At 67.6% G+C, this 46,085-nt stretch carries 37 protein-coding genes and 1 riboswitch; of the genes, 36 read left to right on the forward strand and 1 reads right to left on the reverse strand.

Annotated features, from left to right (window positions below):
• The 3 genes from GF405_07105 to GF405_07115 all read left to right on the forward strand — a co-directional run.
• Positions 1–481 (forward strand): 50S ribosomal protein L9 (locus GF405_07105; GenBank protein MBD3367922.1); only part of this gene is annotated, 481 nt, incomplete at its 5' end.
• Positions 482–591: 110 nt separating this feature from the next.
• Positions 592–1,776: a tetratricopeptide repeat protein gene (locus GF405_07110; GenBank protein MBD3367923.1), complete on the forward strand. Its 1,185-nt coding sequence runs from the start codon at positions 592–594 to the stop codon at positions 1,774–1,776.
• Positions 1,777–1,785: 9 nt separating this feature from the next.
• Positions 1,786–3,099: a hypothetical protein gene (locus tag GF405_07115; GenBank protein ID MBD3367924.1), complete on the forward strand. Its 1,314-nt coding sequence runs from the start codon at positions 1,786–1,788 to the stop codon at positions 3,097–3,099.
• Between the two features lie 98 nt (positions 3,100–3,197).
• Here GF405_07115 and GF405_07120 read toward each other — a convergent pair whose 3' ends face one another.
• Positions 3,198–4,421, reverse strand: a complete 1,224-nt coding sequence (locus GF405_07120) for a hypothetical protein (GenBank protein MBD3367925.1) — start codon at positions 4,419–4,421, stop codon at positions 3,198–3,200.
• Between the two features lie 518 nt (positions 4,422–4,939).
• Between GF405_07120 and GF405_07125 the strand changes: the two genes are divergently transcribed.
• The 33 genes from GF405_07125 (at position 4,940) to GF405_07285 (ending at position 45,901) form a co-directional block, all read left to right on the forward strand.
• On the forward strand, positions 4,940–6,337 hold the full coding sequence (locus tag GF405_07125; protein MBD3367926.1) for an L-seryl-tRNA(Sec) selenium transferase: 1,398 nt from the start codon (positions 4,940–4,942) through the stop codon (positions 6,335–6,337).
• Complete coding sequence (locus GF405_07130; GenBank protein MBD3367927.1) at positions 6,334–8,130, forward strand: hypothetical protein; 1,797 nt, start codon at positions 6,334–6,336, stop codon at positions 8,128–8,130. Before GF405_07125 ends, GF405_07130 begins: the two co-directional genes overlap by 4 nt.
• Positions 8,091–11,747: a chromosome segregation protein SMC gene (gene smc / locus GF405_07135; protein MBD3367928.1), complete on the forward strand. Its 3,657-nt coding sequence runs from the start codon at positions 8,091–8,093 to the stop codon at positions 11,745–11,747. Before GF405_07130 ends, smc begins: the two co-directional genes overlap by 40 nt.
• Positions 11,701–12,654, forward strand: coding sequence for a signal recognition particle-docking protein FtsY (gene ftsY, locus GF405_07140; protein ID MBD3367929.1), 954 nt, complete (start codon positions 11,701–11,703; stop codon positions 12,652–12,654). Before smc ends, ftsY begins: the two co-directional genes overlap by 47 nt.
• Before the next feature lie 37 nt (positions 12,655–12,691).
• A riboswitch (FMN riboswitch) is annotated at positions 12,692–12,810 on the forward strand.
• An 87-nt stretch (positions 12,811–12,897) separates the two neighbouring features.
• A complete protein-coding gene (gene ribD / locus GF405_07145) occupies positions 12,898–14,067 on the forward strand; it encodes a bifunctional diaminohydroxyphosphoribosylaminopyrimidine deaminase/5-amino-6-(5-phosphoribosylamino)uracil reductase RibD (GenBank protein ID MBD3367930.1) in 1,170 nt (389 codons plus the stop codon).
• The gene (locus GF405_07150) at positions 14,052–14,732 is read left to right on the forward strand and encodes a riboflavin synthase (protein MBD3367931.1); all 681 of its coding nucleotides are present in this window, start codon (positions 14,052–14,054) and stop codon (positions 14,730–14,732) included. Before ribD ends, GF405_07150 begins: the two co-directional genes overlap by 16 nt.
• Positions 14,729–15,982, forward strand: coding sequence for a bifunctional 3,4-dihydroxy-2-butanone-4-phosphate synthase/GTP cyclohydrolase II (locus tag GF405_07155; protein ID MBD3367932.1), 1,254 nt, complete (start codon positions 14,729–14,731; stop codon positions 15,980–15,982). The genes GF405_07150 and GF405_07155 overlap by 4 nt, the downstream gene beginning before the upstream one ends.
• Positions 15,979–16,446 (forward strand): 6,7-dimethyl-8-ribityllumazine synthase, encoded by a 468-nt coding sequence (locus GF405_07160; protein MBD3367933.1) that lies wholly within the window; start codon positions 15,979–15,981, stop codon positions 16,444–16,446. The genes GF405_07155 and GF405_07160 overlap by 4 nt, the downstream gene beginning before the upstream one ends.
• 12 nt (positions 16,447–16,458) lie before the next feature.
• Positions 16,459–16,938 carry a transcription antitermination factor NusB gene (gene nusB, locus GF405_07165; protein ID MBD3367934.1) on the forward strand — a complete coding sequence of 160 codons (480 nt, stop codon included), beginning with the start codon at positions 16,459–16,461 and terminating at the stop codon, positions 16,936–16,938.
• On the forward strand, positions 16,920–17,645 hold the full coding sequence (locus GF405_07170) for a metallophosphoesterase (GenBank protein MBD3367935.1): 726 nt from the start codon (positions 16,920–16,922) through the stop codon (positions 17,643–17,645). Before nusB ends, GF405_07170 begins: the two co-directional genes overlap by 19 nt.
• Before the next feature lie 8 nt (positions 17,646–17,653).
• Positions 17,654–18,574 (forward strand): glycosyltransferase, encoded by a 921-nt coding sequence (locus GF405_07175; protein ID MBD3367936.1) that lies wholly within the window; start codon positions 17,654–17,656, stop codon positions 18,572–18,574.
• A complete protein-coding gene (locus tag GF405_07180; protein ID MBD3367937.1) occupies positions 18,571–19,680 on the forward strand; it encodes a radical SAM protein in 1,110 nt (369 codons plus the stop codon). The genes GF405_07175 and GF405_07180 overlap by 4 nt, the downstream gene beginning before the upstream one ends.
• Positions 19,677–20,816, forward strand: a complete 1,140-nt coding sequence (locus GF405_07185) for a DUF362 domain-containing protein (protein ID MBD3367938.1) — start codon at positions 19,677–19,679, stop codon at positions 20,814–20,816. The genes GF405_07180 and GF405_07185 overlap by 4 nt, the downstream gene beginning before the upstream one ends.
• 8 nt (positions 20,817–20,824) lie before the next feature.
• Entirely contained in the window at positions 20,825–21,673 is an 849-nt protein-coding gene (locus GF405_07190; GenBank protein MBD3367939.1) for a hypothetical protein, read from the forward strand.
• Positions 21,663–22,691 carry a flippase-like domain-containing protein gene (locus tag GF405_07195; protein ID MBD3367940.1) on the forward strand — a complete coding sequence of 343 codons (1,029 nt, stop codon included), beginning with the start codon at positions 21,663–21,665 and terminating at the stop codon, positions 22,689–22,691. Before GF405_07190 ends, GF405_07195 begins: the two co-directional genes overlap by 11 nt.
• Before the next feature lie 10 nt (positions 22,692–22,701).
• On the forward strand, positions 22,702–23,658 hold the full coding sequence (locus GF405_07200) for an NAD-dependent epimerase/dehydratase family protein (protein ID MBD3367941.1): 957 nt from the start codon (positions 22,702–22,704) through the stop codon (positions 23,656–23,658).
• A 13-nt stretch (positions 23,659–23,671) separates the two neighbouring features.
• A complete protein-coding gene (locus GF405_07205; GenBank protein ID MBD3367942.1) occupies positions 23,672–24,610 on the forward strand; it encodes a glycosyltransferase in 939 nt (312 codons plus the stop codon).
• Complete coding sequence (locus GF405_07210; GenBank protein ID MBD3367943.1) at positions 24,607–25,809, forward strand: glycosyltransferase; 1,203 nt, start codon at positions 24,607–24,609, stop codon at positions 25,807–25,809. The genes GF405_07205 and GF405_07210 overlap by 4 nt, the downstream gene beginning before the upstream one ends.
• On the forward strand, positions 25,806–26,702 hold the full coding sequence (locus tag GF405_07215; GenBank protein ID MBD3367944.1) for a glycosyltransferase: 897 nt from the start codon (positions 25,806–25,808) through the stop codon (positions 26,700–26,702). The genes GF405_07210 and GF405_07215 overlap by 4 nt, the downstream gene beginning before the upstream one ends.
• Before the next feature lie 25 nt (positions 26,703–26,727).
• Complete coding sequence (locus tag GF405_07220) at positions 26,728–28,095, forward strand: sulfatase-like hydrolase/transferase (protein MBD3367945.1); 1,368 nt, start codon at positions 26,728–26,730, stop codon at positions 28,093–28,095.
• 45 nt (positions 28,096–28,140) lie between these two features.
• The gene (locus GF405_07225) at positions 28,141–29,250 is read left to right on the forward strand and encodes a glycosyltransferase family 9 protein (protein MBD3367946.1); all 1,110 of its coding nucleotides are present in this window, start codon (positions 28,141–28,143) and stop codon (positions 29,248–29,250) included.
• The gene (locus GF405_07230) at positions 29,247–31,001 is read left to right on the forward strand and encodes a hypothetical protein (protein MBD3367947.1); all 1,755 of its coding nucleotides are present in this window, start codon (positions 29,247–29,249) and stop codon (positions 30,999–31,001) included. The genes GF405_07225 and GF405_07230 overlap by 4 nt, the downstream gene beginning before the upstream one ends.
• 39 nt (positions 31,002–31,040) lie before the next feature.
• Positions 31,041–32,300 (forward strand): oligosaccharide flippase family protein, encoded by a 1,260-nt coding sequence (locus GF405_07235; protein MBD3367948.1) that lies wholly within the window; start codon positions 31,041–31,043, stop codon positions 32,298–32,300.
• 29 nt (positions 32,301–32,329) lie between these two features.
• Positions 32,330–34,714, forward strand: coding sequence for a YfhO family protein (locus GF405_07240; protein MBD3367949.1), 2,385 nt, complete (start codon positions 32,330–32,332; stop codon positions 34,712–34,714).
• Positions 34,711–35,424, forward strand: coding sequence for a glycosyltransferase (locus GF405_07245; GenBank protein ID MBD3367950.1), 714 nt, complete (start codon positions 34,711–34,713; stop codon positions 35,422–35,424). The genes GF405_07240 and GF405_07245 overlap by 4 nt, the downstream gene beginning before the upstream one ends.
• Positions 35,274–37,571, forward strand: coding sequence for a glycosyltransferase (locus GF405_07250; protein ID MBD3367951.1), 2,298 nt, complete (start codon positions 35,274–35,276; stop codon positions 37,569–37,571). The genes GF405_07245 and GF405_07250 overlap by 151 nt, the downstream gene beginning before the upstream one ends.
• Complete coding sequence (locus GF405_07255) at positions 37,568–38,884, forward strand: T9SS type A sorting domain-containing protein (GenBank protein ID MBD3367952.1); 1,317 nt, start codon at positions 37,568–37,570, stop codon at positions 38,882–38,884. The genes GF405_07250 and GF405_07255 overlap by 4 nt, the downstream gene beginning before the upstream one ends.
• 24 nt (positions 38,885–38,908) lie before the next feature.
• Positions 38,909–40,357, forward strand: coding sequence for an NAD-dependent epimerase/dehydratase family protein (locus GF405_07260; protein MBD3367953.1), 1,449 nt, complete (start codon positions 38,909–38,911; stop codon positions 40,355–40,357).
• The gene (locus GF405_07265) at positions 40,354–41,553 is read left to right on the forward strand and encodes an aminotransferase class I/II-fold pyridoxal phosphate-dependent enzyme (protein MBD3367954.1); all 1,200 of its coding nucleotides are present in this window, start codon (positions 40,354–40,356) and stop codon (positions 41,551–41,553) included. Before GF405_07260 ends, GF405_07265 begins: the two co-directional genes overlap by 4 nt.
• A 4-nt stretch (positions 41,554–41,557) precedes the next feature.
• Positions 41,558–42,526 (forward strand): GNAT family N-acetyltransferase, encoded by a 969-nt coding sequence (locus GF405_07270; protein ID MBD3367955.1) that lies wholly within the window; start codon positions 41,558–41,560, stop codon positions 42,524–42,526.
• Complete coding sequence (locus GF405_07275; GenBank protein ID MBD3367956.1) at positions 42,345–43,820, forward strand: DUF2029 domain-containing protein; 1,476 nt, start codon at positions 42,345–42,347, stop codon at positions 43,818–43,820. Before GF405_07270 ends, GF405_07275 begins: the two co-directional genes overlap by 182 nt.
• A 19-nt stretch (positions 43,821–43,839) precedes the next feature.
• Positions 43,840–44,946 (forward strand): glycosyltransferase, encoded by a 1,107-nt coding sequence (locus GF405_07280; protein ID MBD3367957.1) that lies wholly within the window; start codon positions 43,840–43,842, stop codon positions 44,944–44,946.
• Positions 44,936–45,901, forward strand: coding sequence for a glycosyltransferase (locus GF405_07285; protein MBD3367958.1), 966 nt, complete (start codon positions 44,936–44,938; stop codon positions 45,899–45,901). The genes GF405_07280 and GF405_07285 overlap by 11 nt, the downstream gene beginning before the upstream one ends.
• Positions 45,902–46,085 lie beyond the last annotated feature (184 nt).

Below are 46,085 nucleotides of genomic sequence, written 5' to 3' on the forward strand. Positions count from 1 at the left end.
GGCAACCCGAGAGAACACCGAGACCTGGGGAAGAAACATGAAGGTCATTCTGACAGAGGACATCCCTCGGCTGGGCGCCAAGGGTGAGCTGGTCACGATCAAGGACGGCTACGGCAGGAACTACCTCATTCCGAGCGGCAAAGCGCTTCTCGCGACCCCCGCCAATCTCGCGAAGCTCGAGACGCGGATGAAGAAGGAGGAGGCGAAGGTCCGCCGCGACAAGGCGGCCGCCGAGCGGCTGGCCGAGCGACTGAGCGGCGTCTCCTGTACGATCCGCGTCCAGGCTGACGAGGGCGACAAGCTCTACGGCTCGGTAGGCCCCAGGGACATCGCCCAGGCCCTGTCGGACCAGGGTATCGAGGTCGACCAGTCCCACGTGCTCATGGACGAGCACATCAAGATGCTGGGGGTCTATCCCGTCGAGATCGAGCTCTTCAAGGACGTGCGGGGCGAGGTGAAGGTCTGGGTCATCAGGGAGTGAACCGCCCCCCACGGACGACCCGGGACGACGTCTGAGGCCCGGGTCGCTCCTGAGATCCCGACACGGAAGAGGACCACGTTCGGCCGAAAGTGTGCAACAACGGAGGGACCATGAGAGCACGACACGCTATGCTGCTGCTCCTCGTCGTCCTCGCGACGTCCCTGCTTCTCGCGGGATGCGGCAACGACAAGGAAGGGGCCGTCGTCGCGCGCGTCGGGAGCACCGAGATCACCGAGCTGGAGTTCCGCAGACGACTCGAGGAGCTTCCGCCGTTCGCGCGCCAGCAGTTCTCGGGCCCCGAGGGAATGCTTGAGTTCCTCGACCGGCTGGTCGAGGAGGAGGTCGTCTATCAGGCGGCGAAGGACGCGGGGTACGCGGACGATCCTGAGGTCCGGCGGGCGGTCCGCGCCGTGGAGCGTCGTACGATGATCCAGAAGTACTACAGTGACGTCGTCGAGGGCGGCGTCGAGGTTCCCGAGGAGGAGATCGTCGCCTACCACGAGGAGCACGACGAGCTCTTCCAGCGTCCTGCGAGGATTCAGTTCCGACACATCATGACGTCCACGCGGCCGGCGGCCGAGGCGGCGCGGCAGCGTGCGCTGGCCGGTGAGGGCTTCGCCGAGGTCGCGCGGGACGTCTCGATCGACACGGCGACGCGCGATGCCGGCGGGCTGATGTCGCCCGTCTCGCGCGGCAGCGGAGTGCCCACGCTGGGAATCGACGCGGACCTGGTTGAGTCGCTCTTCGAGTGGAAGGTCGGCGAGGTCACCGACGTCATCCGTTCAGGCAAGGGCTGGCACATCTTCCGGATCGAGGAGAAGAACGAGGCCGGCAAGAAGCCTCTCGAGGACGTCCGTGAGCAGATCGTCAACAGCCTGAAACCGCAGGAGGCGAGGGAGCGGTACGAACAGCTTCTCGAGGAGTACCGGGAGCGGTACCGCGCCACGATCAACGAGGGGCATTTCCGCAAGCAGCCGCGCAGCGAGGAGGAGCTCTTCACGCTGGCCCAGGAGACCGAGGACCCGCTCAACCGTCTCAACTACTACTCCGAGCTGGTGTTCAACTACCCGGAGAGCGAGCACGCGGCCGAGGCCCAGTTCATGATCGGCTTCATCCAGGCCGAGGAACTCCAGAACTACCCCGCGGCCAGGAACGCCTTCCAGCGGATGCTCGAGCGGTATCCCGACTCGGAGCTCGCCGAGTCGGCGCGCTGGATGCTGGACAACATGGAATCGGAGTCCCCGCCCTTCGGTGAGGCGGACGTGCTGGAGACTGAGCAGGGGGCAGGTTCCTGAGGGGACGGGATGCTCCAGATCGGCATCGTGACGGCCATCTTCGTCGCCACGTACTTCTTCATCGTCACTGAGAGGATCCACAGAACGACCATCGCCCTGGCGGGAGCCCTGGCAGTCCTGCTCCTGCCGGGGCTTTCGTTCACCCAGGAAGAGGCCGTCGGCTTCGTCGACTTCAACACGCTCGGCCTCCTCGTCGGGATGATGGTCATCGTGGCGGCCCTCAAGAGGACCGGCGCCTTCCGCGGACTCGCACTGACCGTCGCCCGGGGCGGCCGTGGGCGCATCTTCCTGATCTACGCCGGCTTCGCCGTCGTGACGGCCGTGTCGTCCGCCTTCATCGACAACGTCACGACCGTGCTGATGATCGTGCCGGTGATCTATCTGATCTCCGACTTCCTCGGAAAGAGCGCCGTGCCGTTCCTCATCATGGAGATCATGATGGCGAACATCGGCGGCATGGCCACCCTGATCGGCGACCCTCCGAACATCCTCATCGGAAGCCGGGCTCTGCTTCCGCCGGACGGTGGAGGGCTCTCGTTCCTCGACTTCCTGCTGAACCTCGGACCGATCGCCATCGTCTGCTTCGGGGCCGTGCTTGTCTTCCTCCGCCTCAGGGAGCGGGGCGAGTTCCTCGCGCGTCCGAGCGAGGAGAAGCTCAAGGCGCTCGACGCCATGAACGCGCGGCAGGCCATCAAGGACCCCGCGCTCCTCAGGAAGTGTCTGCTCGTACTCGGCCTCGTCCTTGTGGGCTTCATGCTCCACCACCAGCTGGGGCTCGAGCCCGCAACCGTCGCCCTCGCCGGGGCGGCGCTGCTGCTGATCATCAGCCGGATCGATCCGGAGGAGCTTCTCGTCGAGGTCGAGTGGACGGTGCTTTTCTTCTTCATCGGCCTGTTCGTACTGGTCGGGGCCCTGGAGAAGGTCGGCGTGGTGGGGTTCCTCGCGACGCGCTTCATGGCCGTCTCGGACAGTCCTGTGGTGCTCGTCGTCCTGCTGCTCTGGCTTACGGCGATCGTCAGCGCGTTTCTCTCGGCCGTGCCGACCGTGACCGTCCTGATCCCGCTCGTTCAGGTCGTCGTCAACCACATGGGCCAGTCCGGCATGCCTGAGGCGGCACCGGCGTTCTGGTGGGCGCTCGCGGCGGGGGCCTGTCTCGGCGGCAACGCCACCGTCGTCGGCGCCGCGTCGAACATCGCCGTCGTCGGTCTTTCGCAGAAGGAGCGGGAGCCGTTGAGCTTCCGGACCTTCGCCTCGGCCGGCGTGCCCGCGACGGCGATCTGCCTTGCGCTGACGAGCGTCTACATCGTCTGGCGCTATCTCTGAGAGGTCGGGCACCGGACGGCGGGCATCCTGGAAACACGAAGAGGGCGGCGGGACAGGTCCCGCCGCCCTCGTTCAGTGTTGTGTCTGTCGTCCCGGACCTAGCGGAACATGGACTTGACGGCGCCCCAGGTCGTCTCCTCGACCGGCGACCCGGTCCAGTCCTCGAGCCAGGTGTCGTCCAGCATGATCCCTGCGCCTCCCGCGGCGCCCGGACCGCATCCGTTGTCGGTCGTGTAGAACGACAGCCGGAACTGGAACGTCGTTCCCGGAAGCAGCGGCGAGAGGTCCGTCCCGCTGATGCCGCTGGTGCCCCAGCCGTCGCACTGACCGAAGTCACCCCACCAGGCGCCCGTCATGACCCAGGTCGAGCCGCCGTCCACGGTGACCTCCTCGGTCCAGTAGTCGTTGTCGACCGTGGGAACCTCCGCGTGGAGCAGGAAGCGGAGCGTGCAGACCGAACTCCCGGCGATGTTGACGGCCGGCGAGATCAGCGAGTTGTCGAGATTCGGCGGGATCAGCGTCGTGTCGGCGTCGTCGCCGCACCACCAGCAGTGCGGATCCGAGTAGGCCGGGCAGGCGCGGCTGACGATGTGCCAGTAGTCGCCCGCGGAGGCGGGGATCGACGGCGTGCAGAGGCCGCCCGTCTCGCCGTCGTCATAGAAATAGGTGTAGCCGCCGTAGAAGTCGAAGATCTTGATGTTGTCGACCATGAACGCGCCGCCGTCCGAATCGTAGAGACCGTCGGAGTCGGACCACGCGCCGTCGGACACGAAGCGGAATCGGGCCTGCACGGGGTTGTCGTAGGGAGCAAGCACGAAGCCGTACGCACCGATGTCCTGCCAGCCGCCGCTCGAACCGTCGTAGCCGCGGTTCATGTCGACGTAGACGCCGCTCGACTCGGCCTGAACGTACGTGAAGTCGAACCCGGGCTCGGAGTCGTGACGGAACGCGTACGTCAGAATCGGGTAGTAGGCGCCCGACACGTCGGTCGAGGGGATGACCAGCCGCTGGTCCCAGCCGTTCGCGTAGCCGTCGCCGCCGGCGAACGCGGCATTCAGCTCGCCGCACCACCAGGAGTAGGAACCCTGGTAGGCGTAGTACGAGTCCAGGTGGAACTTCGGCGAGGCCGAAGCCGTGTTGTCGACGGACGTCCAGCCGTTGACGCCGCTCTCGACGTCATCGAAGAAGAGGATGATCGGGCTGCGGGTGTTGGGACGCTCGACCACGGTCGTGTAGTCGGCGACGTCCTTCATCGCGAACGCCGGACCAGCCGCGAGCACGGCCACCATCGCAAACGTGAGAATCAAGGTCGCTCTGCGCATCGTCTACCTCCTGAAGAAGATCCGGTCAACTCCTCGAGAGTCGTGAACGCGACCCTCAGCTGCACTTCGTCCGGCCGCCCCTCGAGGGGAACGGCACGTCGTACCAGTCCCGCTTCTCCACCTCCTTGTTGTTCTGCTCGTCCCGGCAACCTGCGGTTTGCGTTGTTCTGCCCTTCCTGTCCGCCTGAAACATGCAATCGACGTGCCAAGAACCTCCTGTGAGAGGCGTTCCCGGGCGGGACGAACCCCGCCCGCATCGGCACGCTCACCGGTCTCCGTATCGTCCCGCGTAGGCGCTCAGGTGCATCGTGCATGCTCGCCCCGGCGGCGCGTGCGTCACGCACGCCGGCCTGTGCACCCGTTGGGCAGCCCGTGGGCGGGCGAAACCGCTTGACCGGCCCTTCCCACGGGCCTATCCTGAGCCGCCGTGTCGGGCAGCCGAGCCCCACCGGCATGCGTTGCCGTCCGGGCGCCCGTGCGGGGCTCCTCTTCTCCACAGCAGACAGACGGAAGCAGGAATGGAACCAGTTGAGCGCCTCAGAGCTGTTCCATCGGTCGAGGGCGTTCTGAGAAAGGCCGATGACGAGGGACTGCTGGACGACCTCCCGAGACCGCTGGCGGCCCGCGCCGTGCGCCGGGCGCTCGACCGGGAGCGCCGGCGCATTCTGTCCGGCATGTTCGTCGACGTCGACGACGAGACGCTCCGTGAGGACATCCTCGAACGGGCGCTCGAGACGGTGCGCCGCGCGGGCTCCGAGGGGCTCGTCCGGGTGCTCAACGCGACGGGGATCGTCGTTCACACGAACCTCGGCAGAGCGCCCCTCTCGTCAGCAGCCATCGACTCCATTCGGGAGATAGCCTCGGGCTACTCGACGCTCGAGTTCGACCTCGCGTCCGGTACGCGTGGCAGCCGCCACGATCTCGTCCGGGATGCTCTGGTCGAGCTGACCGGTGCCGGAGACGCGCTCGTCACCAACAACAACGCGGCGGCCGTGCTGCTGGCCATCAACACCCTCGCGGCGGGCCGCGAGGTCGTCGTCTCGCGCGGCGAGCTCATAGAGATCGGGGGTTCGTTCCGGCTGCCGGATGTGTTCGCGCGAAGCGGGGCCAGGATGGTCGAGGTCGGAACGACGAACCGCACCAGGCTCGAGGACTACGAGGAGGCGGTCCGCCAGCAGACGGGCTGCCTGATGAAGGCGCACTGGAGCAACTACACGATCGCCGGGTTCGTCGAGACCGTGTCGATCGCGGCACTCGCCGGGCTCGGCGACCGCATCGGCGTCCCCGTCCTTCACGACCTGGGGAGCGGACTCCTGACGGACGGGACGGCGCTTGGTCTTCCGGGAGAGCCGACCGTGCGCGAGAGCGTCGAGGCCGGCGCCGGTATCGTCACGATGAGCGGGGACAAGCTCCTCGGAGGTCCGCAGGCCGGCATCATCGTCGGTCGGAGGGACCTCGTGGCGCGGATGCGCAGCAATCCCCTCATGCGGGCCCTGCGCCCGGGCAAGCTCACGCTGGCGGCGCTCGCCGCGACACTCGATGCCTATCTCGGAGGGGACGCCCTCGAGAGCGTGCCCGTGCCGGCGATGCTGACGGCGTCAGTCGGGACGCTCGAGGTCCGCGCTCGAGCACTCGCCGATGGGCTCAACCGGGTGCTCCGCGACGACCCGGCCCGCGTCGTCGCGCTGGAGGCGCGCGCCGGCGGCGGGTCGGCCCCGGAACGCACCATCCCGAGTTCCGGCGTCGCTGTCCGCGTGCCGGACGCGACGGCCTGTTCGGACCGGCTGCGAGGAGGGGAGCCGGTCGTCGTCGCGCTGGTCAGGGAGGGCGAGCTCGTGTTCGATCTGAGGACCGTTGCGGCGGAGGATGTCTCGTTACTGGAGCAGGCGATCATCAAGGCGGTGGATTCCCGATGAACGACGCAGAGCTGTGGAAAGACCAGGACCCGGAGCCGTCGGAGATCGAGAAGCTGGTGGAACGCGGACCGTTCGATTCGGCCGCGGAACTCGAGCTGACGACGTATCCCGATCCTCCCATCCTCGTCCGTCCCCTCGTGGCCGACCCGGATGCCGAGTGGGTCGCGCCGCTCAGAGGAGCGATCCCGCCCGGCGACGGCCAGCGGATCGGTGTCACCGCGCCCGACCCGGCCCTGGCCGCGAAGCTGGCCGCCGACGCCGCCGTCTGGTTCGCGGACCGCGGCCGCCGCGCGGTGGTGATCGACGGCTGCGTAATCGCTCCCGTCCTCGCCAAACCGCTCCCCGAGGACGGCGACGAGGGACTGGTCGATGCGGCCCTCTTCGGTGTCTCGACGTCGCTCGCCGCGCGCCGCACACTGGCGTCCGGCGTCACGGTCATGACGGCCGGGTCGTATCCGGTGTCGGTCGAGGCCGTTCTCGGAGGAGACGACCTTGAACGCGTTCTCGGGAGCTTCGCGAACGATGTGCTCGTGCTGGTCGTTCTTCCCGTGGAGCACGTCCCGATGGCCGCCCACGCTCTGACCGGCATCGTCGTCGCCGGGGAGTCGCCGGAGGAGGTCGGGGAGACGGCGGACCGGGCCGGCCTGCCCGTGGCGGGGACCCTGGCCGCGACCGCGGTCGTCGTGTCGACGCCGCGGGCCGAGCAGACCGGAGGACTCCAGGAGACCGCCGCGTTCGAGCCTGAGGAGCCGGCCGACGAGGAGAGGGACCTCGAGAGAGAGGAACCGGAGCCTGAACCGTCGGTCGTCGGCGAGACCGATCGGGAGTCCGAGGGCGAACCCCCCGAGGACGACCGTGAACCCTCCGGCGAGGACGAGCCGGGACTCTCGGTCTGGAGCGCGGGGCGCTCCGAGGAGGCGCGGCCCTCTGCCGAGCGCACTGCCGAACCCGACGAAGAGTCGGCGGCATCGACGGGCGCCGGCACCGGAAGCCGGGAGGAAGTGGACGGCCGCTCCGAACTTCGTCTGTCCTCGTCGCGTCCCCAGCCGCGCCCGCCGCGACGCCGCAGCCGCATCGGCATCGTGCTGCCGATCATCGTGCTGGCGGCGGCGGTCGGGTGGTGGCTCTTCACCGGCGGTCCCCTCTCGGACTCGGGCGACGCGCCTCCGGCACGGCCGGCCGGGGAGCGGACCGCCGCGCTCACCGACGAGCGCGAGGATGCGTCGGCTCGGTCCGGAAGTATGGAAGAACAGTCCGCGGCGACACCGGATACTCCGTCCGGGGAGTCCGAACGACGAACGCCGGCGGGCGGCCCCGACGAGAGGGCCGTCGAACAGGACGTGACAACGGACGACGAACCGTCCGGCCACGCCGGAGCCCCGGACCGCGCGGACGATGACGCTCGGCCGGCCCCGGGAACCGCGTCGTCGCGCGGCGAGGCCGTCGACGGAACCGCCGGACGGGCCGGTGAGGTCGAGGCGTGGATCACGCCGGACGATGAAGAGTCGGACGAGCCGCCTCTCGTGGGACCGGGCGGCCGGTACGTTGTCTATCTGAGCTCGCACCGGCGCGAGAGCTCCGCCGAGCTCGGCGTCCGGCGGGCGGCGGAGCGGGGTCTCGAGACCGAGATCATCGCCGCCGACCTCGGCGAGGAGGGCGTCTGGCATCGTCTGAGGCTCCCGGGCGGCTATCCGACCCTGGACGACGCGCGGGTTGCGCTTGACAGATTGAACGAGCTCGGCTACGAAGGAGCATGGATCGAGTACCTCAGAGAGACCCCCGGGGAGGGCTGATGCACCTCAAGCGCCTCGACGTCTTCGGCTTCAAGTCGTTCGCACACAAGCTGTCGCTGGAGTTCGGCCCGGGCATCACCTGCGTCGTCGGCCCGAACGGCTGCGGCAAGACCAACGTCGCGGACGCCATCCGCTGGGTCCTGGGTGAGCAGAGCGCCTCGGAGCTCCGCGGCTCGAGCATGTCGGACGTCATCTTCAACGGCACGAAGAAGCGACGCCGCCTCGGAATGGCCGAGGTCACGCTCGCGATCGACAACTCCTCCGGGTACCTTCCGACGGACTATTCCGAGGTGCTCATCGGTCGACGCGTCTTCCGCTCCGGCGAGAGCGAGTACTCGATCAACAAGACGCCCTGCCGGCTGCGGGACGTCAAGGACCTCTTCCTCGACACAGGCATCGGAACGCGGACCTACTCGCTCATCGAGCGCAAGATGGTCGACTCGGTCCTGTCCGACTCGACCGGGCACCGGCGCTTCATGTTCGAAGAAGCGTCCGGGATCATGAAGTACAAGGTACGGAAACGCTCCGCCCTCTCCAAGCTCAAGGCGACCGAGGCCGACATGCAGCGCGTGTCGGACATCATCTCCGAGGTGGAGAAACAGGTCCGTTCACTGAAGCGCCAGCTGGCTCAGGCGCGCCGCCACCGCCGCTACACGGACGAGCTGAGGGACCTGGAGATCGCGCTCGCCCGCCGGGACTTCTCCATCTGGGAGCGCCAGAGGAAGGAGGCCGCCGAAGCCGCGGCGGCCGTGCGGGCCTCGCTCGACCAATCGGGCGGCTCCCTCAGATCGTCAGAGGACTCGGCCGCATCGCTCCGGGTGACGCTGGCCGACAAGGAAGAGGCGCTCTCGTCGCTCCAGATCGAGGTCGACGAACTCGAATCGAAGACCCGCGCTCTGGCCGACGGCCTCCTCGTCGCGAGAGAGCGCCGGAGCTCATCGGCCCGCCGCGTGGAGGAGCTCAACCGGGAGATCGACGAGCTCTCGGCCGATCTCGAGACCGCTTCGGCCCGGGCGCAGAGACTGGGGAGCGAGGCGAGAGGCGTCACGGAGCGCTCCGAGGTGCGCGACGCGGCCCTGGCCGAGCGCTCCCGGCGAGCCTCAGAGACCGAGCGGGAGTACAGACAGCTCAGGGAACAGCTCGCCGGCCGGAAGCAGACGAGGATCGAGGGACTGGAGAGCTCTGCCGGGCTCAAGGGCGAGCTGGAGAGCTACCGAGCCCGTCTCGACGATCTTCTGACGGAACACGTCGAGATCGAGCGGAACCTGAGCGACACCAGGCGCGAGCTCGCCGACCGTGAGCGGACGGCGCTCGAGACACTCGAGAGGGAGAAGGTGCTCCGCGAGTCCGCGGCCCGCGCGCATGCCGAGGTGCGGGACGCGGGCGAGCGCCTCGAGGGAACCAGGGAGGCCCTGTCGAGCGCAAGAGAGGCGAGAACCCGCTACGAGAGCGAGCTCGAGGCGGCGCGGCACAAGCGCGACCTTCTCACGGAGATCAGGGACGGGTACGGCGGGTTCGAGGAGGGCGTCCGGGCGCTCCTGTCGGACAGGTCGCACGGGGTCGACGGGTTGAGGGGAACCGTCGCGGACATCCTCGACGTCGACCCTTCGAAGGCGAGCGCGGTCGAGGCCGCTCTCGGGGGCACGGCGCAGTGCATCGTCACGGACGACACGGCCAGCGCGCGGCGTGCCATGCGCCATCTCGAGGCCTCGGGTCTGGGGCGAGCCAGTTTCCTGCCGCTCGACCGTCTGGCCTCGCTTCAGAGCGAGCCGGTACCGCACGACGTCCTGTCTGCCGAAGGGGTCATCGGCGCCGCGACCGACTTCGTCCACGTGGACCCGTCACTCGAGGGACTCCCGGCATTCGCTCTCGAGGGCGTCGTGATCGTCCGCGATCTCGACTCCGCCATCCGGCTGACCTCGAACGGCGCCGGGGGGCTGGCTTTCGCCACGCTCTCGGGTCAGCTGGTGACACAGGGCGGCATTCTCACAGGGGGGCGGGCTCGCGGCGGCGAGGAGGCGGGGCTGCTGCGCCGAGCGGAGCGGCTCGAGAGCGCCGAAGCGCAGGTCATCACCCTGGAGCGTGCGCTGGAGAACGCACGTGCCCGGGAGGGGCAGGCGGCACGGAGCCTCACCGAAGCGACCGACGCGGCCCGGGCCGCGGAGGAAGCGGCCGAGACGGCCGACCAGGAGCTCTGGGAGACCAGGCGCCGCCTGACCGAGCTCGAACTCGCCAGGACGAACCTCGCGGAGCAGGCGTCGCAACTGGCGTCCCGTCGCGATGCTCTCGGCGCCCGGGTCGAGTCGACCCGAGGAGAGATCGACGCGCTGGCGCGACAGCTCGACTCGCTGTCGCGCGGCGAGGACGAGCTGGGCGAACAGCTGGAGGAGCTCGAACGGAGGTTTCACTCGGCCGAGCAGGAACGCGCGAAGGCCGCCGAGGAAGAGAAACAGGCCGAGATCGAGGCCGCCTCGGCGCGTGCTGCTCTGACCGCGATCAAGAACGAGCAGGCCGCGCTCGAGGAGACGATCCGAAACTCGAGAGCGGCGATCGAACGGAAGACCGACGAGCGGGCCGGTCACGAACGAACCGTCGCCGAGCTCGACGGGAAGATCGAGGAGGACGCCCGAGCGCTCGACCAGCTCAATGCCGAGAAGTCGGCCGTCGAGCGTGACCGGAACGTCATGCGCGACGAGGCGAGAGCTGTCCGCAACCGCATCGACGAGATCGAGACGGCGGTCCGGGAGGCCAGGACGTCGCGCGAGCGGCGACAGCAGGAGCTCCACGAGCACGAGATCCGGGAGACCGAGCTGCGGGGCCGGGCGGACTCGCTCCGGGAGCGCATCCTCGAGGAGTACTCGACGGACGTCCGCGAGCTCGGGGACTTCGAGACCCCTGAGGACGAGCCGCCGTTCGACGCGGCCGCGGCCCGCGAGGAGGTGGAGCGACTGCGGGCCCGCCTGCGGTCGATGGGTCCGGTGAACCTGCTCGCGCTCGACGAGTACGACGAGGAGAGCAAACGGCTGGAGTTCCTGCGCGGGCAGTACGAGGACCTAGAGCGCTCGCAGGCCTCGCTCCAGGAGGCTATCGCGCGCATCAACAGGACCGCCCGGGACATGTTCGTCGAGACGTTCGGGGAGATCCGTACGAACTTCATCACGACGTTCCAGCGCCTCTTCGAGGGCGGAGAGGCCGACCTCAAGCTCCTGGAGCCGGACGATCCGCTCGAGTCACCCATCGAGATCGTCGCGTCTCCCCGGGGCAAGCGACTGGGGAGACTCAGTCTGCTTTCCGGCGGCGAGAGGGCGCTGACGGCCATCGCGCTCCTCTTCGCCATCTACCTGGTGAAGCCGTCTCCGTTCTGCATCCTCGACGAGGTCGACGCCCCGCTCGATGATGCCAACGTCGAGCGCTTCGTCAGGATGCTGCGAGACTTCTCGGAGCGTACGCAGTTCATCATCATCACACACAACAAGCGCACGATGCAGTCCGCGGACCGCCTCTACGGCATCACGATGGAGGAGTCGGGGGTGTCCAAGGTCGTCTCGGTGCGTCTCGACGCTGATACCTCTGCACAGGACACGACCCGTGAAGAAGTCACTCTCGAAGCTCTTTAGGGGCCTCAGAAAGACACGCCGCACCATCGTCGAGGGCATCTCCGGCGCCCTGTCGGGCGGCGGGCTCGATGAGGACGCCCTCATGGACATCGAGGAAACGCTCATCCAGGCGGACCTCGGGGTGGACGCCGCGGGCCACCTGACCGACCATCTCCGCGACAACGCCTCGAGTATCGAGGACGGGGGCGTCGACGCCGCCCGCGAGCTCCTGGCCTCCGAACTCGTCAGGATCGTCCAGGCGTGCGGTCCGGACGAGCCGGTCGCCGAAGCGGCACGTCCCCGCGTGGTGATGGTCGTCGGCGTCAACGGCGCGGGGAAGACAACGAGTATCGGCAAGCTGGCATCGAGACTGACGGCCGAGGGCAGGACGGTCATGCTGGCGGCCTCCGACACATTCCGAGCGGCGGCAGTCGAGCAGCTCGTCATCTGGGGCGAGAGGAGCGGCGCCGATGTGGTCGGCGGACAGGAGGGAGGCGATCCGGCCGCCGTAGCCTACGACGCCGTCGAGGCGGCCGTCTCCCGTGATGTCGACGTGCTTCTGGTCGACACCGCCGGACGGCTCCACACGCAGCGCAATCTCATGGAGGAGCTGAAGAAGATAAGGCGGGTCATCGAGCGCAGACTCGGACGTCCGCCCGACGAGGTCCTGCTCGTACTCGACGCCAACACCGGCCAGAACGCCCTCTCGCAGGCCAGACTGTTCCATGAGGCGCTGGATCTGACGGGGATCATCCTCGCCAAGCTCGACGGCACGGCCAGGGGCGGCATCGTCATCCCGATAGCCCGGGATCTGGGAGTGTCCGTCCGGTTCGTCGGCGTGGGAGAGGGGATCGACGATCTCCTGCCGTTCGATGCCGGGGCCTTCGCCCGGGGGCTCGTCGAGGCCTCCGAAGCCTCTCAGCCTTGACTCCGCTCTCCGGGCGTGGTAGATTCCGGGATGAACAGCAGTCCTTCGGGGCGGGGTGCAACTCCCCACCGGCGGTGACAGCCCGCGAGCGGACCTTCCGCTGAGCCCGTGGAATCCGGGCGCCGACAGTGAGAGTCTGGATGAGAGAAGGACGAGAGACCGCCCGGCCCTGTGAGAGGGGTCCGGCTCTTCTGCCCCGGAGCTTGTTTGCCCGGGGCATTCGTTTGTCCGCCGGAGACCGAGATGACCTGGAGCGACGAGGACAGGCGCTTTCTCAGAGAGGCGTTCGCGATCGCTGAGCGAGGCAGGGGAGGAACGAGCCCCAACCCGCTCGTCGGAGCCGTCGTCGTGAGGGACGGGCGCATCGTCGGTCGGGGGTACCACGAGCGGTGCGGGGGACCGCATGCCGAGCGCGTCGCGCTCGACGAGGCGGGAAAGCTGGCACGCGGCGCCGCGCTGTATGTGACACTCGAGCCCTGTTCGGTCCACGGCAGAACGCCGCCGTGCACCGAGCGGATCGTCTCCGCGGGCATCCGTCGCGTCGTGGCGCCGTGCTGTGACCCGAATCCCGAGGTGGACGGGCGGGGCTTCGAGACCCTCAGGCTCGCCGGCGTCGAGGTCGACGCGGGACTCCTGAGGGAACTGGCCGCCGACCAGAACGCGCCGTACATGACGTACCGCCGGACGGGCCGTCCCTACGTTCGTCTCAAGCTGGCCTGTTCGCTCGACGGCAGGATCGCGGGGCCGTCGTCCGGCCCCCGCGCGATCTCATGTCCCGAGTCGCTCGAGGAGGTCCACACCCTCAGATCCCGCGTCGACGGTGTCCTGGTCGGCATAGGGACGGCCCTGGCCGACGACCCCATGCTGACCGACCGACGCGACGGACGCCCCGGACGGCAGCCCCGGAGATTCGTTCTCGACACGGAGGCCCGTCTGGCCACGGACTCGGCCCTCGTCCGGACTGCCGGGGAGGTTCCAACGCATGTCGTCTGCGCCGACGACGCCGACGCAGCGAGGCGCTCGGAGCTCGAACGCCTGGGTGTCGCGACGATCCCCGCACCGCGCGGCCCGGACGGCGTCGACCCGCGCGCGGCGCTCGAGCGCATCGCGGCGAGGGGGACGCTCGACCTTCTCTGCGAGGGAGGGAGCAGCCTGGCGACCTCGCTCCTCGCGCGGCGGCTCGTCGACCGCCTGACGCTCTACATCGCGCCCAGGCTCCTCGGAGAGCGCGGTACGCCCTCGTTCACCCAGCTGCCGGTCGAAGGGCTGGCGGACGGCTCGTGCATGCGGCGGGTCACCTGGACGCAGACGGGGCGCGACATCCGGTTCGAGGCCGATCTTGCGGCGGCTGCACCGGCGGACGGCCCGGATGCCGCCTTCGACAGGGAGCGGTCATCATGTTCACGGGGCTGATCGAGACGGTAGGAACGGTCCGGAGAGCGACGCGGACGGCGACGGGAGCGCGCCTGACGGTCGACGCGTCCTTCGGCATGGAGCTCGAGACCGGCGAGAGCGTCAGCGTGAACGGGGCCTGTCTGACCGTCGTCGGACACGAGAGCGGCTCGTTCGTGAGCGATGCCGTCCGGACGACGCTTGAGCGGACGACCCTCGGCGCGGCGCTCCCCGGAACGAAGGTCAACCTGGAACGGGCCCTCCGTGTCGGCGATCGACTCGGAGGCCACTTCGTTACCGGGCACGTCGACGCGGCGACGCGCGTCAGGGACGTGACGGCCGAGGGCGACGGGCGGGTGGCGACCATCGAGCTCCCCGGCCCGGAGGCGCGCTACGTTGCGCTCCGGGGTTCGGTCGCGCTCGACGGGATCAGCCTCACCGTATCAGGACTCGGAGACGGCGTGTTCAGCGTCGCTCTCATTCCGGAGACGCTCAGGAGTACGACGGCCGGCTCCTGGAAACCAGGGACGATGGTCAACCTGGAGACCGACCTGCTCGCCCGGCACCTGGATGCACTTCTCGAGGGCGACCGAGGAGCCGACGGGTCGACGACGAAGAGGCACACATCGGGCATCACACACGAGCGCCTCGAAGCGCTCGGCTTCACGGGACGGAAGCGACGATGAAGGACGCGATCGCACGGGTCGAAAGCGCCATCGAGGACGTCCGGAGCGGCCGGATGCTCATCGTGGTCGACGACGAGACGAGAGAGAACGAGGGCGACCTCATCATGGCCGCGGACCGCGTGACGGCCGACGGCGTCAACTTCATGTCGCGCGAGGGACGCGGTCTCATCTGCGTGCCGATGACGGGCGCGCGGCTCGACGAGCTCGACCTGCATCCGATGGTCGGCAAGAACACATCCAAGATGGGAACCGCGTTCGCCGTCTCCGTGGACGCGGTCGAGGGCACGACGACCGGGATCTCGGCCCACGACCGGGCCGTCACCATCCGTGCCCTCGTCGACCCCTCGACCACGCCCCGGGATCTCGCCCGACCGGGGCACGTGTTTCCGCTGAGGGCGCGCGACGGCGGCGTGCTCCGGCGCGCCGGCCACACGGAGGCCGCCGTCGATCTCGCCAGGCTTGCGGGACTCTCACCGGCCGGCGTCCTGTGCGAGATAATGAGCGAGGACGGGACGATGGCACGTCTTCCGGAGCTACGGGATATGGCCGAGCGATTCGGGCTCCATCTCGTCAGCGTCGAGGATCTCATCGCCTATCGCCAAAGGACCGAGCGGCTGGTCGAACCGGTCGCGAGGACCACGCTGCCCACCAGATACGGGACATTCAGACTGCGGCTCTACGAGAGCCTCGACGGTCGCATGCTCCACGTTGCTCTCGTCAAGGGAACCCCTGAACCTGATCGGGACGTTCTCGTGCGCGTCCACTCGGAGTGCCTGACGGGCGACGTCTTCGGGTCGAGACGCTGCGACTGCGGCGACCAGCTCGGCGAGGCCCTCCGGATGATCGAACGGGAGGGCGAGGGCGTCTTCTTGTACATGCGGCAGGAGGGCCGCGGCATCGGGCTTCGCAACAAGATGCTCGCCTACATGCTGCAGGACGAGGGACGCGACACGGTCGAGGCGAACGAGGAGCTGGGGTTCGACGCCGATCTCAGGGACTACGGCGAGGGCGCCCAGATCCTGGCCGACCTGGGCGTCCGGCGGATCCGTCTCATCACGAACAACCCGAGGAAGGTCGTCGGGCTCGAGGGATACGGGCTGACGATCGTGGAACGCGTTCCGCTCGAGATCCCGCCGACCGAGTGCAACGAACGCTATCTCCGTACGAAGCGAACGAAGCTGGGACATCTGCTGGAGCTCAGGGAGGAGCCTGTCGGATCAGAGGCCCAACGCAAGGGAGAGGACGAATGAGCAAGGTTCTCGAAGGCAATGTGACCGGCGAGGGGCGCCGCTTCGGCATCGTCGTCTCGCGGTTCAACGAGTTCGTGTCGCTCCGCCTTCTCGAGGGCGCGATGGACTGCCTCAGACGCCACGGCGCCGCCGACGACGACATCACGATCGCGTGGGTCCCCGGCGCGTTCGACATCGCGCCGGTCGCCAAGAGAATGGGTGACTCGGGGAAGTACCATGCAGTACTATGCTTAGGGGCCGTCATCCGCGGCGCCACGCCGCATTTCGACTACGTTGCGGCGGAGGCCGCCAAGGGCGTCGCCCAGGCCGGCATGACTGCGGACGTGCCCGTCGTCTTCGGGGTCATCACGTCCGACACGCTCGAGCAGGCGGTCGAGCGCGCGGGCTCCAAGGCCGGCAATCGCGGCTGGGACGCCGCGATGTCCGCGATGGAACTGGCCGATCTCGTCGCCAGACTCGACTAGGTTCCGGAGGCGATCTTGGGCGTCCGACGCGAGGGCAGGGAACTCGCACTGAAGCTCCTGTACCGTGAGGAGGTCACGGGGCTCGTGGACGACGCGATCCCCGGGATCGAGGGCGTTCACGAGGAGGCCCGGGCCTTCGCTGAGGAGCTGACGGCCGGCGTGCGCACCGAACGCGGCAGCATCGACCGCGCGATCTCGGATGCCAGCGAGCACTGGGAGATCTCCCGCATGGGGGCCGTCGACCGGAGCATCCTCCGGATCGGCGTCTACGAACTCCTTTACAAACCCGACGTCCCTGTCGGAGCGATAATCAACGAGGCCGTCGACGGAGCGAGGAAGTACAGCTCGCAGGAGTGCGGGCGGTTCGTCAACGGTGTGCTCGACCGCATCGCGAGAGAGCGGAAGGACCACGGAGCGTCCGCGGCGCACGCGAGCGAGCCCGGCGCCGCCGGAGTCGATGAGCTGGGGGACGAGTGCGCTACGGGATCCTGAGCGACATCCACGGCAACATCGACGCCCTCGAGGCCGTCGTAGCGGCCCTCGAGGATGTTGCGGTGGACGGCTGGTTGTGTCTGGGTGACCTCGTCGGATACGGCGCCGAGCCGCGGGCGGTCGTAGACCGCGTTCGGGAGCTCGACACGCTCGTCGTCAGAGGTAACCACGACCACGCCGTCGGGGATCCCGCCCTCGACGCCTCGTTCAACGTGTGGGCCGCCAGGGCCATCGCGTGGACGCGGGAGCGGCTCGACGACGGCGCCTCGGACTACCTGTCCCGGCTTCCGTTGACCCACGTCCTCGACGACGTCCTGATGGTCCACGCGGCGCCGTCCGACCCGATCGGCTGGCCGTACATACTCGATATGGCGACGGCAGACCGCGAACTGGACGAGTTCCAGCAGGCACTGTGCCTCTTCGGCCATACGCACGCCCCGCTCTCGTATTCCGACGCGAAGGGGGCGGGGACGGTGGAGGCGGGCACGGTCGCGCCGTACGGTGACGGCCTCCGGGCCATCGTCAACGTCGGCAGCGTCGGCCAGCCGAGGGACGGCGACCCCGCGGCGGCCGCCGGCGTCCTCGACACGACGGAGCACACGGTCAGCTTCATGAGGGTGGCGTACGACGTGGAACGCGCCGCCGGCAGGATCCGCGACGCAGGACTCCCGCCGCTTCTGGCGGACAGGCTCTTTCAAGGCAGATGACGGAGGCCCTGTTGAGAGTCAGCATCGGCGTCATGGCCTACAACGAGGAGCGCAATATCGACCGGCTCCTCCAGGCGCTCGTGGACCAGAGGCTCGTCGACGCGGAGATCGCGGAGATCTTCGTCGTCTCCAGCGGCTCGACCGACCGTACGGACGAGATCGTCCGCCGCTGGGAGACCCGCGACGCACGGATCCGGCTGCTCCCCCAGGCGTCCCGGCAAGGGAAGGCCTCTGCCATCAACCTGTTTCTGGCGGAGGCGACCGGAGACGTTCTGGTGCTCGAGAGCGGCGACACCGTGCCGGCGCCCGACTGCGTCGAGCGCATGGTCGCGCCCTTCAACGACCCCGCGATCGGTATGACGGGCGGCCGTCCCGTCCCGGTCGACGACGAGAACACCTTCATGGGCTTCGTCGTGCACATGCTGTGGCGCCTCCACCACAAGCTCGCCCTGAAGCACCCGAAGCTCGGGGAGATGGTCGCATTCCGGAGCTTCGTCGCGTCGATTCCAGAGGACACGGCCGTCGACGAGGCGAGCATCGAGGCCATCGTCGCGCAGGAGGGCAAGCGGCTGGCGTACGTACCGGACGCCGTCGTCCGCAACAAGGGCGCCTCGAACGTGCGGGACTTCCTCAGACAGCGACGCAGGATCTACGCCGGGCACCTGTGGCTCGAGGCGAGTGAGTCGTACGAGGTCTCCACGAAGAACGTCGGAGGGATCCTCGACGTCCTCTTCGAGGACCTCGAGTGGCGGCCGCGGACCCTGCTCTACACTCTGGGCGGCGTGTTCCTCGAGTTCGTCGGGCGTCTCCTCGGTACGTACGACTACCATGTCCGGGGAAGGAACCCTTACACGTGGGCCGTCTCCGAGTCGACGAAGGACCTCGAGGAACTCGACGGCGCGCCGGCCGATCCCGAGGAACGGACATGATCGGGGTCGTCTCACGCATACCGCTGTACTGGTGCATGCGGGCGTTCGGCCGCCCCCGCATGCTGCCGCTCAACCTGACCGTCAGCGTCACCTACCGCTGCAACTCCCGATGCAGGACGTGCAACGTCTACAACAAACGGGCCGAGGAGTTCACGGCGTCCGAGTTCGACCGCGTCTTCGCGTCGTTCGGGACGACGCCGTACTGGTTCACGATGAGCGGGGGAGAGCCGTTCCTTCGCGACGACCTTCCGGAGATCTGCCGGAGCGCGCACGACCGGACGAGGCCGGGGATCATCAACATCCCCACCAACGGCATTCTCCATGACCGCATCCCGGGAATGGTCCGGGAGATCTGCCACGGCGCGCCGGACACGCAGGTCATCGTCAACCTCTCGCTCGACGACATCGGGGAGCGTCACGACGCAATCCGGGGCGTCCCCGGGAACTTCGAGAAGGCCGTGCGAACCTACGAGGGGCTCCGCGGGCTCGGCGCCCGGAACCTGGCCATCGGCGTCCACAGCGTCATCTCGGTGCACAACGTCGACCGCATACCCGAGATCTACGAGACGATCCACAGAGAGCTGGCCCCCGACTCGTTCATCACCGAGATCGCCGAGGAGCGCGTGGAGCTCGACACTGTCGGCGCGGGGGTGACGCCGTCGCCGGAGCAGTACGGCCGCGCCGTCGACTACCTGATCGAACGGATCAGGGCGGAGCGTCACGCAGGCATCGCCCGGGTCACACAGGCGTTCCGCGTCCGATACTACGAGATGGTCAAGCGCTACCTCGCGTCACATCGCCAGATCATCCCGTGCTACGCCGGCGTCGCCTCGGCGCAGATCGCCCCCGACGGCGACGTCTGGTTCTGCTGTATCGAGGCGGCCTCCGTCGGGAACCTCCGGGAGGCCGGCTACGACTTCCCGACCGTCTGGTTCAGCCCGGAGGCACGCCGTCTCCGGGGCCACGTGCGCCGCGGGGAGTGCGCCTGTCCGCTCGCGAACGCGGGCTACACGAACATGCTCATGCACCTCCCGACGCTTTCGGGCGCGGCCTTCGACCTGGCGACGGGCGGAAGCGCGTCCAGGGACGAGGGAGGTGAGGCGTGAGCGTCTTCGTCGAGTCCGCCGGAGCCTATCGCGTACCCGAGATCGCGGACTTCGTCCGGCGCGCCCTGCTCGAGCTCGAACTCGACCTGGACGGACGACGGTCGGCGCTCCTCAAGCCGAACCTCGTCATCGCCGCGAAGCCGTCGACCGCCATCGTGACCCACCCTGCCGTCACGGAGGCCGTCGTCCTTGTGCTCCGGGAGCACGGCATCGATCGGATCACGATCGCCGACGGCCCGGGAGTCGGGCTCGACGTTCCCGAGGTCTTCCGCGTCACCGGCTACGATGCGCTCGCCGAGCGTCTGGGCGTCGAGCTCGTCTCGTTCAACGATGCGGAGCGTCGGGACAGGGAGTGGAAGTACGGAACCATAGGGGTGCCCGTCGTCCTCGAGGATGCCGACCTCTACGTCAACCTCCCGAAGATGAAGACGCACGGCTATACGCGCGTGACGCTCTCCGTGAAGAACCACAAGGGGATGCTCTCCGAGGCCGCCAAGAAGCAGGACCACCAGCTGGGACTCCACGACCCGCTGGCGCAGCACGCGGGCATCGTCCCGCCGCACCTGATCATCGTCGACGGTATCGTCGGGCTCGAGGGCGACGGACCGCTGAACGGTCGCCCCAAGCGGTCGCGCATGCTGGCGGCCGGGACCAACATGCTCGAGGTCGACGCGGCCTGTGCGCGCCTCATGGGCTTCGACCCGGAGAAGATCCGTCACCTGACGTTCGCGGCCGACGAGGGACTGGGCTCGCTCTCGCCGACGGTCATCGGCGACGCGACGCCGGTCGCCTTCGAGCCGGCGAACGAGCAGTACGGCCGAGTGATGAACATCTACTCCTGGCGGGACTGCACCGCCTGCTCGATGTGCATCGACTCCTTCAGCGCCGCGGTCAAGCTGGCGGTACACGAGCCGAAATACTGGTTCACCCTCGTGCCGAAGCTCCTCTACTGGGGCTTCTTCGGGAAGCTTCACATCATCCAGGGACGGAAGGCGTCGATCCCTCCGGAACGCGGACGGGTCGTCTGCCTGGGCCGCTGCACGAAGGGCCTTGCCGAGAAGGAGGCCCTTGTGCACATTCCGGGCTGCCCGCCGTCGGCCCGCGACGTCGCCGAGACACTGAGGAAGGAGCTGTAGGAGAGGTCATGCCGGCAGTCGAGAAGGACACGGGACTCGGAACCACCTACGAACGCATCGCGCTGGCGCGTCTGGTCGAGAGACTGGCCGCGGATCTCGACGTCTCATCCGTGCTCGAGGGCCCAGCCGACGGGATCACCGGTATCAGGGGCCTGAACAGCGTGCCGTTCGCTCAGGGCGGCGCCGACGTTGAGGTCGTGCTCTCCGACCCGGACGAGGTGGCGCTCGCCAGGAGGGCGTGGCGCAACCTCCGCCTCTCGGACCGCGTCACGCTGCGCACCTCCCGCGACTTTCGTCTGGAACGCGAGGGCGCGCGGTTCGACCTCGTCTGGAACTTCAACGCGCTGCCCCAGGCGCCCGAGCCTGAGGCGCTCATCGGCGACATGTGCGAGGCATCGAAGCGCTACGTGCTCATCTTTGTGTCGAATACGCTCAACTACGGCTTCCCCGTCCACAGGCTGCACCATCGCGCCGCGTCGGAGGCGTGGTCCCACGGGAACATCGAGATGATGAACGTGGGGAGGATCTCGAGGATGCTCCAGGAGCGCGGCTGCCGGGTCGTACGGAAGCTCCTGGTCGACGTCCCGTGGTGGCCCGACATCGACTCGCCGATCGAGGAGGTGGCGGCCACGTTCCTGCCGTTCCTCAAGCGCTTCGTCTCGGGGTCGAAGCGCCTCGAGCGCTACACGTGGACGGCGGACGACCTCCCGTACTTCGACGGCCCGAAGCGAGACGACCTCGTGCGCGACCTGGAGCGCCACTTCTTCATCGAGCGCCGGACCAGGTCGCCGCTCCGCATCCTCTTCGCGCATCACCGGGGCGTCCTGGCCGAGAAGGAGCGGGCACATGCGGCGTAGCATCAGGATCATCCTCGCGCTCGGTGCGGGGGCGGCGCTTCTCGCGCTCGCGTTGCACGGGATCGATGTCTCGGAGATCACGGAGAACATCGGCCGCGCCGACTGGAGGTACCTGGCGCTCGGCGGCCTGCTCTACGTCGTCGCCTATCTCGTGCGAAGCGTCCGCTGGCGGCTGATCCTGATGCCGGTGACCCGCGTCAGCGTCCGCGACAGTTTCTTCATGCTGATGGCGGGCTACTTCCTGAACTATGTCATCCCCATCAGGGCCGGGGAGATCGCCAAGTCGTTCTTCCTCAAGCGTCTGAAGGGCATCCCGATCGCCACGAGCCTCCCGACCGTCTACGTGGACAAGGTCTTCGAACTCGTCTCGATCATCTTCGTCGTCGTGGCCGTGCCCGTGCTCTCGATCCGCGTCGAGGGCCCGTTGGCCGTCCTCATCTACTCCGTTCTCGCCATCTTCCTGGCCGCGGTCGGCATTCTCATTCTCGCGTTCCGGAGGGGAGAGGCGGCGACGAAGCTCCTGTGCGGGCTCTTCTCGTGGCTCCCGAGCGGTCCGAGAGCCAGGCTGACGCAGTGGATCTCGCTCTTCGTCGACGGAATGGGCATCGCCAGGGAGAACGTCAGGACCGTCGTTCCCCTGATCGGCCTGACGGTGGCCGCCGTTCTGATCGACGCGTCCTACTTCCTCATGATGTTCAGGGCCTTCGCGATCGATGTGCCGTACGTATCCGTGCTCTTCGGCTATACGCTGCTGACACTGTCCTACATCCTCCCCACGCCGCCGGCGCAGATCGGCTACAACGAGTTCGTGATCCGCCTCATCTTCGCCGGGGGCATAGGCGTCGCATCGATCCCGAAGGCCGAGGTCATGGCCGTCATCATCGTGGCCCACGCCCTGACAGGCCTCATCATCACGGGGGTGGGCGTCGGCTCGTTCGCCGCGATGGGCATCAAGGTCTCCGAGAGTTTCCGGGCGACGGGCCCGGCGTCGGACGCCTGCGAGACGGTCGGAGAATGAAGGGAACCCCATGAACATCGTCCTGGTAACCGGAGCGGCCGGGTTCATCGGCTCACACGTCGCCCGGAAGCTCATCGAGAGCGGGACACATGTCCGCGCGGTCGACGCCTTCACGAACTACTACGGCAGAGCGCAGAAGGAATCGAATGTGGCCGACCTCCGGGGTCGGGACGGGTTCGAGCTCATTGAGGCCGATCTGTCCTCCGCCGACCCGGCTCCGCTTCTCGACGGCGTCGACGCCGTCTGTCATCTGGCGGCGCAGGCGGGCGTCCGCGACAGCTGGGGCGCCGACTTCGACACCTACATCGACTGCAACATCCGTTCGACCCAGCGTCTCCTCGAGGCGGCGAGGGACCTCGACCTCTCGAGGTTCGTCTACGCCTCCTCCTCGTCGGTCTACGGGGAGACCGAGGACCTGCCGATGCGGGAAGACGGCCGGACGTGCCCCGTGTCGCCCTACGGCGTCACGAAGCTGGCCGCGGAGCACCTCGCGGTCCTCTATCACAGGAGCTACGGCGTCCCGACCGTTTCGCTCCGGTACTTCACCGTGTACGGCCCCGGGCAAAGGCCGGACATGGCTTTTCACAGGTTCATCAGGGCGGCCCTTGCAGATGAGCCGATCACGATTTACGGTGACGGAGAACAGACCCGGGACTTCACGTACGTCGACGACATCGTCGCGGGAACGGTGGCGGCCCTCACGGACGGTCCCCCGGGGACGGTCTTCAACCTCGGCGGCGGCAGCCGCGTCTCGCTCAACAGGGCGGTCGAGAGCATCGAGAACGCGCTCGGGACGACGATCCGGCGCGAGTACACGGAGAAGGCCAGGGGAGACGTGACCGACACGCTCGCCGCGAACGACCGGGCGAGACACGACCTGGGCTTCGCGCCCGGGGTGACTCTCGACGACGGCATCCGCGCTCAGTGCGCGTGGATGCGCTCGCTCGTGGCCTCCGACCAGGCCTGAGGAGAAGGGGCAGATGAAACTGACGCTTGTGATACCCCTGTACAATGAGGAGGAGAGTCTCACCGAGCTCTACGACCGGATCGACGCGGCGCTCGAGCCGACCGACATGGAATGGGATGTTCTCTTCGTCAACGACGGCAGCACCGACGGCTCGATGGAGGTCCTGCGCAGTCTCAACGCGGCGAACGGGAACATCACGGTGCTCTCCTTCGGACGGAACCTCGGAAAATCGGCGGCGCTGGCGGTCGGCTTCCGGGAAGCCACGGGCGACGTCGTCGTCACCATGGACGCCGACCTGCAGGACGACCCCGCCGAGATCCCGAAGATGGTCGCGCTCCTCGAAGACGGCTACGATCTCGTCAGCGGCTGGAAGAAGGAGCGGCACGACCCGCTGTCCAAGCGGCTGCCCTCGAAGATCTTCAACGGCGTGACGTCCGTGGTCTCGGGTCTTCGTCTCCATGACATGAACTGCGGACTCAAGGCCTACCGCCGCGACGTCGTCAAGACGATCCGCGTCTACGGAGAGCTCCACCGCTACACGCCCGTCCTCGCACACTGGGCGGGCTTCCGGGTGACGGAGACGCCGGTCAGACACCACGCGAGGGAGCACGGCGTCTCGAAGTACGGGCTCGAGCGCTTCATGCGCGGGTTCTTCGACCTCCTGACGGTGCTCTTCCTTCACCGCTACGTGACGCGCCCCCTGCACCTCTTCGGGATGGTCGGTTCGGCGCTGTTCATTGTCGGCTTCCTGATCGGCGCCTATCTGACCGTGCTCAAGATCATGGGCGAGGCCATCGGTCGCAGGCCGCTCCTGACGCTGGGCATCCTCCTGATGGTGGTCGGCGTCCAGTTCGTCTCGCTGGGGCTTCTGGGTGAGATGATGGCGCACGTTCGGGGAGGGGATGCGGACTACCCCGTCCGCGAGCGGCTCGACCCGAAGGAGGTTGCATGACGGCGCGCGGCGAAGCCCGCGGAGGATCGAGCGGCTTCACCTCGACCACGTCCGCGAGGATCGCCATCGTCGGACCGTCGTATCCGTTCCGCGGCGGGAACGCTCTCTTCGTGGCGCACCTCTACGAGAGTCTGAGAAGAGACCACGAGACCTACATCGCGTCCTTCAAGCGTCTCTATCCCGAGCTTCTGTTCCCGGGAAAGACCCAGATGAACAGGAGCCACGACCCGGTCAAGATGACGCCGTCCCGCCAGATCATCGACTCGATCGGCCCGCTGAGCTGGTGGAGGGCGGCCCGCTGGATAGCCGAGCCGGCTCGCAGACCCGACCTCGCTGTCTTCGTCTGGTGGAATCCCTTCTTCGGTCCGGCCTACGGCACCATCGCGAGAGCCCTCAGGCGCAGGACGGACTGCGGCATCGTCTTCGTCGCCGAGAACGTCGTCTCGCACGAGAACCGCTTCGTCGATCAGTACCTGACGCGCTACGCTCTCTCACAGGCGGACTACTTCATCGTACTGTCGAGCGTCGTCAGAAGCCGCATTCACTCGCTCTATCCGACCGTCCCGATCCGTCAGGCGGCGCTGCCTGTCTACGACTGCTACATGCCCGAGGGCGTCGACCGGGAGGAGGCGCGGCGCGCTCTGGGACTCTCTCGGCCGACCATTCTGTTCTTCGGCTACGTCCGGGCCTACAAGGGACTCGATCAGCTCCTGAGGGCCATGCCGCGCGTCGCCTCGGAGACGGACGCGGAGCTCCTGATCGTCGGTGAGTTCTACGACTCGCGGGCGAAGTACGACCAGCTGATCCAGGAGCTGGGGATCGGCGACCGCGTCCGGATCGTCGATCAGCACGTTCCGGACGAGGACGTTGCGCGCTACTTCTCGGCCGCCGACGTCGTCGCCCTGCCGTACCTCTCGGCGACGCAGAGCGGGATCACGCAGATCGCCTTCGCGTGCGGCGTCCCGGTGATCAGCACGAACGTCGGTGGACTTCCGGAGGTCGTCGCGGACGGCAGCACCGGCCTGATCGTCGAGCCGCGCAGCCCCGACGCGCTGGGAGAGGCGCTCGTCAGGTATTTCCGGGAGGACCTCGCGGAGCGCTTCAGAGCGAACGTCGCGGTCGAGGCGAGGAGAGACCGGGCCGGCGACCTCCTGCGGACCGCCGTTCGCGACTTCCTCGAGATGGAGAGGACACGGTGACGGCTCCGCGCATAACGGCCATCGTCGTCAACTGGAACGGGATCGACGTGGTCGGGCCGTGTCTCGAGACGCTCCTCGCATCGGACTTCGAGGGGCTCGACGTACTCGTCGTCGACAACGCGTCGACAGACGGTTCAGTTGCGTTCATCAGACAAACCTTTCCCGGGGTCCGTATCATCGAAGCGGGGGACAATCGGGGCTACGCGGCCGGGGTCAACGCGGGCGCCGGGGTTGCGCTCGACGACGGCGCCGACTACATGTTTGTATTGAACAACGACGTCGAGGTCGCGCCCGACTGCCTGTCGGCACTCGTGGAGGCGGCGTCGGGACGGCCCGATGCGGCCTTTCTCGGCCCGCTGATCTACTACCACGAGATGCCGGATGTCGTCTGGTCGGCCGGCGGCAGAATCGGCTGGTGGACCGGTCACATCCGGCACGTCGGCATCCGGCAACGCGACCGCGGGCAGTTCGCGGGCGTGCACGACGTCGACTACGTGACGGGCTGCGCCGCTCTCGTCAGCGCGCAGGCGGTCCGGCAGATCGGATTGATGGACACGGACTACTTCATGTACAACGAGGACACCGACTGGTGTGTCCGCGCGGCGAAGGCCGGGTTTGCCATCGTCGCTGTCGGCGACGCGCGCATGTGGCACAAGGTGTCGTCGAGCTCCGGCGGCGGGCTGACGCCGTTCAAGATCTATCACCGCATCCGGTCGACGTTCAGGTTCTTCTCGCTGCACGGCCGTCCATGGCACTGGATCGGGATCGTCCCGTCGACGGTCGTGCGCGCGCTCTGGTTCGCCTTCCGGCAGCTCTTCTCGGGCTCGGGGCGCAACGCGGCGGCGGTCGCGAGGGGAGCCGCGGACGTGATCAGAGGCGCACCGAGAACCTGAGAGGCGGGGACGTGGAGGAGGCAGCATGAGACGGGTACTGCTCCGGTGGATCCTGGTAACGGTCGTCGTCGCTGCGACCGCCGGCTGCGGCGGGAACGGCGACGAGCCGGCGGGTGAGGGACCGTCGCAGGTCCTCATCTTCGCGGTCGACGCAGCGACCTGGAACGTGCTGACGCCGATGATCGAGGCGGGCGAGCTCCCGACGTTCGCGCGGCTCGTCAACGAGGGCACCTACGGCGTGCTCCAGAGCGGAGAGCCGGTCCAGTCCCCCCAGATGTGGACCTCGATCGCGACCGGCGTCGTCCCAGAGAAGCACGGCATCACGCGCTTCACAGCCGAGGTACCGGGGACCGACCGCGAGGTGCCCGTCACGAGCAACATGCGGCTCGTGAAGGCGTTCTGGAACATACTCTCCGAGCACGATGTCTCGGTCGGCATCGTCGGCTGGTGGCCCAGCTGGCCGTCCGAGAAGGTCAACGGCTTCATGGTCGCCCAGCGGGCGTGGCCGATGAACTGGAGCCTCCACGGCATCCCGTTCGGCGCGGCGCGGGACGAGCGCGGACGTCTTCTCGTCGAGGAGTTTCCCGGCAGGACGTATCCCGAGGAGCTCTACGACGAGTTCGTGCCGTACATCATGACCGAGGAAGACGTCACGGTCGCAGACCTCGACCGCTTCTTCTCCGACTCCCGCTTCACGGACCCCAGACGCCAGTTCCACGCGCGCTGGGTCTACGCGAAGGACAAGACCTTCGCGGACGCGGGACTCGCGCTCTTCAAACGCTATGAGCCGGAGGTCTTCGCCGTCTACCTGCAGGGGACCGACGTGACGGCACACTACTACTGGGGCTACCGCCGTGAGGAGGGCTTCGAGGTGTCCAACCAGGACGCCCGCCTTTACGGCAGCGTCGTCGAGAACTACTACCGGTTCGTCGACGGCGTCATCGCGAAGTACCTCGAGAACGCGGCCGACGACGCCGCGGTCATCGTCGTGTCGGACCACGGGTTCGAGACGAAGCGCGACCTGAAGGAGCGCTGGGAGCGCGGCGAGCGGATCCGGACGAAGGAGGGCAACAAGGACGTTCCGTGGGACCACGCGCTCGAAGGAGCCTACATCGTGAGCGGCCCGGGGATACGGAAGGGACATCACGGCGAGCAGGCGAACGTCGTCGATGTGACGCCGACCCTGCTGGCGTACCTGGGTCTTCCGGTCGCCGAGGACATGGACGGCGAGCCGATGCTCCACATCTTCGAGGAACCGTTCCTCGCCGCGAACCCGGTCGAGACGGTGCCGACGTTCGAGACGGGGGAGCCGAAGGACCCGGAGGCCCCGCTCGAGTCGCCTATGGACGAGGGGATCAAGGAGAAGCTCAGGTCGCTGGGCTACATCGAGTAGCGACACGCCCTGGATCGTCCGGCCCTTCAAGGACTGGTGGGATCGATGCCGAATCACCCGAAGCTGGACTGCAGACACTACATCGGCGACAGGCCGTGCCGTTTCGGCGGCCCCTGCGACGGCTGCGAGGACTACGCACCGGTGGGTGCGAAGGTCCTCGTCGTCAAGCTGGCTGCCGCCGGCGACGTCCTGCGCTCGACCGCCGTCCTGCCCGGGATCAGGGAGACCACGGAGCGCTGTCACGTCACCTGGGTGACCGAGGGTCCGTCGGTGCCTCTCCTCGAAGGACACCCGCTCATCGACCGCCTGCTGGTGTTCGGTTTCGACGCCTGGCTCGAGCTTTCGCGGACGACGTTCGACCTCGTGCTCTGCCTCGACAAGGACCCCCGCGCGGCCGCCTTCGCCGACTCGATGCAGGCCGACGCCCGACGCGGTTTCGGCCTCTCCGAGTGGGGTACGGTCCGCGCGCTCAACGATGGGGCCGAATACGATCTCGCCCTCGGCCTCTCCAACGAGATGAAATTCCACGAGAACACCTTGACCTATCCCGAGATCGTCTGCCGCGTCGCCGGCGTGCCCTACGCCAGACAGCCTTACGTCATGGCGCTCGGCGGAGAGAGCATCGTGCGGGCGGACGCGTTTCTAGAGACGCTCACCCTGAAGGACCCCGTGATCGGACTCAACGTCGGCGCCGGCCCGGTCTTCGCGAAGAAGGCCTGGACGCCCGCGGGGTACGCCGACCTTGCGAGGCGCATCACGGCGGAGCTCGAGGGCAGCGCGCTCGTGCTCGGGGGGCCGGATGACCGTCCTCGCATGGAGCGCGTTCTCGAGCTGTCGGGCGGCGCCGCCGTCGACGGCGGTCTCCATCCACTTGCCGAGTTCTCGGCCCTCGTGGGGCGTCTCGACGCCCTCGTGACGGGCGACACCATGGCGCTCCACATCGCCGTCGCTCTCGGCGTGCCGGTCGTCGCGATCTTCGGCCCCACCGTCCCCCAGGAGATCGATCTCTTCGACCGCGGAACGAAGGTCGTGACGTCCGCGACCTGCGCGCCCTGCTACCGCCGGGCCTGCGATGAGACGCCGGACTGCATGGACGACGTCAGCGTCGACGAGGTCTTCGGGACGCTCCGGCAGGTGATCGGGGAGGACGCGTGAGCTACTCTGTCGACACGAGACGTTTCGGAACACCCGGGCTCGTTCTGGGAGCAGCGGCCGCCTTCGCACTGGTCCTGGGCGGCGCGCTCGGTATCGTCGGACTGGACACGACGGGCTTCCGGCTGTCGATCGGGCCGTTCCTGGCGCTCCAGATCGTCGGCGCGGCCTTCGCGCTCTTCGCTCTCCTCGCCTGTGCCGTCATCGGCGTCGCCCGCCTGGCGCGGCGACGTTTCGCACCCGACGCCGATCTCAGACGCGTCGTCCACACGCTGACGGCGCTCTCGGCGTGGGGCCTTCTGACGGTGACCTTCCTGCCGCTCAAGGGCTCCGAGGCGTTCGTGCAGGCCGGACGACTGACGACGATACAGCTCAACATGATCGGGCTGGCGGCCGTCCTCATCGCCGGTTACGTGCTCGGTCTCGTCGCTGCGTGGGCCGCCGTGCGGGTGCGCCGCCTCCTGACGCACCGACTGACGCCGCCGGGCCTCAGAACGCTGGCCGGGGCGCTCGCCGCCGCGCTCCTCATCGTGGCTCTCCTCGGTCCCGGAGCGAGGGTCCCCGGAGCCGGGGTCTCCCGAAGGTCGGCCGCCCGCGTGGCCGTCATCGGGGTCGACGGCTGCGACTGGGACATGCTGGGCCCTCTCGTCGAGGCCGGACGGCTTCCCACGTTCGAGCGTCTCATGGAGGAGGGAACCTACGGACCTCTCCTCTCGCTGGAGCCGCTCGTCTCACCGAGGATCTGGACGACCATCGCCACGGGCCGACTGCCCTCGGCGCACGGCATTGAGGACTTCGTCGACGACTCAGGCACGCCGGTCAACGCCACGATGCGGAGGGCGCCGACGATCTGGGAGGTCGTGTCTGCGAGCGGAGGCGTCGTCAACGTGATCGGCTGGTACGTCACGTGGCCCGTCGACGACGTCCGCGGCGTGATGATCTCCGACCGGATGCACACGCTGGCCAGGGCCCCGCTCCAGGCGTACCACGCCCTCTCGGGCGAGCCGACCGACGGACGGCTCGAGCGGTTCGGCCGCTTCTCCTTCGACCCGGGATACGGCCGCTACGACGAGAGCGACCTCAGGTACCAGCGGAACCGCATCGTCGATGAGCCGCTCAGATGGGGGTTCCTCAGGGACACGATCTACGGGGCCGCCGCCGAGGCGTCGGTCCCACGCTACCACCCCGACTTCGTCGCCGTCTACTACCGGGGCGTCGACTTCGTCCAGCACTTCTTCTGGCAGTATTCGCAGCCGGACGCCTTCACGGGTGTCGACCGCGAGGCCGTGGCCGCCTACGGGGACGTCATCCCGAACTACTACGAGTTCCAGGACGCCCTGCTCGCGAGGCTGCTCGACTCTCTCGGACCGGACATGAACGTCATCATCGTCTCGGACCACGGATTCCAGGCCAGACTGGACCGTGACCCCTCCAAGCCGCAGCTGACCGGCATGCACGACCTTCGCGGAGTCTACATCGCCTCCGGTCCCGCGTTCCGGAACGGCGGTCTCGTGGAGGGACCGACGATCCTCGACATCGCGCCGACCGCTCTCGCGGTCATGGGCGTTCCGGTCTCCGAGGAGATGGAGGGCCGCGTCCTCACGGAGATCGTGCGTCAGGAGCATCTCGCCTCCCATCCCGTCACGACGGTTCCATCGTACGGCCCCGGCGTACGGGACGAACGACAGCAGATCGAATCGTCGATGGACGAGTCGATCCGCGACCAGCTGCGTTCACTGGGATACATCGAGTAGTCGGCACGTCCTCCGCCACAGGATGCTCAAGGAGGGCCCTTGACGGAACCCCGCCGGGGCGGCCAGCCCCTGCTTTCGGCGACCGGCGCCACGCCACGCCGCGTGGCCCGCGTCTTCCTCATCGTGCTTGTCGGCGCGGCATGCCAGCTTCTCGTCCAGACGGTCCTCGCGCGCGAGCTGACGAGGGAACACGTCGGGATCATCTCGCTCATTCTCGGCGCCCTGCCGCTCCTCTCGACCATCACGCTCGTCGGTCAGGACTCGACGATCGTGCGCTTCCTGTCGCGCGGCGGCGCCGAGCGCTACGACGCCCGCCGATACCTCACGCGCGTGCTGCTCTCTACGCTGCCGGCCGGCGCCCTGGCCGCTCTGGCGGCGTCGCTCTACTACGGCCTCCCGGCCCTCGCCGCCGTCTCGGCCGTAACGCTCGTCGCGTGTCAGAACGGACTCACCCTCCTGACATCGGTCGCTCGGGCCGGCCACCGCTACGAGCGGGCGATGACCGGGATGCGGCTGCCCTTCGTGCTGGCCGCGCTCGCCCTGGTGGTGCTCAACGCACTCGACGCGCTGACGCTGGTCACGGCACTCTGGACGCTCATCGGCGCCTTCGCGGCGGCGTTCGCCGGCTTCGCGTTCACGACGCCGTCCGGGCTCGCCGGGGGCGGAGAGAGGGTCCCGCGCTCGGTCCTCACGGAGGGACTGCTGTTCTTCGGGCTCTCGCTGTCGTTCTCCGTCATGATGGCGATCGACAAGCTCATCATCGGACGGATGATGGGATTCGAGGACCTGGCGGTCTACGCGACGGTCTTCGCCGTCATGCGCGGGTTCGACTTCGTCTTCTACTCCATCGGCTACGTCCTCATGCCCCGCGCGGGCACGCTCTCAAGGGTACCCCTCGCACGGCTCAACGCGTGGATCGCCGGGATCGCGGTCGCCATGACGGCGGTCTACCTGCTGCTCGGCGATGAGGCGGTCCACTTCCTCTATGAGGGCCGCTACGACGTCGGGACGTACCTCATTCTGCCTTTCGCCTTGTCCGGAGTGCTCAAGCTGTTCTACTCTGTACCTTCAAGCGTCATCGGCGGTCGGCTGCCGAGGACGGCGCTCAAGGCGTTCCTCTGGTACAACGCCGCAGGCGTGGTCGTGAACGTCGTCCTCGACATCATGCTGATCCGCACGATGGGGCTCTGGGGCGCCGCGATCGCGACCGCCATCGCCTGGGGCATCCGTCTTGCAGGCGGCTACGCGATCATGGCACGGCATCGGGACCAGCTCGGTCCGCGACCGTCGAACGGGTGATCGGTTGAGGCGCAGCGAAGGGAACGGGAATGGTACGAAGGAGACGCACGGAGTCCGACGAGAGGATCGCGAACGCGGCGGCGGCTGAGCATCGGGTCGACCCGGTGAGGCTCGGAACCTGGATCGCGCTGGCGATCATCCTCGTGGTCGCGCTCGTCTTCTTCAGACGGATCGTCTTCTTCGGAGAGATCCTGACGGGAGGCGACGTCCTCGCCGCGGCCGCCATCTTCGAGGACTACGCCCTCGAGCGCATGGCCGCCGGCGAGCTTCCGCTGTGGAACCCCTTCATCTTCGCCGGGATGCCCTTCTTCGAGAGCATGACCTGGAGCGCCTTCGTCTATCCCAGCTACTGGATCTGGTTCGTCGTCGAGCGCGGGATCGGGATCGACCTCCCGCGCCTCTTCTTCCTCTTCCTGCACTATCTGATCGCCGGCTTCGGAACCTACTTCTTCCTTCGCTCACGGAACGTGTCGCGCACGGGCGCGATCATCGCCGGCCTCGGCTTCATGATCTCGCCCCACCTGGTCGGACTGGCCACCATCGGCCACGGCGGAAAGGTCCTGACGGCGGCCTACATCCCGCTCGTCCTCATGGCCGCACAGCGCGTCCTCGAGACCGGTTCGAGACGATGGACGGCCGCGCTGGCCCTGTTCGGGGGACTGCAGTTCCTCGCGCGGCACGTTCAGGTCAGCTACTACACCTGGATGGTCGTCGGGCTCTTTCTGATCTACTTTCTCGTCGCCGAGCTCAGGTCGGGACGCCGCCCGGCGGCTCTGGGACGTCCGGTCGGCCTTCTCGTCGCGGGCGTTGTCCTCTCTGCCGCTCTGGCGGCCGTGCTGCTCATCCCGGTACGGGCGTACTCGGAGTTCTCGACGCGCGCCGCCCAGGGCGGAGGGATGGGGTTCGAGCAGGCCGTGATGTGGTCGTTCCATCCGACGGAGCTCATGAGCTTCCTTGTGCCGTCGTTCCACGGTCTCGCGAACGACACGTACTGGGGCCCGATGCCCTTCAACCAGGTGTCCCACTACTTCGGCTACTCCGTCCTCGCGCTGGCCGCGCTGGCCGTTGGGCTCAGGAGGAACAGGGACACGCGCTTTCTGCTGCTTCTGTTCGCCATGGGCGTCTTCCTCTCGTTCGGACGCTACATCGAGCCGATCTACCGCCTGTTGTACAACGTTCTGCCCGGCTTCAGCAGATTCCGGGTTCCGGCGCTCTTCCTGCTTCCGGCGCAGTTCGCCGCCGCGTGTCTCGCGGGCCACGGCGTGCACGCGCTGCTCTCGAAACAGAGGAGCAGGAAGACGCTCATCAGGTGGGCCGTCGCCGTTGCGGCCGTCGGCGCGGTCGTGGGCGTCGCGACGGCACTCTCGTCGGGCGCGCTCTCGCGCTCCGCGGCCTCCGTCCTGATGGCGAAACACGCCGGGGTCCCTGCCTCCTATCTTCGCGAGCTCGGCTCCCGCGCCGCGGCGATGGCCGCCCGGGACGGCTGGATCCTCGTCGGTATCGCACTGGCGACCGGCGGTGCCGTCGCTGCGGCGGCCACGAAGAAGCTCAGGGGGTGGCTGGCGCTGGCGGCGCTCGCGGCGATCGTCCTGGTGGACGTCTGGATCGTCGACGCGCATTTCATGAAGTCGGAGCGGATGCGGCCGCTCTCGAGCTACTACCCCTCAAACCAGGCTATCGAGTTCATCAAGCGGCAGAGCGGCACGTTCCGGGTGGCGCCGCTCGACCAGTCGTTCTCCTCGAACACGTGGATGTACCACCGGATCGAGAGCGTCGGCGGATACCACCCGGCGAAGCTCCGCCTGGCGGACGATCTCATCAACAAGGCGGGCTTGACGAATCTGAAGGTCATGGCGCTTCTGAACGTCCGGTACGTGGTCGGCCCTGAGACGCTCGACCACCCGGCCTTCGAAACGGTGTCGCCGGGCGTGCACGAGCTCACCTACACGCTGCCGCGCGCCTATCTCGTCGGCGAGGCCAGGACCTCCGCGAGCGACGCTCTGGCCCTCCGTGAGCTCGGTGTCGACAGCTACGACCCCTTGAGCTACGCCATCGTCCAGGGAGAGCTCCCGGGCCCGGTCGAGTCGGCTGAGGGCAGCACGGCGCGGATCGTCTCGCTCGAGCCGCACGAGATCGTCGTCGATGCATCCATCCGGCGGCCGTGCCTTCTGGTCTTCTCTGAGATCTACTACCCGCCCGGCTGGCGGGCGACCGTCAACGGCGAGGAAGCAGAGATCATCCGGGCGAACTACGCCTTCCGCTCGGTCTGGCTGCCGGCCGGAGAGCACCGCGTCGTGCTCGAGCACGTCGCGCCCGACCTGAGACTCGGGCTCATTCTGACCATCATCGCCGCCGTCATCATCGCGCTTCTCTGGCTCGCGCCGACGCGTCGATCTTCGGAGGACCCCGCATGAAGACCATGGTCGTCGTGCCCACGTACAACGAACGGGAGAATCTCGAGGAGCTGATCCCTCGGGTGCTCGGGCAGCGGGAGGGGATCGAGCTGCTCGTGGTCGACGACGGATCACCGGACGGGACCGGCGAGTACGCCGACTCGGTCGCTGCGGCAGACAGCCGCGTCCACGTGCTGCACCGTCCCGGCAAGATGGGGCTGGGGTCCGCCTACGTCCAGGGCTTCCAGCACGCCCTCACGCGCGATGTCGACCTCATCATCCAGATGGACGCCGACTTCTCACACAATCCCGACGTCATCCCTACCCTCATCGACGCCACGTCCGACTACGACGTGGCCATCGGATCGAGGTACATCACCGGCGCGAACGTGGTGAACTGGCCTCTCCGGCGGCTCTTTCTCAGCTACTTCGCGAACGTCTACACGCACCTCATCACGGGACTGCCGCTCCGCGACTCGACGGGCGGCTTCAAGTGCTTCAGACGAGAGGTCCTGGAGTCGATCGAACTCGACACCATACGGTCCGACGGCTACTCCTTCCAGATCGAGGTCAACTTCCGGTGCTGGCGGAGAGGCTTCGATCTCGTCGAGATCCCGATCGTCTTCGTCGACCGGCACTCCGGGACATCCAAGATGTCGAGACGGATCGTCTGGGAGGCCATGTGGCTCGTCTGGCGTCTGATGTTCGAGAGGATCTGGAGGAGACCGTAGAGACACCGGCGGCATACGAGGTCTCAATCGTCGTCGTCAGCTACAACAGCAGGAAGCACCTCGAGCGCCTCCTGCCGTCGCTGTACGACACGCCGTGCGACGTCTCGCTCGAGACGATCGTCGTGGACAACGCCTCGAGCGACGGCACACCGGCGTTCGTCCGGGAGCGGTTCCCCCGGGTCCGCACGATCGAGAACGCCGCGAACATGGGGTACTCGAGGGCCGTCAACCAGGGCATTCATGCCGCCCGGGGCCGGTACGTCCTCATTCTGAACCCCGACATCGAGGTCTCGGAGGGGGCGATCCGGCGCCTTCACGCGTTCATGGAGGAGCACCCCCGGGCCGGCATCGCGGGGGCGAAGCTCCTCAATGCCGACGGCAGTGTTCAGCACTCGTGCCGACGGTTCTACTCGCTGTGGACGCTCCTTCTGCGGCGGACGCCGCTGGGGAAGCTCCTGCCGAGGAACAGGGAGATCCCGCGCTATCTGATGCTCGACTTCGACCACGCGTCGTCGCGCGAGGTCGACTGGATCATCGGCGCCTGCATGATGGTCAGGCGCGAGGCGCTCGCCGACATCGGGCTGATGGACGAGCGCTTCTTCCTGTACTTCGAGGATGTCGACTGGTGCTACCGTGCGTGGCGGGCCGGATGGAAGGTCTACTACGTCGCGGACTCCGTCATGACGCACCGGTATGCGAGGGAGAGCGCCTCGACCTCGAAGCTCCTGTTCGCGCACATCCTCTCGATGCTGCGCTACTACGAGAAGTGGGGGAGTCTGATCTACGCGATGAAGAAGTACAGGCACGTCATACTCGTCGCGATGCTCCTGGTGAGCGACCTCGTCGCCGTCAACGGGTCGTTCTCGCTGGCCTTCCTCCTCCGGTCGAGCCTCCAGGGACTGCTCGAGAAGCCGATGTTCGGCTTCGGCATCTACAGACCCTTCCTGGTCTTCGCCAACATCGTCATCCTGTTCTCCTTCGCGTTCTTCGGTCTCTATGGACGGAGGATCGAGCGCGAACCGGCGCCGGACATCCTGCTCCGTATCTTCAGGGCGACCGCCGCCGCGGGCATCGTCCTCATGGCCAGCACGTATCTGACCTCGCAGACGCTGTACTCCCGGGTTCTGGTGGCCGCGTTCCTCGTGCTGCTCGTGGTCGTTTCCTGGCTTCTGCGCCTTGCCGGCAAGGCGATCCACAGGTCGTTCCGAGCGGGGAGCTTCGATCTCGCGCGGGTCGCCGTGGTGGGGACGGGCCCGGAGGCGACGGGACTGGCGGCCGGCCTCGTTGAGCGGCGCGAGCTCGGCTACGATCTGGTCGGTCTGGTGACGACCGACGGCGAACGTCACGACGCCGGCTTCCCCGTCGTGGGGACGCTCGACGAACTCCCGCGCCTGGTCGAGGAGCAGCGCATCGCCGAGGTCGTCTTCGCCGACCCCGACATCCCGAACGAGAAGGTGGCCGGTTTTCTCCTCGCGGCCAGGAAGAGCACGGTGGACGTTCGGATGGTGTCCGGTCTCTCAGGCATCCTGACGCGGCGTGCCCGCGTCGAGGAGTTCCTCGGGCTTCCGGTCGTCACGTTCGAGCGCGAGGCCCTGCTGAAGGCCGGGGCCGGCGCGAAGCGGGCGCTCGACATCGTCGGGGCCGCCCTCCTCGTAGTCGTCTGGTCGCCGGTCCTCGCGTTGCAGACGATCGGTGCCGCCGCGCGGGGGAGGCGACCGCTTCACCTTGTCCCGCGATTGGGCGTGGGCGGAACCGTCTTCGGCCTCGTCGCGCTGACCGACTTGGACAGGCCGGGCCCGCTCCGACGCTTCGCGGAGAGACACTGTCTCTCGCGTGTGCCGGGTGCGCTCAACGTGCTCGCGGGCGACATGAGCATGGTCGGCCCGGAGCCACTGCCACCTGGGTCACTCGAGAAGCTCGGACCCGCCGCGCGCGTCCGGCTGGACGCGCGGCCCGGTCTCATGAGCCTGTCGGGCGCGCCGACCGCGCGCCGGGAAGGACAGCGCGAGTCGGATCGTCTGGAGGCCTACTACGTCCAGAACTGGTCGCTGGGCGGGGACGCGCGCATCGTCCTCCGCTGGATCGGCCGGGCCTTCGCGGGTCGCTGCTCCGGGACCTCTGAACCGAAGGGAAGGAACACGGCATGAAGTGCATCCTCGCATGTGCGGTCGCACTGGCGGCCCTGGCGGTCCCCGCCGCCGCCCAGTGGCAGCAGGTCGAGATCACCGAGAACCGGATCCTCGACTTCGCGCTCGAGGGGTCGGTCGTCTGGCTGTCGGCCAACGACACCGGGCTCGTCCGCTACGATGGAACGACGGTCGTGCACAACACCACGACGAGCGGCATCCGCCAGGACAGCTGGGCGTACTCCCTTCTCGTCGACTCGCGGGGTCTCAAGTGGCTGGGCCGGGACGGCTTCAGAACGGTCGACGTGCTGGACGACGCCGGAACGCCGGGTTTCCTCGAGGACGATGCATGGAGCTACTTCACGTATCCGGACGACTTCGCCAACCGCCGCGTCTTCTCGATGACGGAGGACCTGGACGGCAACATCTGGTTCGGCATGCGCGACGAGGGCGGCGACTGGATCGGTACCCTCGAGCTCTATGTCCCGGACGCCGACACGGTCCTGCACTACGACAACGCCTTCGAGCCGTTCGAGACGCAGTTCTCGAACGACGACGTCCGCGCCCTGGCCGTGGACGACGACGGCCGCCTGTGGATCGGCTACTTCGCGGCCGGCATCGACGTCTGGGACTACGGCGACTACGCGACGTACGAGGACGATTCGTGGACCCACTACGATCTTGGCACGGGTCTTCCATCGAATCGCATTTTCGAGCTCCATGTCGCCGACGACGGCCGGGTCCTGGCAGGAACACAGGCCGGACTGGTCATCTTCGACGACTCGGGGAACGGGCCGACCGTCATCGACGACCTGCCGGGAAGCGAGGTCCGCTCGGTGGCCACCGACGCGCGGGGCTACATCTGGGCCGGCACGGACGCCGGCGTGGCCATGCTGTACCCGAACGGAACGACGATCAGGACCTTCGGCGTCGAGGACGGGCTCGCCGACCCGACCGTCGACCGGGTGGATGTCCACGGCGCGAGCGGCACGGTCTGGGCGCTGACGATCGGCGAATCGATCGCCGACACGGAGCTTCACTGGTTCGATTCGGACATCTCGGTCCCCGGCCAGACCATGCCGGTCTTCCCGAACCCCTGGCGGTCCGACGGGACGCGCCGGGATGTCACGGTGCTGGGCGTTGCCGAGGGCTCGGAGATCAGGGTATACGACATCACCGGTGAACGTGTTCGAACGCTCTCGACGCGCGAGGAACCGTACACCTGGGACACGCTTGACGACGACGGATACGAGGTGCCGGGCGGCCTCTACATCTTGCGGGTCGAAGGGCCCGACGGGGCGACGACGTTCGCGCGCGTCGCGATCATCCGTTGAGCCTCAGCTGACGGGAGCGAGTTCGTGAGCGAGGAGAGAAGAGACGCCGTCCGCACCCTCGTCGTCGGCGCCGGCGCCGCCGGGGCGATGGTTGCGGAGGAGATGGGGCAGCGCCCCGATCACGGCTACGTGATCGTGGGGTTCCTCGACGACGACCCAGCGAAGCTCGGTTCGACCATCGCGGGAGCCCCCGTCCTCGCGCCGATATCGGACCTCGTCTCCGTCGCCCGGGAGCACGACGTCGGCCAGATCGTCATCGCCATTCCATCCGCCTCGGGCCACACGATCCGCGAGGTCGTCAGGCTCTGCGAGGAGGCCGGGAGGTCCTTCAAGATCGTCCCCGGCGTCTGGGAGATAATCCTCGGCGATGTCGAGATCAACCAGATCCGTCCCGTCGAACTCGAGGACCTGCTCGGACGGGAGACGGTGACGCTCGACGCGGAGGAGATGCGGGGCTACCTGTCCGACCGGCGCGTGCTCGTCACAGGTGCCGGTGGATCGATCGGCTCCGAACTCGTTCGACAGGTCGCGTCCTTCGGTCCGTCGGAGATCGTCCTGATGGGGCGGGGCGAGAACAGCATCCACGCGATCGATCGGGAGCTGGCGCAGAACCACCCGGAGGTCGACAAGACGCCGTTCATCGGCAGCGTGTCGAACGAGAAGTCCGTCGAGAGGGTCTTCCGAACGCACCGTCCCGAGATCGTCTACCACGCCGCGGCGCACAAGCATGTCCACCTGATGGAGTACTACCCCGAGGAGGCCGTCCGCAACAACGTGACGGGTACGCGGCTCCTCGTGGACGCCTCGATGCGGTACGGGGCCGAGCGATTCGTCCTGCTCTCGACCGACAAGGCGGTGAGCCCGCGGGGCGTCATGGGCGCCTCGAAGCGGCTGGCGGAGCTTCTGCTGGGCCACATGTCCCGGCGTTCCGACACCGGCACCAAGCTGGTCGCCGTCCGCTTCGGAAACGTTCTGGGCAGCCGGGGCAGCGTCGTACCGATGTTCAAGCAGCAGATCCGGCTCGGCGGACCTGTCACGGTCACGCACCCGGACGTCACGAGGTACTTCATGACGATCCGCGAGGCCGCCATGCTGGTCATCCAGGCCGGGTTCCTCGGCAGAGGCGGGGAAGTCTTCGTGCTCGACATGGGAGACCCGATTCGTATCGCGGAACTCGCCGACCATCTGATCCGCCTGTCGGGCTTCGAGCCCGGACGCGACATCCCCATCGAGTTCACGGGTCTCCGACCCGGTGAGAAGCTCCATGAGGAGCTCTGGTGTTCGACCGAGAAGCTCCGCCGCACCGATCGAAGGAAGATCCTCGTCGTCGAGCAGGACCCGGCGACCGACCTCGAGGCGCCCCTCGAGGACATCGAGGAGCTCGAGAGACTGGCCCACGCCGGTGACCGCGAAGGCGTCGTACGCGCCTTCTCTACGATCTTCGAGGGCATTGAGCACAAGGGAGCATCATGAGGACCGACCTTCCCGCGTCTGAAGGGGGACGTCCCGTCCGCGAGGCCTTCCTGCCGTTCGCGCGGCCGTCCATCGGGCAGGCGGAGCTCGACGCGGTCGTCGAGACCCTGAAGTCCGGCTGGCTGACCGTCGGACCCCGCACGCGTGAGTTCGAGAAGACAGTGGCCGAGTACATCGGGGTCCCCGGTGCGGCGGCGCTCCACTCGTGCACCGCCGGCCTCCACCTCGGCATGGTGGCGCTCGGCATCTCCGAGGGCGACGAGGTCGTCCTCCCGGCGCTCAACTTCGCCGCCGCCGCGAACATGATCGTCCACCTGGGCGCCCGGCCGGTGCTCGTCGACATCGACCCGGAGACGCTCAACGCCGACGCGGCGACGATGGCCGACGCCGTGACGGAGCGCACGAAGCTCCTGCTGCCTCTTCACTTCGCGGGTCGTCCGACCGACATCGACGCCGTCATCGGACTGGCACGCGACCGGAGCCTCAGGGTCCTCGCCGACGGAGCCCACGCGATCAGCGCCACGATCGACGGGAAGCGCATCGGTTCGATGGCCGATGCGACCTCGTTCAGCTTCTACGTCACGAAGGGCATCACGACGGGGGAGGGCGGCATCGTGACATCTCCCGACGCAGACGTGACGGACCGCATCCGGCGACTGGCTCTGCACGGCATGTCGAGCGACGCGTGGAAGCGCTACTCGGACCGCGGTCCCTGGTACTACGAGGTGCTCGAGGCCGGCTACAAGTACAACATGAACGATGTCCAGGCGGCCCTGGGCATCTGCCAGATGGAGCGCGTCGATGAGTTCAGATCGTCGCGCAAGGCGATGGCGGCGGCGTACGCCGAGGGCTTCGCGGAGGACGACGCGGTGTGGACGCCCCCGGAGTTCGACAGAGGGGACCACGCCTGGCATCTCTACACGATCCAGATCGAACCGGACGCGCTGACCATCGGTCGCGACCAGTTCATCCACGCACTCCTCGAAGAGGGCATCGGCGTCAGCGTTCACTTCATCCCGCTGCACTATCACCCCTACTTCCGCGAGCATCTGGGACTCGAGCCGGGCAGTTTCCCGGTCACGGAGTCCTACTTCGAGCGGGCCGTCTCGCTCCCGATCTACCCATCGATGACGGAGAACGATGTGTCGGACGTCGTGCGCGCCGTGCGGAAGCTGACGCGCCACTACCGGAGGTAGGCCGGTGGAGGTCCGCCTCTCAGAGGGCATCGCGACGGAACGTCGTCTCCGGCTTCTCGCTGAGGATCCGGAGGCCACGTTCTTCCACACGCCGACCTGGTCCGGTTTTCTCGAAGAGACGTTCGACGACCACCGGACGCGCGTGCTTGTCGCAGTAGAGGACGGAGAGGACGTCGCGTTTCTGCCGTACATCGAGCGCGCGAGGCTCGGTCTTCGTCTGCTCGAGTCGATGCCTTTCGGCACGTACGGCGGTCCGGTCGTGGGCCGGGACGCGCCCCGGGGGACGGCGGCCGCCCTCGTCGAGGCCTTCGCCTCGCTCGCCCGGTCGCCGGGCGTCGCAATGGCGCAGATGGTCGACGTCTCGGGACGGACGGCCGGTGAGGCCCCGGGGCTCGTTCGGGAGACGGGCACGATGCAGGTCGTCGACCTGACGGAGGGCTACGAGGCCGCGCTCGCGCGCTTCCGTCCCTCGGCCCGCAACAAGCTCAGAAAGGCCTCGAAGGCCGGCGTGACCGTCCGGAGAGCCTCCGGCCGGGACGACTTCCTCGCGTACCACGGGCTGCTCGCGGAGTCCGCCAGACGGTGGGGCGCTGAGGCGCCGCACGACGACGCCTTTTTCGAACGACTGGCCGACGTCGACGACGAAGGCGTGCAGATGTGGTTGGCGGAGCACGAGGGCCGGGTCATCGGCGGCGACCTCAACTTCGCGTACGGTCGGATGATCATGAACTGGGGGAACGCCTCGTCGGACGCCGGAAGGAAGCACGCGAGCAACAACATGCTCCACGCTCATGCGATGCGTGTCGGTGCCGAGGCGGGCTTCGAGGTATTCAACATGGGCGCCAGCAGGGACCTGCCGGGCGTTCGGGCCTTCAAGGCCTCCCTCGGAGCGAGCGACGTCGAGTACATGGTGCTCCGGGCAACGAGCCCGCTCTACCGCGCGGCGCAGTGGGCCGCGCGCGTCAGGCGTTGATGGAGGGTACGACGTGAGCATCTCCCGCGGCAGGCTGCTGCTCATTCTCGGGATCGCCGTGCACCTCGTGTTCCTGGCGTCCCTGATCGCGCCGTCGCACTTCCTGAATCCGCTCTTCATCGAGGGGACCCACAATCTCGAGGAGGGGCAGGGAAGCGACTTCTACGCCTTCTACCAGGCCGGGCGCTACGTGCTCGACGGCGAGGACATCTATCAGCGGCCGATGGACGACCCCGACCGCGTCGTGCCGTACGCGTATTTCTACCGCTATCTCCCGTTCGTCGCCTACACGCTCGGAGTCGCTCTGAACGCGCTGCCGCCCCGGGCGTCCTACTGGTTCTGGGTCGCCGTCGTGGAGGTGGTCCTCCTGCTCTGCGTGCTGGCGACGCGGAGGATGGCGACCGACGACGATCTCGGCTGCTCACTCGCCGCGATGTGGCTGCTCTTCTCGCCGTTCTACATAGAGCAGTACATGGGACAGCTGACGTTCGTCATGGCCGCGCTCACATTCGCGTTCGTCGTGACCTACTCGAGAGGGCAGACGGTCCGGGCCGAGTGGTCGTGGATCGCGTCGGTCATCGTCAAGCACCTGACCGTGCTCTACGTCCCGATCTTCGTCCGCCTGAGACGATTCCGCCCGGTGCTTCTGGCCGGCGCGCTTCTCATCCTCACGACGGTGCCGTACTTCGCGTTCCGGGACGCCGGCGTGGACCAGTTCTCGCACGACAACTTCAACCTCAGTCTGACCCCGATGCCCGGCAACCTCGGGCTGGTTTCGCTGATGATGACGCTGAAGGACCGCTTCTTCCCGGGAGCCTCCGAACCGTTCGGCTCGATCCAGGGCATCAAGCTGAGCATGACGCGGATCATGGTGCTGGTCACGATGCTCGCGCCGCTCCTCACCGGCCTGTGGGTCACATTCAGGAGAAAGCCGGTCGACCTCGTTGAGCTGGTGTCGCTCTGGACCATGACGTACTTCATGGTGTTCCGCGAGGTCTGGGAGTACCACTACGTGCTCATGATGCCGGTCCTCGTCCTGCTCTATGCCAGGACGAGGGCGAGGATTCTCTGGCTCTTCTTCGCGCTGCTCGCGATCCCGACGCCGTTCGTGTTCTACGACGTCCCGGGACCGAACCCGCAGGTGCACTGGAGCGCCTTCGAGCACGTGCTCAATCACTCGTTCAAGATCGTGCCGCTCGTCGGACTCTTCATATGGGTCGCCGCCGGCTACGCCAGGCGCCACGCGAGGCGCCTCGACGCCCGGCCGGACGACGGGCTCGCGGTGACCCTGTAGCCGTCTGGAGGGCCGGACAGTGCGCATCGCCTATCTCTCGATCGGCGGTCACATCCACACCATCCGATGGCTCCGGTACTTCGTCGAACAGGGGCACGAGGTCCATCTGATGACCGTGCAGCCGTCGCCGATCGACGGTGTGACCGTTCACGACATCAGAACCGGCATTCCCTTCAAGCCGCTTCACTACGCGGTCGCCCTCGGTCACGTGAAGCAGCTGATGCGGCGGATCCGTCCGGACATCCTCCACACGCACTTCCTGACGGGATACGGGTACTGGGGAGCGTTCTCGGGCTTCCACCCGCACGTCCTCACGGTCTGGGGAGACGACGTCTACGTGACGCCGCACGAGACACCGCTCAAGGGATGGCTGGCCCGACGGGCCCTGAGGAGCGCCGACCTCGTGACGGGCGACTCCGAGGACATCATTGAACACGCGGTCCGAATGGGCGCCAGACGTGAGGCCTGCCATGTCGTCCAGTGGGGGGTCGATCTCGACCGGTTCCGGCCGGACGCACCGACAGACGTGCGCGACCGGCTCGGCATTCCATCCGGCGCTCCGGTCGTCATCAGCACCAGGAGCTTCACGCAGCGATACTACAACATCGAGCTCATCGTCAGGACCATCCCGAAGGTGCTCGACCTGCATCCCGAGACACGCTTCATCATCGCGGGGAACGAGGGCGACGACACCGAGCTCCAGGATCTCGCCGACGAGCTCGGGGTCCGTCAACAGACGACATTCGTCGGCCGCATCCCGCACGACGAACTCCCGGCGTGGCTCGCCGCCTCGGACATCTTCCTGACGGTCCCGTCGGTCGACGCCACGGCCGTGTCTCTGCTCGAGGCCATGGCGGCGGGGGTTCCGGTCGTCACGTCCGATCTGGAGTCGGCGATGGAGTGGGTCGTCGACGGCGAGAGCGGTCTCGCCGTGCCGCCCGAGAACGCCGAGGCGCTCCTCGCTGCCATCGTCCGGCTGATCGAGTCGTCGGACCTTCGCGTGCGGCTCGGAGCGAGGGCATCGGAGACGGTCCGCGAACGGGCCGACCACCGCGCGCACATGGCACGCATGGAGCTCCTCATGGAGACGCTTCTCAACGAGTGGAGGAAGCACGGTGGACGGTGACCTCACCGTCAGCGTCGTCATCCCGACGCACGGCAGACGTGGGCTCCTCGAACGGACGCTGGCGTCGCTCGCGGTCCAGACCCATCCTCCCGAACGCATGGAGGTCGTCGTCGCCGACGACGCGTCGCCCGACGACACGAGGGCGTTCCTCTCGACGCTCGAGACACCGTGGCGTCTGATCACGGCTGTGCATGAGACCAATCGCGGCCGGTCGGCTGCGAGGAACACGGCACTCGAGCGCGCAACCGGCGACGTCGTGCTGTTCGTCGACGACGACATGCGCTGCGAGCCGGGCCTCGTCGAGCGGCACGTCGCCTGCCACAAAGCCCATCCGGATACCGCCTTCGTGGGGACGGCCCTGTCCGATCCGGAGCTCGGGCGTTCGACCGTCGCGTCCTTCTACGACGGGATGGGCGTGAACCGGCTCTCTCCCGGCTCGAGGATCCCCGCCAGGTACTTCGTCACGAACAACGCCTCCGTACCGCGGCGGCCGCTGGAGGCGGTCGGCGGCTTCGACGCCGCATTCAGCTGCTACGGTTTCGAGGACTGTGAGCTCGGGTTCAGACTCGAGGAGGAGGGACTCGACTTCCGGCACTGTCCGGACGCCGTCGCGTATCACATGGAACCGATGACGCTCGACGGGTTCCTTGAGAAGCGCCGGGAGGCCCCGCTCGCCATCGCTGCCCTCCTCGAGAAGCACCCGCATCGCGCCGTCGACCTTCCCTTCGCCGCGCTCATGCCTCCCGCTTCCGGGGACCACGCCTGGCTCAGCGTCAGAAAGGCGGCCGTCCGCCTCCTGACCGCCCGGCCGCTCTGCAGCGTGGTGAAAGGCCTCGCCTCGTCGTTCTGGTGGGGCCGTCTCTCGGTCCCGATCGTCACCTATCTTGTCGCGTGCGAGTACCGTCGGGGCCTGGCGACCGCAACGGCCGCACGACGCCGGTGGGCGGCTCTGTAACACACGATACGCCTCGCATGGCACGGAACCTGCAACTCTCAGGTGGCAGACATCGAGACCTGGGTTTTGCGTTCCCTGTCATGTGCGTGAGCAATCGCCAGGTCGTGGGCTGATCCCCTAACCAGTGAGTGAGTCGAATCGAACCTGCCGCACGGCATGCACGGGGAACGCACTCTACCGCCGA

The organism is Candidatus Effluviviaceae Genus V sp., assembly GCA_014728125.1.
In the GTDB taxonomy this organism is placed as follows: Bacteria; Joyebacterota; Joyebacteria; order Joyebacterales; family Joyebacteraceae; genus WJMD01.

Bases quoted from the DNA above. Each gene is read 5' to 3' on its own strand.
- GF405_07110 (MBD3367923.1), top strand. From the start codon at position 592: ATGAGAGCACGACACGCTATGCTGCTGCTCCTCGTCGTCCTCGCGACG.
- GF405_07115 (MBD3367924.1), top strand. From the start codon at position 1,786: ATGCTCCAGATCGGCATCGTGACGGCCATCTTCGTCGCCACGTACTTC.
- GF405_07120 (MBD3367925.1), bottom strand. From the start codon at position 4,421: ATGCGCAGAGCGACCTTGATTCTCACGTTTGCGATGGTGGCCGTGCTC.
- GF405_07125 (MBD3367926.1), top strand. From the start codon at position 4,940: ATGGAACCAGTTGAGCGCCTCAGAGCTGTTCCATCGGTCGAGGGCGTT.
- GF405_07130 (MBD3367927.1), top strand. From the start codon at position 6,334: ATGAACGACGCAGAGCTGTGGAAAGACCAGGACCCGGAGCCGTCGGAG.
- smc (MBD3367928.1), top strand. From the start codon at position 8,091: ATGGATCGAGTACCTCAGAGAGACCCCCGGGGAGGGCTGATGCACCTC.
- ribD (MBD3367930.1), top strand. From the start codon at position 12,898: ATGACCTGGAGCGACGAGGACAGGCGCTTTCTCAGAGAGGCGTTCGCG.
- GF405_07150 (MBD3367931.1), top strand. From the start codon at position 14,052: ATGTTCACGGGGCTGATCGAGACGGTAGGAACGGTCCGGAGAGCGACG.
- GF405_07155 (MBD3367932.1), top strand. From the start codon at position 14,729: ATGAAGGACGCGATCGCACGGGTCGAAAGCGCCATCGAGGACGTCCGG.
- GF405_07160 (MBD3367933.1), top strand. From the start codon at position 15,979: ATGAGCAAGGTTCTCGAAGGCAATGTGACCGGCGAGGGGCGCCGCTTC.
- GF405_07180 (MBD3367937.1), top strand. From the start codon at position 18,571: ATGATCGGGGTCGTCTCACGCATACCGCTGTACTGGTGCATGCGGGCG.
- GF405_07190 (MBD3367939.1), top strand. From the start codon at position 20,825: ATGCCGGCAGTCGAGAAGGACACGGGACTCGGAACCACCTACGAACGC.
- GF405_07195 (MBD3367940.1), top strand. From the start codon at position 21,663: ATGCGGCGTAGCATCAGGATCATCCTCGCGCTCGGTGCGGGGGCGGCG.
- GF405_07200 (MBD3367941.1), top strand. From the start codon at position 22,702: ATGAACATCGTCCTGGTAACCGGAGCGGCCGGGTTCATCGGCTCACAC.
- GF405_07205 (MBD3367942.1), top strand. From the start codon at position 23,672: ATGAAACTGACGCTTGTGATACCCCTGTACAATGAGGAGGAGAGTCTC.
- GF405_07210 (MBD3367943.1), top strand. From the start codon at position 24,607: ATGACGGCGCGCGGCGAAGCCCGCGGAGGATCGAGCGGCTTCACCTCG.
- GF405_07220 (MBD3367945.1), top strand. From the start codon at position 26,728: ATGAGACGGGTACTGCTCCGGTGGATCCTGGTAACGGTCGTCGTCGCT.
- GF405_07225 (MBD3367946.1), top strand. From the start codon at position 28,141: ATGCCGAATCACCCGAAGCTGGACTGCAGACACTACATCGGCGACAGG.
- GF405_07240 (MBD3367949.1), top strand. From the start codon at position 32,330: ATGGTACGAAGGAGACGCACGGAGTCCGACGAGAGGATCGCGAACGCG.
- GF405_07245 (MBD3367950.1), top strand. From the start codon at position 34,711: ATGAAGACCATGGTCGTCGTGCCCACGTACAACGAACGGGAGAATCTC.
- GF405_07255 (MBD3367952.1), top strand. From the start codon at position 37,568: ATGAAGTGCATCCTCGCATGTGCGGTCGCACTGGCGGCCCTGGCGGTC.
- GF405_07265 (MBD3367954.1), top strand. From the start codon at position 40,354: ATGAGGACCGACCTTCCCGCGTCTGAAGGGGGACGTCCCGTCCGCGAG.
- GF405_07275 (MBD3367956.1), top strand. From the start codon at position 42,345: ATGCGATGCGTGTCGGTGCCGAGGCGGGCTTCGAGGTATTCAACATGG.